Source organism: Vulgatibacter sp. (assembly GCF_041687135.1).
In the GTDB taxonomy this organism is placed as follows: Bacteria; Myxococcota; Myxococcia; order Myxococcales; family Vulgatibacteraceae; genus JAWLCN01.
In genome coordinates, this window is record NZ_JAWLCN010000010.1 from 54,509 (window position 1) to 109,972 (window position 55,464).

At 71.9% G+C, this 55,464-nt stretch carries 48 protein-coding genes (2 of these 48 only partly in view); 18 read left to right on the top strand and 30 right to left on the bottom strand.

All coding sequences use genetic code 11. The features are described 5' to 3' along the window. From ACESMR_RS19275 to ACESMR_RS19295, 5 genes are all read right to left on the bottom strand, one after another. A protein-coding gene (locus ACESMR_RS19275; protein WP_373048746.1) for a cation:proton antiporter crosses the window boundary here: on the bottom strand, nt 1-1,217 show its 5' portion. 340 nt of this gene lie to the left of the window's left edge; only the first 1,217 of its 1,557 coding nucleotides appear in the window; it begins with the start codon at nt 1,215-1,217; its stop codon lies beyond the left edge, outside the window. Further along, the gene (locus tag ACESMR_RS19280; protein ID WP_373048747.1) at nt 1,214-2,863 is read right to left on the bottom strand and encodes a cation:proton antiporter; all 1,650 of its coding nucleotides are present in this window, start codon (nt 2,861-2,863) and stop codon (nt 1,214-1,216) included. The genes ACESMR_RS19275 and ACESMR_RS19280 overlap by 4 nt, the downstream gene beginning before the upstream one ends. Before the next feature lie 106 nt (nt 2,864-2,969). Next, nucleotides 2,970-5,795 carry an ATP-binding protein gene (locus ACESMR_RS19285; protein WP_373048748.1) on the bottom strand — a complete coding sequence of 942 codons (2,826 nt, stop codon included), beginning with the start codon at nt 5,793-5,795 and terminating at the stop codon, nt 2,970-2,972. 79 nt (nt 5,796-5,874) lie between these two features. Next, nucleotides 5,875-6,804 carry an NAD-dependent epimerase/dehydratase family protein gene (locus tag ACESMR_RS19290; protein WP_373048749.1) on the bottom strand — a complete coding sequence of 310 codons (930 nt, stop codon included), beginning with the start codon at nt 6,802-6,804 and terminating at the stop codon, nt 5,875-5,877. Nucleotides 6,805-6,847: 43 nt separating this feature from the next. Then, nucleotides 6,848-7,693 carry an EamA family transporter gene (locus tag ACESMR_RS19295; protein ID WP_373048750.1) on the bottom strand — a complete coding sequence of 282 codons (846 nt, stop codon included), beginning with the start codon at nt 7,691-7,693 and terminating at the stop codon, nt 6,848-6,850. A gap of 178 nt (nt 7,694-7,871) precedes the next feature. Between ACESMR_RS19295 and msrB the strand changes: the two genes are divergently transcribed. Then, entirely contained in the window at nt 7,872-8,291 is a 420-nt protein-coding gene (gene msrB / locus ACESMR_RS19300) for a peptide-methionine (R)-S-oxide reductase MsrB (RefSeq protein WP_373048751.1), read from the top strand. On the opposite strand, the gene ACESMR_RS19305 is transcribed toward msrB, so the two are convergent. Next, nucleotides 8,281-9,312, bottom strand: coding sequence for a zinc-binding alcohol dehydrogenase family protein (locus ACESMR_RS19305; protein WP_373048752.1), 1,032 nt, complete (start codon nt 9,310-9,312; stop codon nt 8,281-8,283). The two genes, msrB and ACESMR_RS19305, sit on opposite strands and share 11 nt — an antisense overlap. A 31-nt stretch (nt 9,313-9,343) precedes the next feature. Continuing rightward, on the bottom strand, nt 9,344-9,736 hold the full coding sequence (locus tag ACESMR_RS19310; RefSeq protein ID WP_373048753.1) for a hypothetical protein: 393 nt from the start codon (nt 9,734-9,736) through the stop codon (nt 9,344-9,346). 145 nt (nt 9,737-9,881) lie between these two features. On the opposite strand from ACESMR_RS19310, the gene ACESMR_RS19315 reads away from it, so the two are divergent. The 3 genes from ACESMR_RS19315 to ACESMR_RS19325 all read left to right on the top strand — a co-directional run bounded on the left by ACESMR_RS19315 (nt 9,882) and on the right by ACESMR_RS19325 (nt 13,467). Further along, entirely contained in the window at nt 9,882-10,922 is a 1,041-nt protein-coding gene (locus ACESMR_RS19315; RefSeq protein ID WP_373048754.1) for a fatty acid desaturase, read from the top strand. Nucleotides 10,923-11,044: 122 nt separating this feature from the next. After that, nucleotides 11,045-12,607 carry a glycosyltransferase family 39 protein gene (locus ACESMR_RS19320; protein WP_373048755.1) on the top strand — a complete coding sequence of 521 codons (1,563 nt, stop codon included), beginning with the start codon at nt 11,045-11,047 and terminating at the stop codon, nt 12,605-12,607. After that, nucleotides 12,604-13,467, top strand: coding sequence for an acyl-CoA thioesterase (locus ACESMR_RS19325; RefSeq protein ID WP_373048756.1), 864 nt, complete (start codon nt 12,604-12,606; stop codon nt 13,465-13,467). The genes ACESMR_RS19320 and ACESMR_RS19325 overlap by 4 nt, the downstream gene beginning before the upstream one ends. On the opposite strand, the gene ACESMR_RS19330 is transcribed toward ACESMR_RS19325, so the two are convergent. Next, entirely contained in the window at nt 13,448-13,930 is a 483-nt protein-coding gene (locus ACESMR_RS19330) for a DoxX family protein (RefSeq protein WP_373048757.1), read from the bottom strand. The two genes, ACESMR_RS19325 and ACESMR_RS19330, sit on opposite strands and share 20 nt — an antisense overlap. A 125-nt stretch (nt 13,931-14,055) precedes the next feature. On the opposite strand from ACESMR_RS19330, the gene ACESMR_RS19335 reads away from it, so the two are divergent. After that, nucleotides 14,056-14,982: a LysR family transcriptional regulator gene (locus tag ACESMR_RS19335; RefSeq protein WP_373048758.1), complete on the top strand. Its 927-nt coding sequence runs from the start codon at nt 14,056-14,058 to the stop codon at nt 14,980-14,982. A gap of 133 nt (nt 14,983-15,115) precedes the next feature. Further along, complete coding sequence (locus tag ACESMR_RS19340) at nt 15,116-15,601, top strand: hemerythrin domain-containing protein (protein WP_373048759.1); 486 nt, start codon at nt 15,116-15,118, stop codon at nt 15,599-15,601. Here the strand turns inward: ACESMR_RS19340 and ACESMR_RS19345 are convergent. The 4 genes from ACESMR_RS19345 to ACESMR_RS19360 form a co-directional block, all read right to left on the bottom strand. After that, nucleotides 15,598-16,596, bottom strand: a complete 999-nt coding sequence (locus ACESMR_RS19345; RefSeq protein ID WP_373048760.1) for a lysylphosphatidylglycerol synthase domain-containing protein — start codon at nt 16,594-16,596, stop codon at nt 15,598-15,600. The genes ACESMR_RS19340 and ACESMR_RS19345 overlap by 4 nt on opposite strands. Beyond that, the gene (locus ACESMR_RS19350) at nt 16,593-17,612 is read right to left on the bottom strand and encodes a glycosyltransferase family 2 protein (protein ID WP_373048761.1); all 1,020 of its coding nucleotides are present in this window, start codon (nt 17,610-17,612) and stop codon (nt 16,593-16,595) included. The genes ACESMR_RS19345 and ACESMR_RS19350 overlap by 4 nt, the downstream gene beginning before the upstream one ends. Continuing rightward, entirely contained in the window at nt 17,585-19,168 is a 1,584-nt protein-coding gene (locus tag ACESMR_RS19355) for a hypothetical protein (protein ID WP_373048762.1), read from the bottom strand. The genes ACESMR_RS19350 and ACESMR_RS19355 overlap by 28 nt, the downstream gene beginning before the upstream one ends. Nucleotides 19,169-19,257: 89 nt before the next feature. Further along, nucleotides 19,258-20,166, bottom strand: a complete 909-nt coding sequence (locus ACESMR_RS19360) for a LysR substrate-binding domain-containing protein (RefSeq protein WP_373048763.1) — start codon at nt 20,164-20,166, stop codon at nt 19,258-19,260. Nucleotides 20,167-20,417: 251 nt separating this feature from the next. Here ACESMR_RS19360 and ACESMR_RS19365 point away from each other — a divergent pair, with 251 nt between their 5' ends. Continuing rightward, a complete protein-coding gene (locus ACESMR_RS19365; protein ID WP_373048764.1) occupies nt 20,418-21,923 on the top strand; it encodes a catalase in 1,506 nt (501 codons plus the stop codon). Nucleotides 21,924-21,990: 67 nt separating this feature from the next. On the opposite strand, the gene ACESMR_RS19370 is transcribed toward ACESMR_RS19365, so the two are convergent. The 3 genes from ACESMR_RS19370 to ACESMR_RS19380 form a co-directional block, all read right to left on the bottom strand. Continuing rightward, on the bottom strand, nt 21,991-24,399 hold the full coding sequence (locus ACESMR_RS19370; protein ID WP_373048765.1) for a M66 family metalloprotease: 2,409 nt from the start codon (nt 24,397-24,399) through the stop codon (nt 21,991-21,993). A gap of 175 nt (nt 24,400-24,574) precedes the next feature. Next, entirely contained in the window at nt 24,575-25,753 is a 1,179-nt protein-coding gene (locus ACESMR_RS19375) for a hypothetical protein (protein ID WP_373048766.1), read from the bottom strand. A gap of 96 nt (nt 25,754-25,849) precedes the next feature. Continuing rightward, nucleotides 25,850-26,482, bottom strand: a complete 633-nt coding sequence (locus ACESMR_RS19380; protein ID WP_373048767.1) for a glutathione S-transferase family protein — start codon at nt 26,480-26,482, stop codon at nt 25,850-25,852. A 152-nt stretch (nt 26,483-26,634) separates the two neighbouring features. On the opposite strand from ACESMR_RS19380, the gene ACESMR_RS19385 reads away from it, so the two are divergent. Both ACESMR_RS19385 and ACESMR_RS19390 read left to right on the top strand, forming a co-directional pair. Continuing rightward, entirely contained in the window at nt 26,635-26,925 is a 291-nt protein-coding gene (locus ACESMR_RS19385) for a hypothetical protein (protein ID WP_373048768.1), read from the top strand. A gap of 101 nt (nt 26,926-27,026) precedes the next feature. Further along, nucleotides 27,027-29,438, top strand: coding sequence for a hypothetical protein (locus tag ACESMR_RS19390; RefSeq protein WP_373048769.1), 2,412 nt, complete (start codon nt 27,027-27,029; stop codon nt 29,436-29,438). A 41-nt stretch (nt 29,439-29,479) separates the two neighbouring features. Here the strand turns inward: ACESMR_RS19390 and ACESMR_RS19395 are convergent, their stop codons facing one another. Beyond that, a complete protein-coding gene (locus tag ACESMR_RS19395) occupies nt 29,480-31,198 on the bottom strand; it encodes a PQQ-binding-like beta-propeller repeat protein (protein WP_373048770.1) in 1,719 nt (572 codons plus the stop codon). Nucleotides 31,199-31,348: 150 nt separating this feature from the next. After that, nucleotides 31,349-32,209, bottom strand: a complete 861-nt coding sequence (locus ACESMR_RS19400; protein WP_373048771.1) for a hypothetical protein — start codon at nt 32,207-32,209, stop codon at nt 31,349-31,351. A gap of 136 nt (nt 32,210-32,345) precedes the next feature. Between ACESMR_RS19400 and ACESMR_RS19405 the strand changes: the two genes are divergently transcribed. Continuing rightward, nucleotides 32,346-33,518 (top strand): MFS transporter, encoded by a 1,173-nt coding sequence (locus ACESMR_RS19405; RefSeq protein WP_373048772.1) that lies wholly within the window; start codon nt 32,346-32,348, stop codon nt 33,516-33,518. Between the two features lie 3 nt (nt 33,519-33,521). Here ACESMR_RS19405 and ACESMR_RS19410 read toward each other — a convergent pair whose 3' ends face one another. Then, on the bottom strand, nt 33,522-34,664 hold the full coding sequence (locus tag ACESMR_RS19410; RefSeq protein WP_373048773.1) for an FAD-dependent monooxygenase: 1,143 nt from the start codon (nt 34,662-34,664) through the stop codon (nt 33,522-33,524). 63 nt (nt 34,665-34,727) lie between these two features. Here ACESMR_RS19410 and ACESMR_RS19415 point away from each other — a divergent pair, with 63 nt between their 5' ends. Continuing rightward, on the top strand, nt 34,728-35,345 hold the full coding sequence (locus ACESMR_RS19415) for a TetR/AcrR family transcriptional regulator (RefSeq protein ID WP_373048774.1): 618 nt from the start codon (nt 34,728-34,730) through the stop codon (nt 35,343-35,345). 47 nt (nt 35,346-35,392) lie between these two features. On the opposite strand, the gene ACESMR_RS19420 is transcribed toward ACESMR_RS19415, so the two are convergent. From ACESMR_RS19420 to ACESMR_RS19435, 4 genes are all read right to left on the bottom strand, one after another. Next, entirely contained in the window at nt 35,393-35,842 is a 450-nt protein-coding gene (locus ACESMR_RS19420; protein ID WP_373048775.1) for a DUF2267 domain-containing protein, read from the bottom strand. Between the two features lie 116 nt (nt 35,843-35,958). Next, nucleotides 35,959-36,432: a DUF6691 family protein gene (locus ACESMR_RS19425; RefSeq protein WP_373048776.1), complete on the bottom strand. Its 474-nt coding sequence runs from the start codon at nt 36,430-36,432 to the stop codon at nt 35,959-35,961. Then, nucleotides 36,432-36,848 carry a YeeE/YedE family protein gene (locus tag ACESMR_RS19430; protein ID WP_373048777.1) on the bottom strand — a complete coding sequence of 139 codons (417 nt, stop codon included), beginning with the start codon at nt 36,846-36,848 and terminating at the stop codon, nt 36,432-36,434. Before ACESMR_RS19430 ends, ACESMR_RS19425 begins: the two co-directional genes overlap by 1 nt. A gap of 343 nt (nt 36,849-37,191) precedes the next feature. Then, entirely contained in the window at nt 37,192-37,785 is a 594-nt protein-coding gene (locus ACESMR_RS19435; RefSeq protein ID WP_373048778.1) for an alpha-ketoglutarate-dependent dioxygenase AlkB, read from the bottom strand. 99 nt (nt 37,786-37,884) lie between these two features. Here ACESMR_RS19435 and ACESMR_RS19440 point away from each other — a divergent pair, with 99 nt between their 5' ends. After that, nucleotides 37,885-38,064, top strand: coding sequence for a hypothetical protein (locus tag ACESMR_RS19440; protein WP_373048779.1), 180 nt, complete (start codon nt 37,885-37,887; stop codon nt 38,062-38,064). A 66-nt stretch (nt 38,065-38,130) separates the two neighbouring features. Here the strand turns inward: ACESMR_RS19440 and ACESMR_RS19445 are convergent, their stop codons facing one another. Together ACESMR_RS19445 and ACESMR_RS19450 are read right to left on the bottom strand one after the other, a co-directional pair. Next, nucleotides 38,131-38,928: a tRNA(His) guanylyltransferase Thg1 family protein gene (locus ACESMR_RS19445; RefSeq protein WP_373048780.1), complete on the bottom strand. Its 798-nt coding sequence runs from the start codon at nt 38,926-38,928 to the stop codon at nt 38,131-38,133. A gap of 126 nt (nt 38,929-39,054) precedes the next feature. Then, the gene (locus ACESMR_RS19450; RefSeq protein WP_373048781.1) at nt 39,055-39,564 is read right to left on the bottom strand and encodes a TlpA disulfide reductase family protein; all 510 of its coding nucleotides are present in this window, start codon (nt 39,562-39,564) and stop codon (nt 39,055-39,057) included. Nucleotides 39,565-39,663: 99 nt separating this feature from the next. Between ACESMR_RS19450 and hxpB the strand changes: the two genes are divergently transcribed. The 3 genes from hxpB (at nt 39,664) to ACESMR_RS19465 (ending at nt 43,083) form a co-directional block, all read left to right on the top strand. Next, nucleotides 39,664-40,311 (top strand): hexitol phosphatase HxpB, encoded by a 648-nt coding sequence (hxpB, locus tag ACESMR_RS19455; RefSeq protein WP_373048782.1) that lies wholly within the window; start codon nt 39,664-39,666, stop codon nt 40,309-40,311. Between the two features lie 163 nt (nt 40,312-40,474). Next, nucleotides 40,475-42,397: an LTA synthase family protein gene (locus ACESMR_RS19460; RefSeq protein WP_373048783.1), complete on the top strand. Its 1,923-nt coding sequence runs from the start codon at nt 40,475-40,477 to the stop codon at nt 42,395-42,397. 140 nt (nt 42,398-42,537) lie between these two features. After that, nucleotides 42,538-43,083 carry a hypothetical protein gene (locus ACESMR_RS19465; protein ID WP_373048784.1) on the top strand — a complete coding sequence of 182 codons (546 nt, stop codon included), beginning with the start codon at nt 42,538-42,540 and terminating at the stop codon, nt 43,081-43,083. 16 nt (nt 43,084-43,099) lie between these two features. Here ACESMR_RS19465 and ACESMR_RS19470 read toward each other — a convergent pair whose 3' ends face one another. Then, nucleotides 43,100-43,909, bottom strand: coding sequence for a M48 family metallopeptidase (locus ACESMR_RS19470; RefSeq protein ID WP_373048785.1), 810 nt, complete (start codon nt 43,907-43,909; stop codon nt 43,100-43,102). A gap of 124 nt (nt 43,910-44,033) precedes the next feature. On the opposite strand from ACESMR_RS19470, the gene ACESMR_RS19475 reads away from it, so the two are divergent. Then, on the top strand, nt 44,034-44,426 hold the full coding sequence (locus ACESMR_RS19475) for a hypothetical protein (RefSeq protein WP_373048786.1): 393 nt from the start codon (nt 44,034-44,036) through the stop codon (nt 44,424-44,426). Between the two features lie 113 nt (nt 44,427-44,539). Here ACESMR_RS19475 and ACESMR_RS19480 read toward each other — a convergent pair whose 3' ends face one another. Further along, a complete protein-coding gene (locus ACESMR_RS19480) occupies nt 44,540-45,244 on the bottom strand; it encodes a TetR/AcrR family transcriptional regulator (RefSeq protein WP_373048787.1) in 705 nt (234 codons plus the stop codon). Continuing rightward, entirely contained in the window at nt 45,225-45,893 is a 669-nt protein-coding gene (locus tag ACESMR_RS19485; protein WP_373048788.1) for a DUF4336 domain-containing protein, read from the bottom strand. Before ACESMR_RS19485 ends, ACESMR_RS19480 begins: the two co-directional genes overlap by 20 nt. A 389-nt stretch (nt 45,894-46,282) precedes the next feature. Here ACESMR_RS19485 and ACESMR_RS19490 point away from each other — a divergent pair, with 389 nt between their 5' ends. After that, the gene (locus tag ACESMR_RS19490; RefSeq protein ID WP_373048789.1) at nt 46,283-46,594 is read left to right on the top strand and encodes an STAS domain-containing protein; all 312 of its coding nucleotides are present in this window, start codon (nt 46,283-46,285) and stop codon (nt 46,592-46,594) included. A 2-nt stretch (nt 46,595-46,596) separates the two neighbouring features. Here the strand turns inward: ACESMR_RS19490 and ACESMR_RS19495 are convergent, their stop codons facing one another. From ACESMR_RS19495 to ACESMR_RS19505, 3 genes are all read right to left on the bottom strand, one after another. Continuing rightward, on the bottom strand, nt 46,597-47,142 hold the full coding sequence (locus tag ACESMR_RS19495) for a CBS domain-containing protein (protein ID WP_373048790.1): 546 nt from the start codon (nt 47,140-47,142) through the stop codon (nt 46,597-46,599). A gap of 65 nt (nt 47,143-47,207) precedes the next feature. Continuing rightward, nucleotides 47,208-49,907, bottom strand: a complete 2,700-nt coding sequence (locus tag ACESMR_RS19500; RefSeq protein WP_373048791.1) for an AAA family ATPase — start codon at nt 49,905-49,907, stop codon at nt 47,208-47,210. After that, nucleotides 49,904-51,199: an exonuclease SbcCD subunit D gene (locus tag ACESMR_RS19505; RefSeq protein WP_373048792.1), complete on the bottom strand. Its 1,296-nt coding sequence runs from the start codon at nt 51,197-51,199 to the stop codon at nt 49,904-49,906. The genes ACESMR_RS19500 and ACESMR_RS19505 overlap by 4 nt, the downstream gene beginning before the upstream one ends. A gap of 193 nt (nt 51,200-51,392) precedes the next feature. Between ACESMR_RS19505 and ACESMR_RS19510 the strand changes: the two genes are divergently transcribed. Beyond that, nucleotides 51,393-55,464: the 5' portion of a PfaD family polyunsaturated fatty acid/polyketide biosynthesis protein gene (locus ACESMR_RS19510; RefSeq protein ID WP_373048793.1), read on the top strand. It continues 3,812 nt past the right edge of the window; the window shows 4,072 of its 7,884 coding nt (coding positions 1-4,072); the start codon lies at nt 51,393-51,395; its stop codon lies off the right edge, out of view.

Genomic DNA, 55,464 nt, shown 5'->3' on the forward strand with positions numbered 1-55,464 from the left:
CGCAGATACTCGATGATTCTGCTGCCCGCCTCGCCGGCGCCGATGAGGAGCACGTGGCCGGCGCCGGTGGTGCGCGGCGACAGCCCCCGCTTGCGTAGCGGGAGCAGGCGCATGAGCCGCCAGACGATGCGGTCGGAGGAGAGCCAGGGGACGATCGACATCGTCACCACCACGACCAGCGCGACCACCGCCAGGAGCGAGGCCGGCGCGTCGCCGCGGTCGACTGCCACCAGGGCGACCACCAGCGCCATCTCGCCCGTATGGGCGAGGAGCGCCACGGCTTCGACCGCGCTGCGCACCGTCATCCCCGCCCGGCGGGCGATCGGATAGAGCAGGAGCGGCCGGAGCAGCAGCACCGTGGCGACGAGGACACCCTCGGCGAGGAGCTCCGCTGGCAGGGGCAGGCGGACCACGGCGCCGAGCAGCACGAAGAAGAGCATGGTGAAGAAGGTGGAGAAGGAGCCGACATAGGAGCGGATCATCCCGCCGACGGGAAAGCGCGAAAGCGACGCGCCAGCGAGCCAGGCGCCGAGGGCGAGGGGCAGCCCTGCGAGGAAACAGGCCCCGCCGAAGACGAAGAGAACGGCGAGCACGAGCAACAGCCGCTCCTCCTCCGTCCGGCTCTCGCGGACGAAGACGGCGGGGAGACCCCAGCGCGCCAGTCCCCACGCAGCGATCGCGAGCCCCGCCGCCAGCACGCCCGCCCGGAGCACCGCCGCCACCCCCTCGGCTGCGGAGACGACGACGGAGAGCGCGAGGACGACCGTGGCGTCCTGTGCGATGACGACGCCGGTGACGAAGCGCCCGATCGGTTCGAAGACGCGTTCCCGGCGCCGCAACACCTCGACCACCAGGAGCGTCGAGCTGCTGGTGAGCGCGAGGACGAGGTAGAGCGTGGTCTGCCCGTCGACCCCCAGGATCCCCTGCAGAAGGCCGGCGATCCCGGCGGTGACGGCGAGGAAGAGCGCGGCGACGGCGATCCCCTGCCATCGGAACGGGGCGATCTGCGTGCGGTCGATCTCGGCGCCGACCGCGAAGACGAGAAAGGTCGCGGCGAGGAGGAGGGCGCTGCGTACCAGCGCCGCCTCCACGGGAAGCGGCAGCCAATGGACGAGGACCCCCGCCACGATCGCGACAGGGTAGGCGGACGTCCGGCGCCACTGCGACACGCCGAGGGCCGCCGCCGCCGCGATGACCGCGATCGCGAGCGTCGTCACCGCCGCCCCGGCAGGAGGCGCTCGAGCTCCTCGATCAGGCGATCACCGGAGGCGATCCGCGACTCGATCACGCGGTCGGCCCCGACCTCCTCGAGTTGCGCCGCCATCCACCGGTCGAAGCCGTAGGCTGCGACGGGGATCCCGTGCGCCCGGCAGCGGTGGACGAAGAGCTTGTTGGTCGCCTCGATGCGCAGCGCCGAGATGGCGAGCCGGGCGTCGCGCAGGCCGGCCTCGGCGAGGGTAGCGGGATCGTCGACGTCGCCGACGAGGACGGTGCCCGGCAGGTCCGCCAACTTGCGCGGATCGCTGTCGAGGGCGAGCACCCGCGCGCCGCGTGCGTGCAGGGATCGGACGAGTCGCCGCCCGAGCTCGTTCATGCCCACCACCACCACGTGATCGCGCAGCCGGTCGACAACCGGCGCCTCGTCGCCCGTACCCCGCGCCCGGAAGATCCGGAGGAGGCCCGTCCGCGCGATCCGCTCGTAGAGCGGTCCGTTGTAGAGGATGAGGTAGGCGGAGAGCGCGATGGTCACGACGCCGACTGCGCCGACGAGGGAGAGGATCCGCGGGCCGACGAGACCGGTGCTGACGCCCATTGCGGCGAAGACGAAGGAGAACTCGCTGATCTGCGCCACGGTCACGCCGGTGAGGAACGAGGTGCGCTCGGAATAGCCGCTGCGTGCCACCAGCCAGATGAAGATCACCGGGTTGCCGACGAGTACGAAGAGCGAGAGGACCGCAGCCTCGACCCATTGCTCCTGCGCTGCCCCGAGTTCCATGCGGGCGCCGAGCGAGACGAAGAAGATCACGACGAAGAACGTCATCAGCGGATGGAGCCGGCGCCGCAGCTCGTGGGCGATCGGGTGTTGGGCGAGTGCGAGCCCGGCGACGAAGGCACCGATCTCCAGGGAGAGGCCGAGGGCGCCGGCGACGAGCACGTAGGCGAGGCACCACGCGAGGCTTCCCATCACGAGGGTACGGGGATCGGAAGCGGCGAAGCGGAGCAGCCGTGGGAAGAGGTACCGGGCGACGGTGATCGCGCCGCCGAGGAGCAGCGCCATGCCCCCCGTAGCCCGGGCGATCCCCAGCGCCACCTCCCCCGGCGCCAGCGCCGCGGGCTGCTGCAGTCCGCTCAGGATCGTGAGCGCGACGATGACGATCAGGTCCTGCACCAGGAAGATGCCGACGGCGATCTGTCCGTAGAGCGTCCCGATCTCGCCCTTCTGGTCGAGGAGCTTCACCACCACGACGGTGCTGCTGAAGGTGAGCGCGGCGCCGATGAAGAACGCCTCGATCCACTCGAAGCCGAGGAGGATCGAGAGCGCGAAGCCGCCGGCGGCGGTAAAGAGGACCTGGCCGACCCCGGCGACGACGGCGACGCGCCCTACCTGGCGAATCCGCTCGAGGCCGAGTTCGAGGCCGACGAGGAAGAGGAGGAGGACGATCCCCGTCTGCGCGACGGTCTCGAGCGCCGCCGCTTCCGGCTCGACGCGCGCCCAGCCGAAGAGCGGGCCGACGAGGAGGCCCGCCACCAGATAGGAGACGATGGAGGGCACCCGGGCGACGCGGAGGACGAACGTGGTGGCGGCGGCAGCGACGACGAAGATGCCGATCGTCTCGAGCAGGTCGGAGCCAACCTCTTCCATCGTCGGCGCACCGTCCGGGGCACAGGCTTGCACGTGCGGGAAAAGCCTACGGTCCGTCGGTGCAGGCGGGGTGGCAACGGAGGAGGCTCCCCCCGGATGCAGCGTGTTACCCGTGCGTCAGGCCATCGGCCACTCGCCGCCCGGGCGAAGCGGCTCCCGCGTCCGGATGCGCCGGCCCCTGGAGCCGCGGCAGCGCCACCCAGAACGTCGATCCGTGCCCCGGCTCGCTCTCCAGCCAGATGCGCCCGCCGTGGCGCTCGACGATGTCCCGCGAAATGTAGAGCCCGAGCCCGAGTCCGCCGTACGAGAAGGGCGAGACGTTGCGGGCGCGGAAGAAGCGGTCGAAGAGCCGCGCCTGCTGATCGCGCGGAATGCCGATGCCCTGATCGGTGACGGAGAGGACCACCTCCTCGTCGCTCTCCTCGAGGTGGACCTGCACCAGGCCGCCCTGCGGGCTGTATTTGATCGCGTTGTCGAGAAGGTTGGTGATCACCTGCTCCAGCCGCGACCGATCGCCCTGGATCCAGACGCCGTGCGGCGGTGCCTCGACGCAGATGTCGTGCCTGCCGCTGGTGGCGGAGGCGATCCCGACGGCGTTCTCCAGCAGCTCGGAGAGGGACATCGGTTCGAGGTGGAGCGCGAGACGGTTGGCCTCGACCCGCGAGGTGTCGAGCAGGTCGTTGATGAGGGTCGTCAACCTGCCGAGGGAGGCCCGGGTACGCTGGAGGTCCGCGATCTCCACCGGCTGCCCTGCGGCGACCTTGCGCTCGAGCATCTGCAGCCGGGTGGCGAGGGGGGTGAGCGGCGTCTTCAGCTCGTGCGAGGCGATGGAGAGGAAGTCGTCGCGGAGACGAACCGATTCCTTCATCTCCGCATAGAGCCGCGCCCGCTCCTCCTCCGCCGCCTTGCGCGCGGTGATGTCGAAGCTCATCCCGACCCACTCCCGCACGCTGCCGTCCGGATTGAAAACCGGCACGCCGCGGGACTCCACGTGGCGGTAGACGCCGTCGCGCCGGCGGAGGCGGTGCTCGAAGGTATAGGGCGCGGCGCGGGCGACCGCGTCGCGCCAGGCGCGCTGGAGCCTCGCGCGATCCTCGGGGTGGATGGCCACCATCCAACCCCAGCCCAGCGCCTGCTCCAGCGATTGGCCGGTGAAGGAGAGCCAGGAGGTGGTGGCGGTGATGGCGGCGCCGTCGGGCCCGTTTACCCAGACCACCTCGGCGCTGGCCTGTGCGAGGGAGCGGAAGCGCTCCTCGCTGGCGGCGAGGGCCTCCTCCTCGCGTTTGCGGGCGGTGATGTCCACCACCACGATGCCCACGCCCAGCGGCGGGCCGCCGGCGACCTGCACCGGGTAGAAGGAACAGAGGAAGTGGCCCCGCCCCGCCGGTGCGGCGACCGAGAGCTCCTGGTCGGTGACCGGGTGGCCGGTCTGCAGCGCCTGCCGGAGGAGCGGCGCGAAGCGCTCGTGCAGGCCGGGCATCGCCGCTGCGAGTGTCTCGCCCCGGGGCGCGCTGCCCTCGAGCGCGCCGAGGCAGGCGAGGGTCTCGTTTGCCTGTACCAGCCGCAGCTCCGGATCGACGAAGCCGAGCCCGACCGGCGCGGTGCGCAGCAGCGTGTCGAGCAGCGCCACCGACTCCTCCAGGCGGCGGAGGTGTTCGGCGCGCTCGGCGCGGAGGCGCTCGGTCTCCAGCACCGACGCGACGCGATCGGCGACTGCGGCGCCGAGATCGATCACCTCGGGGTCGAGGGGGCGGGTGGACGCCAGCACGAGGAGACCGAGGTGGCCGCTGCCCCCGCGGAGGGCGAGGCTGCGCCGGGTCGGGGTGGGAGTCGCTTCGGTCGGCTCGAGCGCCGGGCGCACCCGGGCATCGACAGCGGCGCGAGCGAGCGTCTCGTAGCGTCCGTCGACCAGGCGGAAGACCGCCGCTCCCGGCGCCAGGTGCTCGGTGAGGCAGCCAGCCAGGCGGGCGAGCCGATCGGAGAGGGACCGCTTCTCGGCGAGGGCCGTGGCGGCCTCGAGCAGCACCGTGCTGCTTCGGGCTGCCCGCCGGCGCTCCTCGCCGATCGCGGCGAGGACGAGAGCGGTGAAGCTGGCGAGGACCATGAAGCCCTGCACGGCGAGGAGCTGGTTCTGCAGGGTCGCGATCGGCGCGAACGGGCCGCCACCGAGGAGGGTCTGGAAGAGCGCCACGCCGCCGAATGCCGCTGCGGCGGTGGCAGCGCCGCTGGGCCCCCTGCGCAGGCCCGCCCAGCTGAGCAGCGGGAAGGTGGTGAAGGCGAGGAGGATCACGCGCAGCGTCGGATCGGGCAGATCGAAGACCAGGGCGAAGAGCGCGGTGAGCGCTGCCACGGTGCCGATGGTGGCGAGCGCCTCCCGCCAGGTGGGACGGGCCCAGGGCGGACCGCTCCAGGTGAGGATGAGCGGCGCCATCAGGAACGTCCCGAGGCCGTCGATGAGGAGCCAGGTGGCCAGGAGCTGCAGGTAGCTGACGTCCGCGAGCCAGGGACTCGAAAGGGCTGCCCAGAGCCCGCCCAGCAAGGGGCCGACGAAGGCGCCGCCGGCTGCGAGGACGAGGACGTCGCGCAGCCGTGCCAGGGTCGTCGAGGGTCCGGCGAAACGGACGAGGATCGAGGCGGCGACGCTGACCTCGATCACCTCGGCGCTCGCCCAGAAGAGGATGGCGACGAATGGCGTCTCCTTGATCAGCTCGACGGCGAACGAGGAGGCGAAGACGAGCGGCAGGAGATGGAGCCACCGCCGCCTCGCGCTCCGCACGAGGACGGCGATGGAGATCCCGTTCGGCAGCCAGAAGGCCGGTGCGCCGACCGGGGGGAAGACGACCAGCCAGCTGAGCAAGCCCGTGGCGACGAGCACACCGAAGAAGGCGGCGTCCCAGGCCCACGTGGTCGCGATGCGCCTCGGCGCAGACATCCGCCCCCTCGGGTCGACACGCCCTTAAGTGGCAACGCCGCAGGGAATTGGCCAGCAGCGGGGCGGCGGCACGCCGGAGCTACCGTCCGAATCGCTCCCGGATCCAGGCGGCGGTGGCGGCGATGGCCTCGCCGCGTGGCGTGGGCTCCACGCCGAAGGCGCTGCGGAAGCGGCTGTCGTCGAGGACGAAGGGCCCCTCCCATTGGTAGGTCATCTCCTTCGCTTCCCGGATCATCGGGCTGAAGAGCCCGGCCACGAGCCACATCCACCCGGGCAGCGTGCCCACCTTCGCATCGACGCCGAGGGCGCGACCCACCGCCTCCACCAGCGCCCGGGTCGTCCCCTGGAAGGCCACCGGCAGGTGCCAGATCGGCTCGTCCACCCGCACGGAGGTGCCGAGGGTGAAGAGACCTGCCGCCACGTCGGGCGCGTAGCTGTAGCTGTGGGGCGCGTCGGGATCGCCGCCGACGTCCACCCGCTTCCCGGCGACGAGGCGCTTCAGGTTGGTGGGGTGCAGCACCGCGCTGCCGGTGACGCCGGGGCCGAAGAAGTCCGAGGCGCGGCCGATGGCAAGCTCGAGCCCCCGCTCCCGGGAGGCGAGCAGGTCGAGTTCGAGCCGGGCCCGGAGCTCGCCCTTCTTCGAGCGGGGAGCGAGCGGCGTCGCCTCGGTCATCGGCGCGTCGGGACGCCCGAGCATGTAGAGGTTGTCGAGGACCACGAGCCGGGCGGCGCTGGCCAGCGCCGCCTGGCGCAGGCTCTGTCCGATGCGCGGGAGGAGCTCGAACCACTGCGGGTAGGGCACGTTGATGCAATGGTAGGCGGCGGTGGCGCCCCGAACGGCGTCCCGGGTGAAGGCTTCGTCGCTCGCGTCGCCTGCGAGGTGCTCGATTCCCGGCGGCAGCTTCGGGCGGTGGCGCGAGACGACGCGGACCTGGTGGCCGCTGGCGGCGAGGCGACTGGCGAGGAGCGGGCCGATCTGCCCGTAGCCGAAGACGACGTGGAGGCTCATGGGCTGAGCATGCCTCCCCCTCCCCTGCAGCGCAGCAGGAGGATCAGGCCTCGACGGGTGGGATCGGTTGGCGTGCGGTCAACGTGGAGCCCACCGACGCAGCGCTGACGCAGGCCACCGCGAGCCATTGGAGCGCCCCGAGCGTCTCGTGGAGGAAGAAGAGGCCCACGAGCGTCGCCACCGCGGGCTCGAGGCTCATCAGGATGCCGAAGGTGCGGCTCGGCAGCGCCCGCAGGCCGACCATCTCGAGGGTGTAGGGGAGCGCGCTGGAGAGCGCCGCCACGGCGAGGGCGATGCCGAGGATCCGCGGGGTGAGGCCCACGTTGCCGATCGCCGGGAGGGCGAAGGGGAGCACGGTGAGCGCGGCGACGCTCATCCCCAGGGCGACGCCCTGGCCGTCGTGGGGCAGGACGCCGGAGAGCCTGCCGCCGAGGAAGATGTAGGCGCCCCAGCAGGCGCCGGCGAAGAGCGCGAGCCCCATGCCGACGCCGTCGAGGGCTGCTGCGCCGCCGCTCCACGGGGCGAGGAGCACGATGCCGACAGCTGCGAACAGGGCCCAGAGGAAGTCCGCTGCGCGCCGCGAGCCGAGGACCGCGACGCCGAGGGGGCCGACGAATTCGAGGGTGACGGCGAGGCCGAGCGGGATCCGATCGAGGGCGAAGTAGAAGGCGAGGTTCATCCCGCCCACGGTGATGCCGTAGGGGAAGACCGCGCGCCACTGCTGCCGGGAGAGGCGAAGAAGCGGCGGCCGGAAGATCGCGAGGAGCAGGAGCGCGGCGAAGGCGGCGCGCAACCCGGTGGTGCCCGCCGGGCCGAGCGCCGGGAAGAGCTCCTTGGCCAGGGCGGCGCCCGCCTGGATGCTGGTGATGGCGACGAGCAGCGCCGGCACCGGCGGGATCGGATTCGATTTCGGCAATGCAGAGGACAGGGCGAAGAGCTCCCGGGCGGCGAAGTGCCCCCTGCATAACGGGAGAGCGGCTCTGCTGCCAACTGCCAGTTCGATTGCGGCGTCGCGCTCCCGCTCCTTAGGGTATGGGGCTGGCCCAGCCCAGAACCAGGAGATCGCGATGGAGAAGCTGAAGCTCAGCGACGAAGCGTGGCGTGCGCGCCTCACTCCCGAGCAATACGACGTGCTGCGCCGCCACGGCACGGAGCGGCCGGGGAGCGGCTGCTTCCTCGGGACGAAGGAGCCCGGCACCTACGTCTGCGCCGCCTGTCACAACCCGCTCTTCCAGGCGGGCACCAAGTTCGAGTCGGGGACGGGCTGGCCTTCCTTCACCCAGCCGATCGGCGAGGATGCAGTCGTGCACGTGCAGGACGACTCCTACGGCATGCGCCGGACCGAGGTGCGCTGCGCGCGCTGCGACGGGCACCTCGGCCACGTCTTCCCCGACGGGCCGCCGCCCGCCGGCCTGCGCTACTGCATGAACTCGGTGGCGATGGAGCACGTGCCCGAGGGGCAGCCGATCGAGCTCGTCACCGGTTGAGCGCCAGGACCAGCTTGCCGCGCACGTGCCCGTCCTCGAGGCGGGCGTGGGCGCTGCGTGCGGTATGGGCCGCGAGCGGGCCCACCACCTCGACGAGCGGCGGCGGCAGCGCGCCGGATTCGTAGAGGGAGGCGAGCCTGGCGAGACGCTCGCCGTAGGCCGGCAGGCGTGCCGGAGACCCCAGGTGGGCGGCGGCGCCGAGCTGCACGAAGTGGAACGAGGCCGAGCGGGTGACGAGCGGGCTCGTCGTCTCGTCCCAGAGGTCGAGCGGAAATTCTGCGGGCTCCTCGACGATGGAGACGACGCTGCCGTCGGCGGCGACCGCATCGAAGCAGAGCCGCTTCATCGCCCCGCCGACGAAGTCGAAGGCGGCGGCGACGCCGTAGCCGCCGGTGCGCTCGTGCACCTCGGCGGCGAGGTCCTTCGTCCGGTCGTAGCGCAGCACCTCGTGCGGATCGACACCGAGGTCGCGCAGGTGGGCGGCGCTCGCATCGCTGCCAGCGGTGACGAGGAGGGGCGCTGCGCCGAGGTGCCGCAGCAGCGGAACGGCGGTGCTCCCGACGCCCCCCGCCCCACCGGCGACGAGCACGGCGTCGCCCGCCCGCACCTGCGCCCGCTCGACGACGGCGACCCAGGCGGTCATGCCGGCGATCGGGATCGCGGCGGCCTGCGCGAAGGAGAGCGCGGCGGGCTTGCTGGCGACGAGGGCGGCGGGGACGCAGACCGCCTCCGCGTAGGCGCCGTTGCTCGAGCCGGCGCCGGCCCAGGCGAAGACCTCGTCGCCGGGGCGAAAGGCCTGGACGCCCTCCCCCACCGCGTCCACCACGCCGGCGAGCTCGCGTCCGAGGACCACGGGGAGCTGCGGGCTGATCAGGCCCTGCCGCCATTTGTAGTCGACCGGGTTGAAGCCCGCCGCCCGCATCCGGATGCGCACGGCGCCGGGCCCCGGCTCCGGGAGCGGACGCTCGGCGTCCTCCAGCACCTCCGCGCCACCGAACGCCCGAATCTCCACCACGCGCATGCGGCGCCTCCCTCTTCGTGCCCCTGCCGCGTCAGCTCACCTGCAGGCCGCGGATGGTAGCCGCGATCGCCGCGCGCCGCTCGTCGGAGAGCGGCAGCCGTTCGAGGCGCTCGAAGCGGGCCCGGACCTCCCGCCAGATTCGCCAGCGCTCCGCAGGCTCCAGCAGCCCGGCGAACGGCGTCGACTGCCGGAGGGCGCGCGCCTCCTCGCCCCCGTCCACCAGGAAGGCGAGCAGCTCGGGCAGCGGCCGTTCGAGGAGGCGGCGCCACGCCTGCGCGTAGGGGAGGCTGCGCCCGCCCGCAGCGATCGTGGCGTCGAGCCGCGCGCGCACGCCCTCGAGCAGGCTCGGATCCCGCTCGATCCGGGCGGCGACGGCCCGGTGGTAGGCGATGCTTCTCTCTTCTGCGAGATCGTGGAGCGACATGGCTCGAGTCCCCGGGGCTCCCTCGGACTATATGCCTCTCCCGGCAGCGGAATTGCCCTGGCGGCGAAGAAAAGGGATACCTCGAAGGTTCGGGTACCATTGGCCACATCCGGCCAGCCCTACTCCTCTCTGCAAGGCAGGCCCATTGTCCTTCATCGACCGTGTCCTCGAGGCGCCCACCTACGGCTGGGAGCGTGACGGCAAGCTCAGCGCTCCCCCGGTTCGCGAGCTTCTCCGCCACACGCTCGCCCGCCTGAACGTCTTCCGCGATCGGCGCAATTGGGTCGCCTTCAGCAGCTGGTTCTGGAGCCTCGCGTTCGCGCCCTTCCTCCTCGTCTTCCTGACGAAATACTTCAGCTTGCCGCTGCTCGCGGTGGGGCTCGTCTACGCGATGGTGGTGGTGGGGAGCCACGGCACGATCTGGTTCCATCGCTACTCGACGCACCGGGCCTACCAGTTCCGGCATCCGCTGGTGCGCTTCGCCGTCGAGAACCTGGTGCCGAAGGTGATCATCAACGAGCTCTACACGATCTCGCACCACGTGCATCACGCGCGGAGCGAGCAGCCCGGCGACCCGTACAACGCCCAGGGCGGCTTCTTCTACTGCTTCCTCGCCGACGTGAACCACCAGCCGATCGCCCGCGACCTGAGCCGGCAGGACTACGGCAAGCTCCAGCGGCTGATGAGCCACACCGGCGTCCGCACCAACAGCTACGAGCGCTACCTGCGCTGGGGGAGCCTCGCCCGGCCGCTGCGCACCACGCTGGGCTTCGCGGCGAGCTGGGCCTTCTGGTACGGCACCTTCTTCCTCATCGGCGGCCATGCGCTGGCCACCGCGCTCTTCGGCTGCACCTTCCTCTGGGCGGTCGGGATCCGGACCTTCAACTACGACGGCCACGGCAAGGGCAAGGACAAGCGCAAGGTAGGTTACGACCTCCACACCGGCGATCGCTCGATCAACCAGGTGTGGCCGGGCCTGGTCGCAGGCGAGTGGCACAACAACCACCACCTCTTCCCGCGCAGCGCCCGCACCGGCTTCCTGCCCTCGCAGCCCGACGGCGCATGGTTCTTCATCCGCGGGCTGGAGAAGCTCGGACTCGTGCACCGGGTGATCGACGACAGGGAGCGCTTCCTCGCGCTCCACCGCGCGCACCACGCGCGCCTCGTCGAGGCGCCGGCGGCCTGACCGCGACCACAGCGACGAAAAGACCGAAGCGCCCCTCGAGCCCACGTGGCCCGAGGGGCGTTTTCGTTGGGTCTCGCGTCGCTCGTTGACCCTGCCGCGCAGCCACGGCTACGGTGCCGCCGGTGAAAAGAAGCCATACGATCGGCCTCGCCCTGCTCGCGCTCTTCCTCGGCCTGCGGCTCGCGCACCTGGAGGCGGATCCCCCCACCCACTATCCCACCGGTCGCTTCGCGCAGGAGCTCTACGTCGAGGGCCCTGCCAAGGCCCACGAGGCCCGACGCTTCGGCCTCTTCGGCACCTTCGAGACCAGGACCGCGGACAACTACCGCATCTGGAGCACGCAGAGCCCCGCCTACGTCCTCCCGCTCTCGGGCTTCTTCCGGCTCTTCGGCGCAGGGTACGTGCAGCTGCGGATCTTCTGTGCCCTCGCCGCCAGCCTGGGCTTCGCGGTCTTCCTGCTCCTCGCCAGGCAGCACGGGAACCCGCTGGTCGCGCCGATCGCCGGTCTGCTCTTCGCCTGCAGCTTCTTCGACGTCCAGCTCACCCGCAGCGGCCTGCTCGAGCCCTATCTCGACGGGCTGCTCGCGCTCTCGTTCCTCACGGGGCTGCTCGCGCTGCGCAACCTGCGCTGGCTCGCCGCGAGCCACGCCGCCTTCGCCGCCGCGCTCCTCACCAAGCAGACGGCGCTCTTCGCCCTGCCGCCGCTGCTCGCCCTCGGCGTCGCCGCCCACCTTCGGGCGCGGCGGCGCGGCGCTTCGCCCGGCCAGCATCTGGCCGTGCTGGGAGCGGGCCTGGGCCTGGCGGCGGCGTTGCTGCTCTACGTCCGCAGCCCCGCCTATTGGGAGACGGTGCGGTGGAACTTCGGCCACATGATCGTCGGGGTCGAGCAGCACCGGCAGCTCTCGCTCGGCGCGGTGAAGCTCCTCGCCCTCCTCGATCGCATCGCCACGCCGGAGCGCTGGGTCGAGGGCGCCCTCTACATCGCCCCGCTCCTGCCGCTCGCCCTCGTGCCGATGGGCCGCGCGATCCAGGCCCTGGTGCGGCGCCGGCCCGTCGAGATGCTCGATCTCGTCGCTGGCGGCTGGCTCCTGTGTGCCCTGGTGGCGCTGCAGCTCACCGAGCACGTGCGCCCGCGCTTCTCCCTCGTCCTCCTGCCACCTGCAGCGCTGCTCGCGGCGAGCGCCCTCGCCTGGCTCGCGACGCTGCGCGCCCACCCGCTTCTCCGCGCTGCACCGCTCGCGCTCGCCGCCGTGGTGGCGCTGGCGACCGACCTGCGCTGGCAGGCGCGGTGGTGGAGCACGCCGACCTACCAGCTCCGCGACGCCGGCGCGCAGCTCGGCGAGCTGCTGGGGCGGGACGACGTGGTGGTCGGGGCCTGGGCGCCGGTCCTCGGCTTCGACACGGCGGCCGACACCTTCTACGTGAAGGGTCCCTTCAACACCTCCCGGGCGGCATTCACGGCGCTGGGCGTCACCCACCTCCTCCTCCGGCAGCGCGACCACACCGGCGCGCGGGTGAAGCGGCTCGCGCCGGCTGCGTGGAGCGGGCGGAAGCGCGAGCTGGAGCTGCCCGTCCTCGACGAACGAATCACCCTCTTCCGCTTGCCCCGGCAGCAGCTTTCGGGCGATCCCCCGCAGTCCCGGGGTGCGGCACGCTCATCCCCGGGGGATTCGGAGTCGAAGTGATTAGCGAGTTGGAAGAGCTGGTCGGGTTCCTCGACCTGGAGCGCATCGACGAGGACATCTTCCGCGGGCAGCCGCACGATCCGGGCTGGGGCCAGCTCTTCGGCGGCCACGTCTTCGCGCAGGCGCTCCGGGCGGCGCAGGGAACCGTAGCGCCGGAGCGGCTCGTCCACTCGGTGCACGGCTACTTCCTGCTCCTCGGCGACATCTCGCTGCCGCTCGTCTACCAGGTCTTCCGCACCAGGGACGGCGGCACCTTCTCGACCCGCAGCGTGGTGGCGCGGCAGCGGGGCCGGACGATCTTCCAGCTCTCCGCCTCCTTCCAGGTGGAGGAAGGCGGGTTCGTGCACCAGGACGAGATGCCGCAGGCGCCGCCGCCCGACTCGTTGCCGACGGAGGAGGAGGCGCTGACGCCCTTCGCCTCGAGCCTGCCGAAGGGCCTGCGCGAGCGGCTCCTCGCCCCGCGGGCCTTCGAGCTCCGACCGGTGCAGCCCACCAGCGATCCCCTCGCCCCTGCGATCCGCCCGCCCGTCCGCGACGTGTGGATCCGAGGCCGCGGCAAGCTGCGCGACGATCCCTCGATCCACGCGGCGCTGGTGGCCTACGTCTCCGACTACTTCTTCCTCGGCACTGCGATGCAGCCCCACGGCGTCACCTGGCTCGACCGCAGGATGCAGGTGGCGAGCCTCGACCACAGCATCTGGTTCCACGACCGGGCCCGCGCCGACGAGTGGCTGCTCCACAGCATGGAGAGCCCGCGGGCGGCGCACGGCCGCGGGCTCGTCCGAGGCCAGATCTTCAGCGCCGACGGGCGGCTGGTGGCATCGACGGCGCAGGAAGGGCTCATCCGGCGGCGTTCCTGACCGCGACCGTACCGGTGGCGAGACCGGTGGCGAGGCGCGCATCCGCGGAGGCGCGACCGCCGCCCCAGATGGCGAGCGGGATCGCCAGCGCCAGGGCGAGGAGGTGGAATTCGAACCCCTCGCCCTTCTGGTTGCCGAACCAGTTCATGAAGAAGCCGTAGGGCAGGTGGGTGGTCAGGGCCGCCCCCGCCATCACCGCGGCGATGCCCGCTGCCGCGAGCCGCGAGAAGAGCCCCGCTGCGAGCAGGACGGCCCCGACCGATTCGAAGAGGATCACGAGGGCTGCCACCGGGGTCGGCAGGCCCACCGTCCCGGTGAAGAAATCCATGGTGCCGGTGAAGCCGTAACCACCGAACCAGCCGAGCAGCTTCTGGGCCCCGTGGGGCAGGATCACCAGCGCCAGCACGAGGCGCTGCACGAGCAGCGCGGTGTTGCGCGCGTCGGTACGTAGCAAGCTTTCCATGACGTCGTCCTCCGGAGCCGTGCATCGGCTCGCAGGGGAAGCATGGTGGGATTCGTGCCGCTTGATTAGACGCCCGGCCTCGAAAAGACTGTTGCGCGAACGCAACGATATCGACGGGAGCAGACATGGGCCGCGGTTCCCTCGGCTTCGACGACATCGGCTCGATGGTCCTCTTCGCCCACGTGGTGCGGAGCCGCTCCTTCACCGAGGCGGCCCGCCGCGAAGGCGTGACCAAGTCGTCGGTGAGCCGGCGCATCGCGCAGCTCGAGGAGACGCTCGGCGTGAAGTTGCTGCGCCGCACCACCCGCAAGCTCGATCTCACCGAGGAGGGGATGCACTTCTACGAGCATTGCGCCCTCGTCCTCGACCAGGTCGACGCCGCAGCCGAATCGGTGGTCGGCGCCAGCGAGGAGCTCAAGGGGCCGATTCGCATCAGCGCCCCGGTGACCCTCTCCCAGCTGCATCTCGGCAGGGCCATCGCCGGATTCCTGATCGAGCATCCCGCGATCGAGGTGCACCTCACCGCGGACGATCGCCTCGTCGACGTGGTGGAGGGGGGCTTCGACGTCGTCGTCCGGATCGGACGCCTCGCCGCCTCGAGCCTCGTGGCCCGGCGTCTGGCAGCGGACCGCCTCGTCGTCTGCGGCGCCCCCTCCTATTTCGAGCGCAACGGCGTGCCGGAGACGCCGGGCGATCTGCTCCACCACAACTGCCTGCACTACGCCAACGTGCCGCTCTCGGGGGAGTGGCGTTTCCGCGGGGAATCGGGCCCGGAGGTCGTGCCGGTTCGCGGGACCCTCACGTCCAGCGACGGCACGGTGCTGCGGGAGGCGGCCATCGCGGGGCTGGGCCTCGTGGTGGTGCCGCGCTTCATGGTGGCCGCCGAGCTGGAGGCGGGGAGCCTGGTGCAGGTCCTTTCCCGGTGGCGCCGCGGCGCGATCGGCGTCTTCGCCGTGACCGCACCCGGGCGCCAGCTGCCGCAGCGCACCCGCGCGCTGCTCGAGGCCCTGGCGCGCCACTTTGCCGCTGCCCCGGCCTTCACCCCTGCCTGACCGATCAGGCGGGCATGCGCCCTCTCCGCCCCGCGGTCCGGGAGCGTGCCGTCCGCGGGCAGCCCAGGCCCTCCCCCACTGGCGGCGACCGGATCGGGTGGCGAACCTTCTGGAACAGCACCCGGAGGTACGAATGGACGCGATCAAGCTTCTGAAGCAGCAGCACCGCGAGGTCGAGGGCCTCTTCGAGAAGATCGAGGACGCGGAGGGCGACGAGAAGAGCCAGCTCTTCGCGCAGCTCGCCGACTCCTTCCTCGTCCACTGCCACATCGAGGAGGAGCTCTTCTACCCGGCGGTCTTCGAGGACCGGACCGAGGACGATCTCCGCGAGGCGGTGGAGGAGCATCTGCAGGCCAAGCGGATCATCGCCGACATGCTCGACATGGACGCGTCGGACGAGCAGTGGACCGCGAAATGTGCCGTACTCAAGGAGGACATCCAGCACCACGTGAAGGAGGAGGAGGAGGAGCTCTTCCCGCAGGTGGAGAAGGACTTCAGCAAGACCCGCCTCGACACGCTCGGCCGCGACATGAACAAGCGCGCCGACGAGCTGAAGAAGGAAGGGGAGCCGCGCCAGCTCGTCTACGACGAGACCGAGAGCGCCGTGCTGCCTTCTTAAGGCGAAGCGCCGCCGGCAGCGCCCTGCTGCCGGCGCACTGCGCCAGCCCGGAGCAGCAGCGAGGCGAGCGCGGCGGCGGTGAGCAGCGCCTGGGCGAAGACGATCAGCGCGAGCATGGCCAGGGAGATCGCGAGCGCCGCCTCGAAGGAGACGGCGCCGCCCAGGGCCCAGGCCATCACCGCCTGGTGGGTGCCGAGGCCCGCCGGCGCCGTCGGCAGCGCGACGCCGAGGGCCACCCACCCAGCTGCTGCTGCAGCGGCGCCGGGCTCGACCGCCGCGCCGAACGCCCGAGCCAGGGCGAAGATTGCGACCGCATCGCCGAACCAGGCCACCACGCTGAGGAGCGCCACGCGTGCGAGGGCTGCGGGCCGCTGCGCGAGCACGGTTCGAGCGAGCCGCAGCACGAGCGCGGCGAGCTTCTGCAGGCGTAGGCGCCCTTCGAGCTGGAGCGCGCCCAGGCGCTCCGCCCCGCGCGCCACCGCTGCGCCCACCGCCACGCCGCAGGCGAGGCCGGCTGCAGGCAGGTAGCTGCCCGCTGCTGCGGCGCCGAGGGCGACGAGGAGGAGGATCCCGAGGAGGTCACCGGCACGCTCGATCAGGGTGAGGCCGACCAGCCGCGGCAGGCCCGCGCCTGCGTCGAGGCGACGCTGCAGCGCGAGACGCACGCCCTCCCCAAGGCGGAAGGGCAGGAGCGTCACCGCCAGCAGGCCGACCGGCCCGGCGACGAGCGCGGCGCCGGGCGCCGAGCCCGCGCCGGCGCAGAGCGAGCTCCAGCGCAGCACGCGGAGCGCATGGCCGGTGAGGAGCGTCGCCGCGGCGACCGCGAGCCAGGTCCGCTCTCCGCCACGGAAGGCCGCCGCCAACGCGTGGGGGTCGGCCCTGGTCCACGCCCACCAGGCCAGCACCGCTGCGAGCAGGAGCCCTGCAGCGTCGAGGGCGGTGCGCAGCGGCGAGCGCCTCCCGCTCGCAGGCCTCTTGCCTTCCGGAACGCTCACTTCGCGTCCGGCCGTGCTTCGGAGGCGGTGGCCGTGCCGCGGAATTCGTTGGGCGGCGCCTGCTGGACCAGCGCGTCGAGGCGGCTCGTCCGGTGCTCCGCGATCACGTAGAGCGGCCGATCCTTGATCTGCTCGTAGATGCGGCCGACGTAGGCGCCGATGATCCCCAGGGCGAGGAGCTGCGCCGAGCCGAGCAGCGCGACGAGGACGAAGAGCGAGGCCCAACCCTGGATCGTGGCGCCGCTGAAGAGCTTCTCGTAGACCGCCCACGCCGCATAGAGGAAGGCGATGCCCGCCGCGGCGATGCCCGCCGTCGTCGCGAGGCGGAGGGGCGCGGTCGAGAACGAGGTGAGGGCGTCCGCTGCGAACTTCACCATCCTGGCGAGGGGATATTTGGTCTCGCCTGCTGCACGCGCCTGGCGCACGTAGGGGACGGCGATCTGCCGGAAGCCGACCCAGGAGACGAGGCCGCGGATGAAACGGTGCTTCTCCGGCAGCTGGCGGAGCACGTCGGCGACGCGGCGGCTGACGATGCGGAAGTCGCCGGTGTCGGCGGGGATGTCCACCGCGGTGAGCTTGCGGATCGTGCGGTAGAAGAGCGCCGCGGTGACCTTCTTGAAGATCGACTCGCCGAGGCGCTTCTCCCGGAGCCCGTAGGCGACGTCGTAGCCCTCGCGCCAGCGCGCCACGAATTGCTCGATCAGCTCCGGCGGGTCCTGGAGGTCGGCGTCGATGAAGACGATGGCGTCGCCGCGGGCCTTGTCCAGACCTGCGCTCACGGCGAGCTGGTGGCCGAAGTTCCGCGACAGGGAGATGGCGACGACGTGCGGGTCGCGGGCCTGGAGCTCCTCGAGGATCGACCAGGAGCGATCGCGGCTTCCGTCGTTCACGTAGACGATCTCCCAGTCCAGCCCGAGCCGGGAGAGCGTCGCGGTGAGACGCTCGTGCAGGAGCGGGAGGACCTCCTCCTCGTTGAAGACCGGGACGATTACGGAGCAGAGATCCGTCGGGGCCATGACCGCTCGATTCGGTAGAGCCTCCAGCTGCCACTCGCCTTCACGAGGCGGGCACGGAGGCGGTTCTTCTTGAGGAGGCTGGGTTCCTTCGCGCTGCGCACCAGCAGGTAGTCGAAGCCGCCGTCGCGGTTCCAGTCGAAGCGCCCGGGGGACCACTCGAGCCCCGGGGTGATGTCGGGCTGCTTGCCGTGGCGGAAGCGGAGGAGCTGCGGGAAGAACTGGGCGAAGGAGAAGCCGATCTCCCCGCCCTTCCGCGCCTGGTAATAAGCGGGAAAGTGGAGGAAGGGCCGCCCGCCGAAGTGGCGGCTGCCCTGATCGTAGGTGAGGCCGAGCAATCGCTTGTCCGGCTCGGCGGCCGCGAGGACCTCGTTCAGACCCCGGGCCTCCGCGTCGAAGCCGAGGAAGCGCTGGGTCGTCACCGTGCTCCACGCGCCGATCCCGAGGACGATGGCGCCGAGCGCGATCCCCCTGCCGAGGCGGGAGCGCGGCAGCGCCAGCATCGGGACCAGCACGAGGGCCACGATCACGCCGAAGCGGGGCGCGAGGAAGAAGGTGTTCATCGCATGCGAGGGGATGAACGCGTAGAGGAGCAGCGCCACCGCCGGTGCGACGAGCAGCCCGGGCCGCCTGCGCACCAGGGCGAAGACGATCGAGACCAGCCCCCAGGCGAGGAGCAGCAGCCCCAGCAGCTGCGCTTTGCGATCGCCCTCGAGCCCGAACATCAGCGACGGCAGGTCGAGGAAGCGCTGCAGCCCCAGCTCCCAGCCGGTGCTGGAGTGGCGGGCGGCGCCGTGGGAGGCGCGGACCGCGAAGATCCACGGCGGGACGAAGAGCGCGCCGGTGGCAGCTGGGAGGAGGCGCACGACCGTGGCCGAGATCCGGCGGAGGAGCAGCGCGCGGCCAAAGAGGAGCACGCCGCACGCGGCGAGGATCAGCACGTGGGCGAAGAAGAGGAAGACCGAGAAGAGCGCGAGGCCGATGGTGGTGCGTCGCGTGGGCCGCTGCAGATGCGTCTCGCCGAGGGCGAGGAAGAAGAGCGCCACCGGCAGGGCGACGGTGTAATTGAAGAAGCCCCACTGGAACGAGAAGCCGTACGCCGCCGGAAAGGCGAGGAGCGCCACCTCGTGGGGGCGGCGCAGCGCCTTGAGCCAGGCGAGCATGCCGAGCGGCAGGGCCAGCACGTAGCCGGAGAGCACGATGCGGATCGCCGTCTCGATCTCGGTGAAGAAGGCGAAGAGGCGGACGAGCGAGTAGCCGAAGAGATAGGGCGTGAACCAGTTGAGCTTGTAGAGGTCGCGGCCGAGCCCCGCGTCCCACCGCTGCCACAGCTTGATCTGCGCGGCGTGCTGGGGAAGGTCGGTGGCCGGCAGGAAGTCGACGAGCCAGAGCGGCAGAAGCGTGGCGACGGAGCAGGCCGCGAAGCAGAGCCAGAAGATCCGGTTGGGCGCGTGCTCCGGCACGGCCTCCTCGCCGGGTGGGATCTCCGCCTGCTCGCCGGCCGCCGTCGCTGGCGCTGCCGGGCTGGTTTCGGTTGCCTCGGGAAACGACTCGCTCATCGGGCGCGAAGGTAGCACGGCGCCGGAGGAGATGGCTCCCTCGGCGCACCCGGTCGTGGTGGCCCGGGTCGTGAGCCCCGGCCCCGGGATCAGGCGCCGGTGGAGGCGAGCTCCAGCTCGGTGGCCGCCTCGACGATGAGCGAGAGCTGCTCTGCCAGCTGCAGGATCACCGCGTCCGCTTCCGGCGGGTGGTAGAGCGCGATCTCGATGGTCTCGATGGAGGGCAGGCCGGTCTCCGGGCCGAGGACGCGGTGTCGATCGAGGACCGCGCGGGCGGGGAGCAGGCTGACCCCGAGGCCGTCCGCCACCGCGGCCTGCAGCGACGCCAGGCTCTGCGAGACGTAGCTGATCCGGCTGCGCCTCCCGAGCGCCTCCATCGAGGCGATCACCTCCTCGCGGTAGAGCGCGCTCCGCGGGAAGACGACGAGCGGGACGGGATCCCTGCCGAAGGTCGGATGCTTCCTGCTGTCGACCCAGCAGAGCCGCTCGGCCCAGGTGTGCCGGGCTGGCGAAGGTCCCTTGTGCTGCTTGATCAAGGCGAGATCGAGCTCGCCTTCGTCGTAGAGGCGGCGCAGCTCGCGGCTCAAGGCGCTGGTGACCTCGAGCCGCAGCCGCTGGTGGGCGTTCGCGAAGGTGGCGAGGGTCTGGGTGAGGCGGTCCGCCGAGAAGTCGTCGGGGACGCCGATCCGCGCCACGTGCTCGCTCGGCGGCGCAGCGAGCGCCTGCCTGGCCTCGTCGTTGAGTTCGAGGATCCGGCGCGCGTAACCGAGCAGGCGCTCGCCATCCTCGGTGGGCACGACGTTCCGGGTCGTGCGATCGAGCAGGTGCCTGCCGGTCATCTCCTCGAGACGCCGGATCTGCTGGCTGACGGTCGACTGGGTGCGGTGCAGGCGGACGCCGGCCGCGGTGAAGCTGCCGCAATCGACTACCGCCAGGAAGGCCCGCAGCAGCTCGAGATCGAAGGTCATCGCATCATGCAGATGGGTACTGATCCGCATGCAATCACTTCATTTCTCCCTCGCGGACGGCCCCTGTAGGGTGAGAGCGTGCGGGTGGTTCACGGGCGCCTACGAACCGGGTCGGGGCGGCTGCGGCCACCCGCACATTACGTTCCGGCGCCCGCTCCACAAGGCACCGGGAGATAAATAGCCCCTCCCTATCGAACCGTTAGAAACGATGTCTTGGCGACATCGACCTCTCCCCCGACAGGATTGCTGCCACACGCAGCTTTCGACGAAGGAGAGACGGCTTGAAGAACCACCTGACCACCGAAGCGGGCGCACCGGTCACCGACGATCGGCACGCCCAGACCGCCGGCGCCGGCGGCCCCACCCTGCTCCAGGACCACCACCTCCTCGAGAAGCTCGCGCGCTTCAACCGCGAGCGGATCCCCGAGCGCGTCGTCCACGCCGTGGGCAGCGGCGCCTACGGCCACTTCGAGGTGACGAGCGCGGCGCTGGCGACATACACCCGCGCGAAGCTCTTCTCCGCGGTGGGCAAGAGGACGAAGGTCTTCGTCCGCTTCTCCACCGTCGCGGGCTCGAAGGGCGCTGCGGACACGGTGCGGGATCCCAGGGGCTTCGCGGTGAAGTTTTACACCGAGGAGGGGAATTGGGATCTGGTCGGCAACAACACGCCGGTCTTCTTCATCCGCGACGGGATCAAATTCCCCGACTTCATCCACTCCCAGAAATACGACCCCTTCACCAACCGGCAGGAGCCCGACAACGCCTGGGATTTCTTCTCGCACACGCCGGAGGCGACCCACCAATTCGTCTGGCTCCACGGCGACCGCGGGATCCCCGCCTCGCTCCGCCACATGGACGGCTTCGGCTCGCACACCTTCGGCCTCGTGAACGAGCAGGGCGAGCGCTTCTGGGTGAAGTTCCACTTCAAGACCGACCAGGGGATCCGCTGCCTCACCAGCGCGCAGGCGGCGATGGTGGGCGGCAGGGATCCCGCCTTCCACCAGAAGGATCTCTACGACGCCCTCGAGCGCGGCGACTTTCCGTCCTGGACGCTCAAGGTGCAGATCATGCCGGCGGCGGATGCCGCCACCTACCGCTACGATCCCTTCGATCTCACCAAGGTCTGGCCCTACGCCGACTACCCGTTGATCGAGGTGGGCAGGCTCGTCCTCGACCGGGCGCCGGACAACTACTTCGCCGAAGTGGAGCAGGCGGCCTTCAACCCGGGCAACTTCGTTCCGGGCATCGGCCCCTCGCCGGATCGGATGCTGCAGGCGCGGCTCTTCGCCTACGGCGACGCGCACCGCTACCGCCTCGGTGTCAACCACACCCGCCTGCCGGTGAACGAGCCGAAGGGCGTGGAGGGCGGCGCCCGCAACTACGGCCGCGACGGCGCGATGCGCTTCGACGGCAACGGCGGCAGGGCGCGCAACTACGAGCCGAACGGCTACGGCGGACCTGCGCCCACCGGCGAGCGCTACGAGCACGCGCTTCCCGTCGCCGGCGTGACCGGCCCGCAGGACCATCCGGTGCACCGGGAGAACGACGATTTCGTGCAGGCCGGCGCGCTCTACCGGGTGATGACCGAGCCCGAGAAGGAGCGGCTGATCGCCAACCTCGCCGGCAGCCTCGGCCAGGTCTCGCGGCCCGACGTGATCGACCGCTCGCTCACCTGGTTCGCGAAGGCCGACGAGGATCTCGGCAGGCGTCTCGCCGCGGCGGTTGCAGCGGTGCAGCGCGCCCGTGCCCAGCCGGCGGGCGCGGCGGCGAGCGTGCAGGAGCGTTGATGGACGAAGGGCCGGGGGGCGATCCGCTCCCCGGCCCTTTCGTCGTCGTCGGCGTCCCGGGAGGCCGTCAGCGCTCGAAGACGAAATGCTCCGCGGTGCGGCCGTCGGAGAGGCTCACCTCGAAGAGGCCGCCTGGCGGCAGGCCCGTGGTGTCGACGGTGGCGGCGCCGTCCTTCAGCCGCAGGGCGAGCGTGGTGCGCTCCCCCTCGTGCAGCCAGGCGACCGCGGCGAAGCGGTGGGTCCCTGCGTCCCATCCGAGGTGGAGCTTGCCGTCCTCCTCCTGGAGGGAAGGCGCCGCAGCGGGGACGGGCGGGAGCAGGGCGGCGCGATCGAGGACCGGGTGGCCCTGCCACCGGATCGAGAGGTCGAGGATCTCCTCGCCGGGCTCCTGCACCGTCACCGCGAAGCGGAGGGTGCCGTCGTCGTCGTGATCGAGCTGCATCAGCTCGAAGGGCACCTCGACCTTGCCGCTGGCGGTGCGCAGCTCGAGGGTCCAATCACCCGCCTGCACCTCGGGCTGGACGAGGACGCGGTGGATCGGATCGAGGCTGACGCCCGCCTCGCCGACGCTGCCGGAGACGAGGAGCGAGAGCGCCGGCGCCGGCGTGGCGTAGGGCGCGCTGGCAGCGGGCGGGTTGCGCCGCAGGAAGGACTGCGCCAGCTCGTAGTTCCAGTCGGAGACCCACTTCGGGCCGCAGTAGGACATCACGTCGCGGTAGTTGCTCGGCGAGACGAGGGAGCTCGTGGTGGCGTTCCAGCCCCAGCTGCCGAGGGTGGCGTTGGAGTAGGGGTAGTTCGCGTCGCCGCTCGTGCCGCAGGGCGCGTGCTGGATGCCGAAGTTGTGGCCGAGCTCGTGGGCGACGAGCTCGGGGGTGGCGCTCGAATCGTCCTTCACCACCGAGACCGGCTGGCCGATGTAGCCGAGGCCGACGGTGCCGTAGGTCGGCATGCCCGGCACCATGCCCATGTAGTAGCGGCTGCTGCCGTCGGCGCGGCGCAGCGAGTAGACCTGCTGGAGCACCTCGCTGAGCTGGAAGCCGTTGCTGCCCGGCGTGTAGGTGTAGGGCGCGCGGACGAGGATGTCGACGCCGGGCACGGGCCAGAGCTCGGTCACCTTCTGGGAGAAGGAGGTGGCCCTGCCGGTCATGCCGTCGTAGCGGATCGGCACCACGGTGACGGGCAGCTCGGCGCGGCTCTCGACGGTGGGCTGGAGCACGAGGGTGTTGTTGGACTCGTTGGTCTCGGCGAGCTGGTTGGCGGGATCGACCTGGACGTCGATGCGCAGGCCGGGCTGCACCCAGGAGGCGGGCACCACCGCGCGGTATTGCTGCGCGAGGTTGGAGGGGTCCTCGCTGGTGGGCGGCGTGGAGGGGCCGCTGAGCGAGAGCGTTCCGAGGGAGCTGCTGCCGGCGAAGGCCTCGGCGCGGACGGTGACGCCGCCGATGCCGCTGGTGCTGCCGAGGACGTAGAGGCGCAGGAGCGCGTCCTTGGAGGCGACGAGGACGAGGTCCTCGAGGATCACCGACTGGCCCCACTCGCCGCGGGTGATGCGCAGATCGCCGACGATCGGGCCGGGGGTCGGCTCGGGCTCCGGCTCGGGTTCGGGCTCCGGCGCCGGGCTGGCGGTGATGGTGCGGGTGCGGGCGGCCTCGAGGCCCCTGCCGTTGCGGACGGTGAGCCGCGCGTCGAAGGTGCCCGCCGTCACGTAGGTGTGGCTGGCAGTGCTCGCCGACGTGCAGGGATCGATCGTCTCGTCGACCGTGCCGTTCCCGTCGAAGTCGACGGTGCAGCGGAGGTTGTCGCCGTTGGGATCGGAGATCGACCAGGAGAAGCGGGTCGAGAGCGGCGCGGTGCCGGTGGTGGTGCTGGCGGAGAAGGAGTCGATCACCGGCGCGCGGGCCGCGTTGCCGCGCACGGTGGAATCCTTGCGCTGCTCGTTGCCCTTGCGGTCCCTGGCGGCGAGGGTGAGGTCGACCTCACCGGCGGATCCGAGGCGGAGCGAGTGGGAGCTGTCGCTGCGGCAGTCGGGGATGGCGAGCATCTCGCCGTCGATGACCAGGGTGCAGGCGATCGCGTCGTCGTCGGGTGCGTCGATCGACCAGGTGCAGGTGGCGTCGAAGGGGACGATGCCGGTGCCGGGGGTGCAGCTGAAGGAGGCCAGCTTCCAGGTCGGCGCGGGTTCGGGCTCCGGCTCGGGTTCGGGTTCCGGCTCGGGTTCGGGTTCCGGCTCGGGTTCGGGTTCCGGCTCGGGTTCGGGTTCCGGCTCGGGCTCGGGCTCGGGTTCGGGTTCGGGTTCGGGTTCGGGTTCGGGCTGCCCGCCGGTACCGCCGCTGCCGCCAGCACCGCCGCTGCCGCCGACTCCGGCGCTCCCGCCCTCCTCGGGCGCTGCATCGGAGCCACTTCCACACGCAGCCAGCACGAGAGCGAGAAGCACCGTTGCAGGCGTGCGCAACAACATCGACCGATCGGACTTCATGAGCTCAGGGAATCAAAAAACTCAGAATTCCGCAAAGCCCGACACCGGCTCCAGCAGGCGCCGCTGTCATCCCCCGATCCCGCGGGTGCTGCACGAGGGGCCGAGCGTGCGCCCGCCGTTCGCCCGTGCAGAAAGACCGGGGACGCACCGGCTGCCGGTGCGTCCCCGGCCCTCGCTACTCGGCGGCGGGCTCGATCCGCACGATGCGACCGGTGGCATCGGCGAAGTAGAGCCGGTCGTCCGGGCCGGGCTCGAGGCCCATCAGGGCGCCGGGCGCCACGCCGGTGGTGAGGCGGTTGACGAGGTTGCCCTCGAGATCGAAGGCGAGGATCTCGCCGGTGGCGTTGTCGCCGACGTAGAGGTAGCCGCCGTGGAGGGCGAGGCCGCTCGGCGCCTGGAGCAGGCCGGCGGAGGCGGGGACGAGCTCGCCCCACTCCTGGCCGCCCCACTCCTCCACGATCGTGCCCCGCTCCTTGCCGATCATGCTCTTCACCTTCGAAGCGCCGCGGGGGTCGATCCAGAGGATGCGCTGGTTGCCGGTGTCGGCGACGTAGAGGCGCCGCGACTCCAGGTCCATGACGAGGTGGCTGGGCACGTCGGGCACGCGAACCACCCGCGGCTCCGCGAGGAAGTGGATGATCCCGTCGGAGTGGTCGTCGTAGCCCGCGTCGTGATCCTGCTGGAAGTCGTAGCGGACGATCTGGCCGTGGTGCCCGTCGAAGACCCAGTAGACGTTCTCGGACTGGTGGGCGATGCCCATGCAGTTCGGGCTCTCGTGGAGCATGTCGAGGTGCGAGCCGAGGCCCTCGGGATTGTTGATCGCGAAGACGTCGAGGTGCGCGCTCCAGAGCGCCGGCCCCATGAAGTAGTTGGGCGCGTACTGGTCGTTGTAGGTGTTCTCGGACTCCTGGCAGGTGCCGAAGCTCCAGTCGTCGCGGTAGTTCTGCGCGCCGAAGGCGATGCTGCTCACCTCTTCCATGAAGTGCTCGGCAAAGCCGTCGACCCGGTGCTCGCTGTTCTCCGCGGCGCCGGTGGCGTCGAAGATGATGGTGGTGCCATCGTCCTGCCGGTTGGCCACCCAGAGCTCGCCCTCGCGGCCGGGATGGAAGCCGAGGTCACGCGGAACGGCGAGGCCGTCCTCCGCGTCGGCGATCACCGTGAAGCGTACCGACTCGGGCGTGCCGTCACCGATGAGCGGCGCGTGCACCGGCGCCGTGCCGCCGGTTCCACCGGCGCCACCGACCCCGCCGGCGCCACCGGCGTTCTGGTCGTCGTTGCCGCCGTCACCACACGCCACCATGGCGGTTGCAGCAAGCAGCAGGGCGCCCATCCAACATCCACGGGTGCAGCTCATCCGTACCTCCGATATCGATGAATCCGGGGAGAATAGCCCGCTGCCACATGGCCTTGTCGAGGGTTCGGGCATTCGAACCTGCGCATCCCCGATTTTTCACGCCTCGATCAGCCCCTCCGCCACCATCGCGCGGCGCGCAGCCGGGCGCTCGAGGATGGCGGCGGAGATCCGGGCCATCCGCGGCAGCGACGCGAGGTCGAGCTGCGACGCGCTCGCCCAGCGGAAGAAGACGTGCACGAAGGGATCGGCGTAGCTGTAGCTGCTGCCGAGGGCCCAGGGCCCGTCCGCGGAGAGCATGGCGTCGAGTTCCTGCAGCTTCGCCTGGAAATCCGCCCGCCCCTTCTCCCGGATCTGCGGCGCGTGGGCCTCGTCGGCGGAGAAGACCGCGGGCTTGAGGACCCGTCCGAAGGCCGGGTGCGCCTCAGCCGAGAGAGAGGCGACGATCTGCAGGGCCCGGGCGGCCTGCCGCGGCTCGGCGGGGAGGAGGCCGGCTTCGGGCGCGAGGCCCGCGAGGTGGGTGAGGATCGCGGGGTTCTGGGTGAGGATCCAGCCGTCGGCAAACCGGAGCGCCGGCACCTTCCCCTGGGGGTTGATCGCCAGGTAGGCGGGCTGCTTGTGGGCGCCGTCCTTGAGGGAGACGAGCTGCGCTTCGTAGGGAAGTCCGAGCTCCTCGAGGAGGATGTGGGCAGCGAGGGAGCAGGCGCCAGGCGAGAAGAAGAGCGTGAGCATCGGCGTTCGGCCTTTCGTCGATCGGGGTACGGCCCGTGCGATAGCCGCGGCGCCTGACGTACGCCACCAGGATCGCGGCGCGTGAGGCGGGTGCAGGCGTCGAGGTGATCTCCGCCCTATTCTTCGTTCATCGACGAAAGGAGCGTGGACGAATGGGCGAGGACTACCGCAAGCACAACAAGGACCATTACACCGCCCGCGGGACCACCCCGGGCCCAGAGGGTCCGCTCGGAAAGTTCAAGGAGGAGCTGGCACAGGAGCGCGCGGTGCTCCGCCGCGACGAGGAGCACAAGCTGCCAGGCGAGTCCCCCCGCAGCGGCGAGAAGCGCGGAGGCGCTGCAGCCCGCAAGCACGAGGGGCGCTCGTCCGCGCTCGATCGGCTCCCCAAGCCCACGGGTGCCGCTGGCGTTCCGGCGTCGCGCAAGCCTGCCGACGAGAGCTGATCGCTCCGCGAGCCGGGCCGGAGGAGCAGAATCCGGCCCAATTGTCAAGAGAGACGAGCCGCACTCCCGGCTGTCTACGCTGCAAGCGTAGCGTGGCAGCCATGAGACGACTGATCACGCTGCTGGCAGTGTTGTCCCTGTGGGCGTGCGGAGAGGATCCCGCCCCGCAGGTGAAGGATCCACCGATCGGCGCCGGTGGCGCTGGCGGCACGGCTGGCGCTGGTGGCGACGGCGGAGCCGGCGGCGCCGGGGGAGCTGGCGGCAGCGGTGGCGGCGAGCCCGCCTGTGCCGACGACGAGCTCTTCGTGGCAGGCGCTTGCAGGGATGCCTGCAACCCGCGCACGGGCCAGCGGGACGACGGAAGCGCCTGCTCCTTGGGCGAAGCCTGTGCCTTCCTCGGGCTCGACGATGGGCAGGAGCCCTACGGCGCCTGCCTGCCCGAAGGGCCCGAGGGCACCCGAGGCGAGACCTGCGACGCGGCCAATCCCTGCGGCGCCGGCTTCACCTGCATGAACCAGGCGGGTGGCGGGCGCTGCGTGCCCACCTGCGATCCCGACGGCGAGGCGAGCTGCGGCGACGGCCTGCGCTGCATGGCGGTCGGCCGCGCCGGCGAGCTCGGCATCTGTCTGCCGCGCACCTGCACCAACGACGAGGATTGCGCCGAGGACCAGACCTGCGCGAGCTGGGTCCGTCCTGCGGACGGCGGCGTCGACATGGCCTGCGTCTTCGCTGTGGGCGACGGCGCCTCCGGCAGTCCGTGCGTCGCGGACGGCGAATGCGCCAGCGGCGAATGCATCGACGAGCTCGGCATCTGCCAGGGCGCATGCGAGGACAGCGACGACTGTGTCGGCGGCGCCTGCATCCTCTACGGCATGGCGGCGGGATCGCAGAGCGTCTGGGTCCCCACCTGCCTGCGCGATTGTACCGACGACGAGGAATGCGGGGACGGCCAGGCCTGCGTCTGGGCCGACACCCGCGACCTCGAGGCGAATACGGTCTGCAAGCCGGCCGAAGGCTCCGCCGGCGCAGGGGAAGCCTGCGACGACTACGGCGATTGCCGCTCCGGCCGCTGCGAGGTCTTCCAGGACGGCACCACCGGCTATTGCGAGGGCGGCTGCACCGACGACACCGATTGCGGCGAGGGGACCGAGTGCGTCGACGTCGCGTGGCAGAGCGCGGGCGACGACGGCGTCTGGGGCACCACCGACGATTGGCAGGGCTTCCCCCGCTGCCGCGGGATCGAGTGCACCTCGAGCACCGACTGCCCCGGCGATTGGGCCTGCAGCGCCGGGCACGAGATGGTCGACGGCGCGCTGTCGATGGTCTTCCGCTGCCACCCGCCCGCAGGCAACGGGGGGATGGGCGATCGCTGCACCACCATGTGCGCGAGCGGCGCCTGCACCCGCCCGCCGATCGCCCGGGCCGAGGATTGCGACAACGGGATCGACGACGACGGGGACGGCGACGTAGATTGCGAGGATCTCGACTGCGCCCCGTGGTGTGCCCGCGAGGAATGCACCAACGGGCTGGACGACGACGGCGACGGCTTCGTCGATTGCGCCGACCTCGACTGCGAGCAGACCTGCCAGCTCGAGATCTGCACGAACGGCATCGACGACGACGGCAACGGGAAGATCGACTGCGATGATCCGGACTGCTTCTGGGAGTGCCGCGAGACCTTCGCCTGCGCGGACTACGCCGACGAGGACGGCGACGGCCTCATCGATTGCGACGACCCGGACTGCTGCATCATCGACTGGGAGGACGTCTGCAAGGGCAAGCGCGCCTGCAGCGAGCGGCTCTGCTTCGACGGGATCGACAACGACGGGGACGGCGCCACCGACTGCGCCGACGTCGATTGTGCCGGCATGCCCGGCTGCGTCGAGAGCGATTGCAGGAACGGCATCGACGACGACGGCGACGGCCTGGTCGACTGCGAAGACCGCTTCGACTGCGGCAGGAGCTGCTTCGAGCGGGTCTGCGACGACGGCGTCGACGACGACTTCGACGGCTATCCCGACTGCGAGGACGAGGACTGCGCCCGCACGCCGAGCTGCGCCGAGGACCTCTGCGACGGAGGCGACTGCTGCACCAACGGCCTCGACGACGACGGGGACGGCAGGATCGACTGCCAGGACGGCAATTGCGCCGACACGGCCGCCTGCAACGAGAGCGTCTGCGCCACCGGCAATTGCTGCGCGGATGGCATCGACGGGGATGGCGACGGCGACGTCGACTGCGCCGACAGCGATTGCAAGCGCAACGCTGCGTGCAACGAGGGTGTCGGCTACGACGCCGGCTCGTGCAGCGACCTGGTGGACAACGACGGCGACGGGCTGCGCGACTGCGCCGATCCGGATTGCGGCTTCGCCTTCGAGTGCCTGATCTGCTTCGAGCCCTGCGTGGACGACGCCGATTGCCCGGGCGGGCGCTGCGTCGCCGGCGGCGCGTCGTTCGAGGTGCCGCCCTTCGGTGGCAACTTCGTCTACCTCGGCGTCTGCATGCCGAATTGATCGACGGGGCCCGGATCGCGGGTGATCCGGGCCCCTCCGCTTCATTCCGCCGGCGGAACGTGCCAGCCGGTGAGCGTCGAGCGCTGCAGCTGCGGGTCGTAGCGGAGGGTGAGCCAGTGCTCGCCCAGCCAGCCGACCCCGCTGCCGGCCCGGGCGCCGTCGAGGCCTAGCAGCGGATCGCCTTCGGGATCGAGGACGCACTGCACGTTGCCGGTGCTGCCCCGCCAGTGGACGAGGTGGCCATCGGCGCGGGGGGCCAGGCGCGGCGAGCCGACCGGCACCGAAGTCTCGTAGAGGATCGCGCCATCGGCGCTGCGGAAGCCGACGAGCCACCCGCTGCAGTCGTCGTCGCAGCGCACCTCCCAGGCGTTCGCCACCGGCCCCGCGAAGGCGAGGATCGGCACCAAGCTCTCCACCGGCACCCGGTAGGCCCGCCCCCCGTCGTCGAGAGAGCGCACCATCCCGCTCTGCATGAAGATCGCGCCGTGCTCGACGTGGATCGCGTGGTCGTAGCGCTCGCCCGCGACCACCTCCTCGCGCCGTCGCCAGCGCTCGATGCCCCTGCGATCGAGATGGACCGTCTCGGCGGCGCCGACCGTGCGGTCGTGCTGCGCGACGACCAGGCCGCCGGTGCCATCCGGGATGCCGCCCCAGGCAGGCCCCTGCGGCGTCCAGCTCCAGATGGTGGCGCCGGTCGCCGGATCGATCGCAGCGACTTCACCGTCACCGAGGAAGTAGAGGCGCTCGTCGTCGGTGCGCATCGAGCCGGAGGAGCCGCGCCCCGACCAGCTCCAGCGCTGGACGCCGTAGTCCGGATCGATCGCGCGGATCGTTGTTCCGCCGAGGAGCAGGAGCAGGCCGCGGAGCGCAGCGTCCTCCCGCCCGCCGCCGATCCCCTGCCCCGGCCAGATCGCGGCGCCGGTGTGCAGGTCGTAGCCCCGCCAGGCGCCGGAGGTCCACACCGCCACCGCGTCCTCGAAGAGATGGACCGGCCGCCCCTGCGGCACGGGGACCGAATGGGTCTCGGTGAGCAGCGTGCCGTCGGAGCGGATGGTGAAGGGCGAAGCGTGGGCCTCGGTCCAGCGCGCGAGCAGAAGGGCGCGGTCGCCGTCCTGCGCCCCCAGCTCGAACGCGCCCTGCCGGGTGAAGCTCCAGGCAGGCTCGGCGGCGACGCCCCCGAGCTCGCAGCGTCCGTCGAGGCAGCTCCCCTCGCCGCAGCCGCTCTCGCAGGCCGTTCGATCCGGCAGCGGCTCCGCGACACATGCGCCCGCAGCGCAGAGGCCGGCGGAGGCGCAGGGGGTCTCGAGCGAGCAGGTCATCCCCTCGCGGTGGGGTTGGCAGCGACCGTCCGCGAGGTAACCGCAGCTCGGATGGCAGGGCTCGATGGCCTCGCCCTTGACCTCGATCACCTTGACGTCGTGCTCGAGCTGCAGGCCGATGTATTCCGCGAAGGGTCCGGGCTCGGCGGCGGTGAGGGAGATCCGGACCGCCCGCACCTCGCCGGGCGCGAGGAGGAAGCGCTCACCCGGCTCGATCCGCATCGGTGGCCTGCCCCGGAGGTCCACCACCACCGCGTCGCTGCGGGTGTTGCGCACCGAGAAGTCCCAGGCGGCCTCCTCGCCGATCCGGACCTTTCCCATTTCGATCGGTGAAGCCAGGCCCTCGAGATCCGAGCGCTGGCCCGGATAGGGCGGCGTGAAGATCCGATCGCAGGCGCCGAGAAGGAGGAGGAGGAGCGCGCCACCGAGCCGTGCTGCCATGGGCGGCAGCTTGCGCACCGCAGGGCCGGCCGCCCACGCCACGAAGCGGTATGGCGCGATCGTGCACGGCGGCGGCGCCCAGAACGACGACGGCCCGAAAGACGCCGCGATGCGAGCGCCTTCCGGGCCGGTCGTTCCGAGCAGGCTTGCTCAGGGGGCGCAGTCGATGTCGGTGACGCCCATCACCTCGCAGAAATTGCCCCAGCCCATCTGCACCGAGCCCGGGCCGTCGAGGAGGTTGCAGGTGGTGAATTCGGTGCAGGGGCGGGCATCACCGTACGAGACCAGCGCCGAGTAGCCGTTCACGTAGCAGGCCCACTCGGCGCAGGTGGCGGCGTCGCCGCAGGCGTTCCAGCCGCCGCAATCGCCGTGGTGGCCGTAGGCTTCACCCTCGGTTGTGATCCGGATCCCCTCGGGAGCGGGCGGCGGATCGATCGCGCCGTCGCAGTCGAGGTCGCCGGGATCCGAGTTGGCGAGATCGGGGCAGGTGTCCTCCCAGTCGACGACGGTGTCGCCGTCGCGATCGAGAGCGCTGGCCTCCACCCGGATCTTGATCGGCAGGGTCCGGCCCGCGCTGTGGGCGGTGCCGCTCGGCGACCCCGCGGTGAGCTCGAGGGCGATGGCGCCCACGTCGCCGCCCGGCGTGGAGACGACGATGCGGTAGTGGCCGGCATCACCGCTCTCGGTGCGCCAGTCGGCCCGGTAGAACTCATCGCTGGCGTCGACCAGCAGATCCGGGGTCGACCAGCTCGCCACGGTGGCGGTCACGGCACCGCTGGCGTCGACCGCATCGACGCGGACCTCGATGGGCGCGTCGGCGACGAAGGTCCCGCCCGGTGCCTGTACGGCGGCGAGCGGCGGAAGGAATTGGATGCCCCCGGTCGAAACGGCAGCGACTGCGCGGCGGCCACGGAGGGCCGACTGCTGCGACTCGAAGGAATCGGCCTCGTCCGGAGTCCCGCCACAGGCTGCGGCGAGGACCAGGATGGCGATGGAAACGGGAAGTCTCATGACCCCTCCTGCATCGCCCTCGAAGGGCGGCAGCCCCCATACTCCCCCATTCGAAAATTTCCATCTACGTGGGTGTCGCTCGCCAAACATCCCACCAGGCGCTGCCGCCAGGCGTCCCCAGCCTCATCTTGGCGGGGTGACGACACCGCCCCCGGCCAGCAGAGGCGGCCGCCTCACCCTCCTGCTGGCGAGCACGCTCACCATCCTCGCCGCAGCCATCGTGGCGCCGACGCTCCCGGCTCTCCGGGACGACTTCGCCGACGTGTCACGGGTCGACCTGCTCAGCCGCCTCGTGCTCACCACGCCGGCGCTCTTCATCGTGCTCGGCGCGCCGCTGGCCGGCTGGCTCGCCGACCGCTACGGCCGCAAACCGCTCCTCCTCGGCGCCACCCTCTGCTATGCGGCGGCGGGGAGCGCACCCGCCTGGCTCCCCGGCCTGCAGGCGATCCTCGCCTCCCGCGCCCTCCTCGGCCTCGCGGTCGCGGGGACGATGACCGCGGCCACCACCCTCCTCGCCGACGCGGCGAAGGGGCCCGCCCGGCGCCGGCTCCTCGGCGAGCAATCGGCCTTCATCGGCCTCGGCGGCAGCCTCTTCCTCGCAGCGGGCGGCCTCCTCTCGGAGCTCGCTTGGCGCACCGCCTTCCTGCTCTACCTGGTGGCGCTGCTCCTGCTCTGGCCGATGCAGCGGACCCTCCGGGAGACGATGCGGCCCCGGGGCCCTGCGGCGCGGCGGGCCTCGCTGCCGCTGCAGCGCCTCGTCGGGCCGTGGGGGATGGCCTTCGCCGCGCAGGTGATCTTCTACCTCTCGCCGGTGCACCTCCCCTTCCTCCTCCGGAAGTTGGGCGTGCCCGGATCGACCTGGACCGGCATTTCGCTGGCGCTCCTCACGCTCTGCTACGCCATCGGCGGCGGGCTGCTCGCCGCGCCGGCGGCGCTGCGCTTCCCGCGGCGCCGGGTCTTCGCGCTGGCGTTTGCGGCGGTGGGGGCCAGCTACGTCTGGATCGGCCTGCAGGAGACCTGGCTCCGCGTGCTCCCCGGGCTCGCGGTGGCGGGCCTCGGCCTCGGCCTGCTCATCCCCAATCTCTTCGCGCAGGCAGCGGATGCGGCGGAGGCGCAGGTGCGCGGCAGGGCGATGGGCACGGTGACCACCTTCCTCTTCCTCGGCCAGTTCCTCGCGCCGATCGTCTCGGCGCCGCTGGCGTCGGCGCTCGGCCTCGGGGCGGTCTTCTCGATCGCCGGAGCCTTCGGGCTCCTCGTCGGCGTGGGGCTCGCGGCGCTGCCCGCGCTGCCGGTGCTGCGGCGGGCGTGAGCCTCACGGCTCGAAGGCGAGGGTGGCGCGGAGGCGGCGCTCCATCTGCGCCGCAGGCGTGGCGCGAAGGAGCGCGGTGCGGGCGATGCGCGCGATCGGATGGCGCCACTGGGCGACCTGCCCCAACCGCCGCGATTCGGCGACGAAGCGGTTGGCGCGGGCCACCCGCCGCGCCTCGTAGGCGGCGAGTCCTTCCGCCAGATCCCGCGCGCCGGCGAGGCAGCCGGCGAGGACCACCGCGTCCTCGATCGCCTGGCAGCCGCCCTGGCCGAGGTTCGGCGTCATCGGGTGGGCCGCGTCGCCGAGGAGGGTGACGCAGCCGCGGCTCCACTTCGCGATCGGCGTGCGGTCGAAGATGTCGGTGCGGAGGATCACCTCTGCCGGTGTCGCCTCGATCAACCTGCCGCAGGGCTCGTGCCAGCTGCCGAAGCGGCGGAGGAGCTCCTCCTTCTCCCCAGTTGGCGAGCGGTGCACCCCCGCCGGCGCGTCGGCGACGCCGAACCAGTAGACCAGCCCCTCGCCGATCGGTACCACGCCGAAGCGCTCGCCGGCACCCCAGGCCTCGGTGCTGCGGCCGGGCTCGGTGTCCATGCGGGCGACGCCGCGCCAGGCGGTGTAGCCCGCGTAGCGGGGCGCCTCCTCGCCAGCGACGTGGCGGCGGATCGCGGAGTGGAGCCCGTCGGCGCCGACGAGCAGATCGCCCCGGGCCTCGCTGCCGTCCGCGAAGCGGAGCGCCACCCCGCCCGCCTCCTCCCGGATACCGTGCGCTTCGCTGCCCAGGCGCAGGTGTGGCTCCAGCCCCGCGGCGAGGAGCTGCTGGAGCACGCCGCGGTGGATGGCCAGCATCGGGGCGCCGAGACGCGCCGCCACCGCATCCAACGGCAGGCGGGAGAGGATGGCGCCGGTCGGCGAGACGATCTCCGCCCGATCGATCCGGGCGCTCCGCGCCGCGATCGCGGGGTCGAGGCCGAGGGTGCGCAGCGCGAGCACCGCATTCGACTGGATGGTGATCCCGGCGCCGAGCGGCAGGAGCGCCGGGGCCCGCTCGAAGATCTCCACCTCGAAGCCCCGCTGCAGCAGGGCGTGTCCCAGGGTCAATCCGCCGATCCCCGCGCCGGCGATCAGCACCTTCTTCTTCGCTGCCATCTGCCCTACCTCCGGGCCCCGATGCTAGGGTGGCGGCCCACTCCCCCGCTACTCGCGTTCGCCATGACCGACGAAGCCCCCAACCGCGCCAGAAAAAGACCCCGGCAGCGGAGGTCCCGCGAGCTGGTCGACGTGCTCCTCGAGGCCACGGCTCGCGTTCTGGCGACCGGCCGCAGCCTGGACGAGGCGACCACCAACGAGATCGCGGCGATCGCCGGGGTGAGCATCGGCTCGCTCTACCAATACTTCCCCAACAAGCAGGCACTCGCCGCGGCGCTGATCGAGCAGCGGGCGGCGCGGAGCCTCGAGGAGGTGGGCGGCGCGATCGGGGCGCTCGCGGGAAGGCCCTTCGGCGAGCGCCTCGCCGCCGGCGTCCGGTCGCTGGTGGCGATGCACCGCCGGGAGCGCGCGCTCTACGTGGCGATGTTCGCGCTGGTGCGGGAGGTGGGGCAGCACGAGCTGGTGCGCACCCTCGCCGCGCAGGGGCGCGAGATGCTCCGGCAGCTGTTCGAAGCGCACCGGGACGAGTTGCGGCCGGACGTCGACCTGGAGCTGGCGGCGTTCGTCGTCGGCCACGCCCTCGAGGCGCTGGTCCACGCAGCGGTGGAGGAGGCGCCGGCGCTCCTCGACGAGCGACTCGAGCAGGAGCTGGTGCGGCTCCTGCTCGGTTACCTGCGCTGAAGCGGCACGCGCGTGCGCTGCTTCGTGCTGGAGCGCCCCACCAGGCGCTACCCGTGGGTCCAGAGCTCCTTCAGATCCTTCGGGAGCTGCCCCTCCACGCCGTGGAGCTCGCCGGTCGGGATCCGCGCCCGCGTCGCCCGGAGCACCGCCCGCGCGATCGGCTCGGCGTCGTCGTCGCCCAGGCCGAAGTGGTGCGCCACCTTGCGGATGAACGCCGGCTTGTCGAAGAGCTGCGCCGCCTGATCCTGGTGCAGCGTGCAGGTGCGCAGGAGCGGCCGGATGCCGTCCGGAAGCGACGCGAAGAAGTTGCTCGCCTCGCCGCCGGTGAGGCGCATCGCGAGCGTGCAGAGCACGCCGGAGACCGCAGCCTCCGCCGTCACGCCTTCGGGGAGCGCGCCGCTCGCCTCCACGTCCCGCAGCAATTCCTCGGCGCTCTCGTGGAGCCGGACCATGCCCGGCCCAGCAGAATGGGCGCCCTCGATATATCCCTCCGCCATCGCCACCTCCGTGCAACGAGCGCCGCTGAAACGGCGCCGTTGGAGATAGCGATAGGCACGGTTGCCGGTGGCCACCAGGCTGCGGGCGCGCCACCGGCAGGAGGGATTGCGATCCGTCAGGCGTCCGCGATCGGCTCGGCCTGCGGTGCGCGCTGCACGGCCTTCTCGCGGCCCGGTGCCTTGACGAAGAGCAGCCGGTGGATCGCCATGCCGCCGATCATCGCCAGCATGAAGACGCCGAGGCGCGTGGTGCCCGTGGCGGCGGAGACGATCGCCGGTCCGGGACAGAAGCCGCCGAGGCCCCAGCCGACCCCGAAGATCGCGGCGCCGGCGAGGAGCTTTCCGTCCAACGTCCTCTTCACCGGCAGCTCGAAGGCCGGCTCGAGGAGGGGCTTCTCCTTGCGGCGGATCAGCCGGTTGAGCGGCAGGTAGACGAGGATCGCGCCGCCCATGACGAAGGCGAGGCTCGGATCCCAGTCGCCGGTGAAGTCGAGGAAGCCCTGGACCTTCTCCGGCAGGGTCATGCCGGCGAGGACCAGGCCGACGCCGAAGAGGATCCCGGCGACGAGTGCGTTGAGGGTTTTGCGCATCAGAGCACCCCCATCACGAAGACCGTCACCGCGCCGGTGGCGATGAAGGTGAGCGTCGCCGCGAGCGAGCGCGGCGAAAAACGGCTGATCCCGCACACGCCGTGGCCGCTGGTGCAGCCGGAGCCGAGGCGGGTGCCGAAGCCGACGAGGATGCCCGCCGCGCCGGCGACGAGCAGGGAGCCGTCCGCCGAGGGGAGCATCTCGGGGCGGAGCGCGGCGAAGACCGCGCCGACCGCGAGCATCCCGCCGACGAAGGCGGCGCGCCAGGGGCGGCTCTCCCCGCTGGGGAGCACGAGGCCCGCAATGATGCCGCTGATGCCGGCGATGCGGCCGTTGCCGAGGAGGAGCAGGGCCGAGGCGAGCCCGATGAGCGCGCCGCCCAGAAGCGGAAGCAGGAAGGGAGTGAGTGCGTCCATAGGCCTTTCGATTCCGGACCGGGATGTCGGGGGCCGGTCTTTCTGCCCCGTCAGATCCCCGGGGGCGCGCAAAGGATTCGCGCATCCCGCCGGCCAGGCGCAAAGAACTGCGTCAGGCGACCGCTAAGTCCAATGAAATGCGGCATTTTGCCGCGGTCGGGCACTTTGCCCGCGGCAGCTTTGTCGCTACCATGCCAGGCGTTCGAGCAGCCCCCGCCTCCAGGAGCTCCCGTGAAGAACGCCATCTGGCTGACCCTCTTCGCCCTCGTCGTCGTGCTCACCGTCACCACCGCAGGCCGCTACCAGGACGAGGCCGCGGTTCCGGCGATCGAGGGGAACTGACTCATTCTTCGGCTGCAGCAGCCCGATCCCATTTCGCCGGGTCCTTCACCGTGCGGAAGGTGATCGAGTGGCGCAGCGCCTTCACCGCTGGGATGGTGTGCTGCCACGCCGTCCGCGCCTCGCCGCCGAGCACGTAGGCGGAGCGGGGCTCGAGCGTGGCGGCGTAGACCTCCGGCCCCTCCTCGACCGTGCGCCGCAACTTGAAGCGGCAGGCGGCGCCCAGCGAGATCCCCACCACCACCGGCCCGAACATCGGCGCGTCCCGGTGCCAGCCGATCCCCGCGCCCGGCGGGTAGCGCGAAACGAGGCATTGGCCGAGCGCCGCGGCCTCGAGACCGCCGATTGCGGCCGCCTTCTCGCGCAGCGCATGCAGCCACGAAGGCAGCGGCTCCCCGCGCTCGATGCGCCAGCTCTCGTAGGCGTAGGTCCAGCCGAAGTGGAGCACGGTGCGCCGCGCGACCACGCCGTGCATGCGGACCTCGCGGAAGGTGCGCGCCTCCAGCTCGGCGAGGATCGCCCGCTCCTCCGCCTCGTCGACGAACGCCTCCTGCACGAGGAATCCCGCAGGTGGAACGTCGATCGAACGCGCGCGCATGGCTGCCTTTCTCTTCCCCGAGCGCCGTTTGCGCGGCGCCCCTTCCGTTCCAATCGTCCATCTCAGGGGACGCAAGGAGCGCTGCAGGAGGGACTTCGGATGGCTGGTCGCAAGGAGACGGAGAACAAGCGGACGATGACCGTGCAGGAGGCAGGCCGCAAGGGCGGCGAGACCGTCGCCCGGGAACGGGGCCATGCGTTCTACGAGGAGATCGGCCACAAGGGTGGCCAGCGTGTCCGCGAGCTGATCGAGGAAGGGAAGCAGCGCCAGAGGAAGTAGCTCGCAGGGTTGATCCGCCCGCGTGGACGCGGCCCTGGCCCCAGGGCCGCGTGCGGAGCCCGGGCTTCACGAACCTCGGCCCGTGGAGCCCGGGCCCCCCGCTTCCGCTTCCGCGAGGCGCGCCTCGACGAGCGCGGCGTAGCTCTCGCCTCCGGGCAGATCGAGCACGACGCGCAGCCGTTTGCGACGGGCCAGCGCAGGCGCGCCGGTTCGTCCGTGACGCGCCTGCCGCTCGATGGTCTCCCACCACAGTCCGATGCCGTGCCGCTGCCAGGCGGGCAGCGCGTCGAAGGCCGTGCCGCGTGCGGCGAGGAGCTCGTCCTTCGCCTCGATGGGGAGGCCGTCGAGGTGCGCGGTGGACTCCGCTGCCGATCGGCCCTCGCGGCGGAGGAGCCAATGGCAGTGGCCGTTGCGGGCGTTGCGCCGGGCGTCTTCCTGCCGCCAGCGGAAGTAGTCCACCACCGCCTCCGCGTCCGGCAGGCGGCTCACCCTGCAATCGAAGGCTGCAGGCCGGCCCAGGGCGACGGAGAACTGGCCGCTCGCCTCGCCGGCGAGCACCGAGAGCCATTTGCGCTCCTTGCGCCCGAAGGCCGCCTCGCCGCGGTGGAAGAGCAGGGAGATCTCGTCGCTGTGGGTGTGGGCGTAGGCCACGCGGAACCCCGCCACGAGGAGGTGCCGGGCGGTGGCGATCATCAGGTCGCGGAAACGTGGATCGAAGGGGGCGTCGAAGGGATGCAGCTCGCGGGTGAGGCGGGTGAAGGAGCGGCCGTCCACCCGGGCCACGAGCCACGCGTCGGCAGGGAGGAAGCGATCGCTCGTCGTTTCGAAGCGGCGCAGCCGCTGGTCGAGCTCGTCGAAGCGCATGAGGAGATGGTGGGCTACGGCGCCGCTGCGAGGAAGGACCGAATCACGGTGGCGATGCGCTCGGGCGCTTCCCAATGCGGCGCGTGGGCGAGGCCGCTGCCGGACGGCAGCTTGCGCATGGCTTCTTCAGAGGAGCCGGAGGCGCAGGCCGAGGCCCGTGGTGTAGCCCACCACCGCGTGCTCGATCCGGCCCTCCTCGTCGACGATGTAGAGCGTCGGGTAGGCGTCCACCTTCCAGGCGGGGCCGGTGCGCTCGTCGCCGAGGAGCACCGGGAAGGAGAGGTCGTGCTCGCTGGCGAAGCGCTCCACCGAGGCGACGTCCGGATAGGAGAGGGCCACGCCGATCACCGGCACGCCGTCCTTCGCCAGGGCATTGAGCGTGGGCATCTCCACCTTGCAGACCCCGCACCACGGGGCCCAGAACGCGACCACCGCCTTCTGGCCGCGGAGCGAGGCGAGATCGAAGGGCTTGCCGTCGAGGGTGTGGAGGGCGAGGGCCGGAGCGGGGCCGCCGCTGCCGACGAGGTTGCGGCCCTGCCACGCGCCGATCGCCACCAGGATCGCGGCGAGGATTGCCATCTCGCGGAGCAGGCTCCGCCAATTCCGCCTCTTCAGCCAGTCGACCAATCGCTTCACGTCCACTCCTCGGGCCACGTGCACCGTGACGCAGCGCCGCCCTTTCGTCTACGGTGCGAGCCGCCGCCTGGGGGCGGCGATTCATGGTGGTGGTACCCGATGATCCGCGCGGCGATCTTCGACATGGACGGCCTGCTCATCGATTCCGAGCCCCTGTGGCGGGCGGCGGAGGTGGAGGTCTTCCGTTCGGTCGGCGTGCCGCTCACCGAGGAGATGTGCCACCAGACCACCGGGTTGCGCATCGACGACGTGGTGGCCCACTGGCACCGGCGCCACCCATGGGAGGAGCCGGGTACGGCGGTGGTGCAGGAGCGGATCGTCCGGCGGATGATCGAGCTCATCGGCGAGCGGGGCAGCGCCAAGCGCGGGGTCGACAGGGCCCTCGACTGGGCCCGGGGCCACGGCCTCGCCATCGCCCTCGCCTCCTCGTCGCCGATGCGGATCATCGAGGCGGTCCTCGGTCGCCTGGGGATCGCCGACCGCTTCGTCGTGGTCCGCTCCGCCGAGGAGGAGCCCTGGGGCAAACCCCACCCTGCCATCTTCCTCAGCACCGCGGCAGCGCTCGGGGTGCGGCCCGAGGAATGCCTGGTCTTCGAGGATTCGCTCACCGGCGTGATCGCCGCCAAGGCGGCGCGGATGCGCTGCGCCTGTGTGCCGGAGGCCTGGCCCCGCCAGGACGGGCGCTTCGTCCTCGCCGAGGCCTGCCTGCCCTCGCTGGAGGCGGTTTCCGACGAGCTCCTGCGCTGAAGGAGTGCTGGGGGCCCCTTCCGGGCCCTTTTGGCCCCTTGCAGGCGAGCGTGCCCCACCCCGCCACGGCCTTGCCCCAATCGTTCCCTTAGGGCAACCTCCCCGCCGTCTGGCCGTCATCCGCCCGACAAATGGGCGCCTGGATGGCCGAAGGGGATTCCGGATGAAGGTGAAGCAGCGACTCGGCGCCATCTACGGTTGGGCCCGCAACGGCATCCGTGCCCATCCGTTCTTCTCGAGCTGCGTCGCCTACCTGGTCCTCAAGCAGATGCTGGTGATCTGGGCGTTCATCGAGTCGCCGCAGGCGCCGCCCAACACCTTCCTCGCCCTGAGCGGCGCCGCCCTCCTCTCCCTCTCCTGGGCCTTCGTGCTCCGGGGCCGGCTGCGCCTCCTCGCCCTCGCCGCCGTCGACGTGGCCTACGGCGTGCTGCTGCTCACCGATCTGATCTATTTCCGGCAGTTCGCCGACCTGCCCTCGGTGGCGTCGCTGCGCCACGCCGGCCTGATGGGTGGCCTCCACGGCGTGATCGAGGACCTGATCCGCCCCACCGACGTCCTCCTCTTCCTGGGCCCGGTGCTCCTCGTGGCCCTCGCCGCGGCGCGCAGGCCCTGGCTGCAGCGGCAGCGCCACTTCGACCTGCGGCGCGCCGCGCTCCTCACCGGGATCGGCTTCGCGCTCCTCGCTTCCGTCGGCCTCACCACCCGCCGGCTCAAGAAGCCCTTCGGCGGCCACACCATGGTTGCGAGCCGCGTGGGCCCCATCGGCTACCACGCCTACGACGCCGGCACCTACCTCGGGCGCGGCCTGAAGAAGCGCTTCGGCTCCACCGAGGAGGCCTACGCCGAGGCCCGGGCCTTCTTCGACGCCAAGCAGGCGCAGCCGAATGCCGGGGGCAAGCTCGCCGGCGCCTTCGCCGGCAAGAACGTGATCATCGTGCAGATCGAGTCCTGGCAGGCCTTCCCGACCGAGATGGAGGTCGGGGGCGAGCCGGTGACGCCGCACTTCAACGCGCTGGCGAAGGAGAGCATCCACCTCACCCGGATGCACTCGCAGGTGGGCCAGGGCACCACGTCCGACGCGGAGTTCACCGCGCAGTGCTCGCTCTACGCGCTGCGCACCGGCTCGGTCTACTACGAGCACGCGACCAACGATCTGCGCTGCTTCCCCGAGATCCTGCGCGAGGCGGGCTACACCACCGCGGCGATGCACGCCAACCGGCCCGATTTCTGGAACCGCGCGGCGATGTACCCGACCGTCGGCATCTCCACCTACTTCGACGAGCGGAGCTACAGCGGCGGCGAGGAGATCGGCCTTGGCCTCTCCGACGAGGATTTCTTCGACCAGACCGTCGACAAGCTGAAGGCGTTGCAGGCGCCCTACTACGCGCTGGTGATCTCGCTCACCAGCCACACGCCCTTCAACTTCCCCAACCTGCCCCGCGAGCTCGACCACGGCGACTTCGCCAGGACCCGGGTGGCCCATTACCTGGACACCGTGCGCTACACCGATCGTGCGTTGGGCAAGCTGGTGGAGCGCCTGCGCAGCGAGGGGATGCTCGACGAGTCGATCCTCGTGGTCTACGGCGATCACATGGGCGTGGCCCGCGACAGCTCCAACGTCGGCGACTTCCTCGCGCTCTCCGACGACGATGCGCCTGCGTGGTTCCGCACCGAGCGCCGGATCCCCGCATTGATCCGGCTGCCCGGCGGCGCCGGGGCCGGCGCTCTCTCCGCGACCGCGGGCCAGATCGACGTGGCGCCGACGGTGGCAGCGCTCCTCGGCATCGAGTCGGAGAACGTCTTCCTCGGGCGGAACCTGCTCGCGGGTGGCGAGGGCTTCGTCACCTTTCCGAATGGATCCGCCGCGAGCGACCACAGGCTCTACCTCACCGCCGACGGTGGCCACGGAAAGCCCGGATGCTACGAGCTGCCCTCCGGCGAGCAGCTCCCGGGCACGGAGTGCGAGGGCATCTCGACCCGCGCAGCTCGCGAGCTGGGGCTCTCCTGGAGCATGGTCGAGTCGGACCTCGTCGCCCGCGTCGCCGGCGCCAGGGGGCACGAGTCGCGGCCGGTGACCGCGCTGTAGGTCGGTTGCGCAGCGAGCGCCGGCTTCGGCTTCGTGCGCTCGTTGCTGCCCCCATTCCGGTGGTCATCTTCCTCTCGGGGCGGCGTCGTGCTGCCGCCAGCCGCTGGTTCCATTGCGGACCGTGGCGGGAGGGAAGGGACATGCGGAAGAACGTGCTCCTTGCAGGCGTGTTGGCGGCGGCGCTGGTTCCCGGCGCTGCGCTGGCGCGGGGGCCCGATGCCTCGGAACAGGCACAGACGCGGACGGAGTCGCAGCAGCGGCAGGTCCGGGTCCAGGGGATCGTGGAGGACGTCGACTACGACGCGGGCACCGTGGCGCTCCGCTCCGGCAGCGGCGAGGCGCTCGAGTTGCGGGGTAGCCCCGAGCAGATCCAGCAGCTGGGGACGGGCGACCGGGTCGATCTGCAGTTCCGCGACTTCGACGGCACGCTCTGGCTCACCTCGAGCGGCGGGCCTGCAGCAGGCGCCGGGCTGGAGACGGCACGGGCCGGCGAAGTCGAGGGCACGGTGGCGTCGGTCGATCCGGCGGCGGGCACGATCACCGTGCGCGACCAGACGCTCCGGGCGCATCCGGAGGTGATCGAGGAGGTGCAGCCGGGGCAGTTCGTGAGCCTCTCCTACGCGGAGCTGCAGCAGGTGCCCTGGGTCCAGGACGTGGAGCAGGAAGCGCAGCTCGAGGCCGACTGATTGGCCTGGCCCCGGATCACGGGGCGAGCCGGTCCTTCGCCTCGTCGAAGCAGCCCACCGCCTCGCTGCCGCCGGTGGCGTAACCGCGATCGTCGATCAGACGCGCGAGGCGATCGGCGCGTGCGCCCGGCGCCGGGTGCGTGGCGAAGAAGGCCTCCACGAAGTTCGGGTTGCTGCCCTGGATCTCCTCGAGCTCGCGGAAGAAGCGCACCATCCCGTGCGGATCGTAACCGGCACCGGTGAGGAGGCGAAGGCCGATGGTGTCGGCCTCCTCCTCCGCGTCCCGTGAGTAGGCGGCGAGGTAGCCCTGCGCGGCGATCCCGGTGGCGAGCTGCGCCACCATGCCCGGGTTGTTGCCGAGCGCGAGTGCACCCAGGGTCTGGAGGCCGAGCTCCGCTGCGAGCTGATCGCTGACGTGGCCCGCCTTCACGTGGCCGATCTCGTGGCCGAGGACCGAGGCCAGCTCCGACTCGTCCTCCGCCGCGAGCACGAGGCCGGAGTAGACGTAGATGTGGCCGCCGGGAATCGCGAAGGCGTTCACCACGTCCGGGCCCTCGAGCACCGTGAAGGTGTAGTCGAATTGGGGTTCGTCGCCGAGCTCGGCGAGCAGGGTGCGGCCGATGCGGTCGATGCACTGCTGGGCCTGGGGCTCGGGGGCGACCTGCTCCTGCTGGCGGATCTGGGTGGCGAGCTGGTTCCCGAGGGCTGCCTCCTGCTCCTGCGAGAGGAGGAGATTTCCCACGGCCTGCGCCGGCGCGCGGGTCACGTCGGCAATCCAGCCGCAACCGGTGCCGAGGAGGGCGAGGAAGAGGAGGAAGGCGCGCATGGCCGCATCGGTGGACACCTGCCCGCTCGAGGGCAAGCCGCCTACCACCCGGGTGGTGGCCGCTCGCGCCCGCTCCCGGCGGTGCTTAGGGTCGGGTCGCCCGGGGTGTCGCTAGGAGGCCCAGATGATCCGCCGGCTGGTCGCAATCGTATGGGGGGCCGCGCTGCTTCTCGCCGGATGCGCGGGAGGCAAGGAGTCGCGTCCCACCGACGCCACGCAGCTGCGCAGGCAGATGATCGCCAGGGCGCAGGACAGCGTTCCGGGCACGTTGGTCGACGTCGAGGCCGACCGGCTGCGGGTGGCGCCCTTTCGCGGCGGGGCGCCGGTGACGTACGTGGTGCCGGGGGAGCTGCCGGTCTTTCTCGGCGGCGAGCCGGTGGACCGCAGCGCCCTGCGGCCCGGTACCGAGGTCAACCTCTTCTTCGTCGGCCCGAAGCGGGCCGGCGGAGAGCCGCGGGCGGTGGGGGTGCAGCTCCTCTCGCAGGGGTGCGCGAAGGCGCTCAAGCAGCAGTTCTGATCGCGGCCGCTGCGCGTGTCGAGGTGCCCGGCGCCGGGCGCCGCCGGGACGCAGGAGCCGGATGCGGATCCGGGCGGCGAGCCGGCATTGGCGCCGAGCGGGAAGCCGGGCGGCTACTGATCCGCGGGGCTGGTCGCGGCCCGGTGGAGCAAGGCGATGGCCTCGTCGCGGAGCTGCTCGAGGCTCGCGCGGGTGTTGCCGCCGACGCTCTCGAGGGAGGCGGCGAGGGAGAGGATCCCGTGGGCGGTGATCCAGGCCAGGTTGGCGAGCCGGCGCGGATGCAGGGAGGGATGGAGCCTCCCTGCTTCGCGATCGGCTGCGAGGCGCTGCTCGAGTCGATCGTTGATCCGCTGGGAGAGCGGGTAGATCCGCTCGGCGAGGAGCGCCGGCTGCAGGCCGATCCACTGGGGATAGACGTAGGCGAGGCGGAAGGTGGCGAGGTCCGCCGCGTAGCGATCCACCTTGGCGCGGACGAGGGCGGCCAAGGCCGCGACGCCGGAGGGGGCCTGGTCGATGGCGGCCTCGAGAGCGAGCACCTCCTGCTCGAGGATGCTGGCGGCGAGGTTGCCGATCACCTCCTCCTTCGAGCGGAAGTAGTAGTAGACCGCGGGCTTGCTCACGTCGGCTTCGGCTGCGACGGCGGCGATGGTGAGGGCAGCGACCCCGTCTGCTTCGAGGACGCGGCGGGCGGCGTCGAGGATGGCGGCGCGGCGGTCGGCCTGCCTGCGTTCCTTGCGGGCGATGCGGGGGGCGGGAGCGGTCGCCTGCGGTACGTCGCCGCCGGGCGCTGCGTCCGGGTCAGAGCCACGCGGTGGCATCGCGGAGCGCCTCCTTCCCTCCCCGCTCGAGCACCTCGCCGTGGGCCATCACCACCCGGTCGAAGTCCCAGGCGAGGACCCGATCGAGGGAGCGGCGCGCCGCCGCGCGGTCCTTCACCGCCGAGCGCAGGAGGCCGGTCTGCTTCACTCCGCCCAACGCGCCGTTGAGGCGGAGGTAGAGCCGGGTGAGCAGCCCGCGGGCCTGGCGGAAGTGGAAGACGAGATCGGTGCAGACGAGCGTGCGGCTGGGCCGGTGGAGGAAGACCGTCTCGCGCAGGGCGGGGATTCCCTCGATGCGTTGCTGATCGATGACGCCGGCCCACGCCGGGTCGGGGGCCTCGCCGAGGAGCTCGAAGGTGAGCGCCGGGTGCTTGCGCTCGATCCCAGGTGGGCCGTGGAGGCGGGCGCCGGCGAAGCGCCTGGCGGCGTCGGGGAGGAAGAGGTGGTGCAGCAGGTTCGGGGCGACGAGGTGCCGCACCTCGCCGAGGGCGCGGAGTTGCTGCTCGGTGCCCTCGTCCAGTTGTACGGGGGCATGGAGGAGGAGCCCCCTGCCCGGCAGCTCGACGACGGTCATCCGCGCGCCGAGCTGCAGGCCGAACAACGAGAAGGGTGCGTCGTGGATCCAGAGGCCCCTTGCCAGTTCGTTCATCTCGCCCTCGCTTTCTGACCTTCGTTCAGTTTTTCAGAATGAGGTCAAAAGAAGCAAGGGAGTCGACCCTGCAGGGGCGGCGGCGGGTCCCACGTGGGACTGCCGTTCCGTCCCACGCGCCCTGGCCGGGGGCCGGTGCCCCGCGCCGCTCGTCCCACGTGGGACTGCCGTTCCGTCCCACGCGCCCTGGCCGGGGGCCGGTACCCCGCGCCGCTCGTCCCACGTGGGACTGCCGACGCCGTCGGTGATCGTGGCAGCGCTTTGACCTGCCCGTCACCGCGGCGTCACCTCTTTCGCGCATGGGTTGCGTAGCGCGACACGAGCCGCGCAGGTGGTGCGGCGGTGCGGGCCCGCCGCCGCCGGCACGAGCCATTCGGGGGAGAGCGACGATGAACGGGAATCTGAAGATCAATGGCCGGCCGATCGCCGGCGGCGCACTGCGACTCGTCCTCGAGGGCACGCTCGATCACGGCGGCGCGCACCATCTCGCCCAGCACCTGGGCGCACTGCAGGACCGGGCGCTCGTGATCGACTTCTCGCAGCTCCGCGAGGTCTCCGACCTGGCGCTCGGCCTCGTCGCCAGGCCACTCCGCGCGCATCCGCAGCTGCGCGTCACCGGCTTGCGTGATCACGGCAGGCGCATCCTCCGCGCCTTCGGCGTCTCGCTGCTGGATACCGGCGCCGTCCGCGACGCCGCCTGAGCTCATGAAGGCCGGGGCGCTCTGCCGGCACGGGCCATCTTCGCCACGGCGCTCCGTCCAGCGGTCTTCCTGGCGGGCACGACCGCAGCACCCTTCCCCGCTTTCGCCGGCTCGGCACGAGCGGGCGCCGGAGCCGAGGGGGGCTTCTTCGTCACCGGACGACGGGATCTGCGGAGCACCTCGGCGAGCAGCAACAGCGCGTCGGTGGTGGTGAAGAGGCCGACCACCTTCCCCTTCTCCACCACCACCGCCGAGCCGAGCCTGCGGCGCGCCATCTCCGCCGCGACCTTCGCCACGTCGTCGCCAGGAGCGACGGCGTAGACCTCGGGGCTCATCGCATCCTCGACCGGCACCGCGTCCTGCTGCACGTCCTGCAGCGTCTCGATCAGGTGCAGGTCCCGCTGGGACACCAGCCCCACCAGCGCGCCGCCGTGGAGCACCGGCAGGTGGCGGATCTCGTGCTGCCGCATGAGCCGGTGGGCCACCGCCAGCGTCTGGTCCTTGCCCACGGTCCAGGGATTCGGGGTCATCCATGCGCGGACTTTCATCGCGTCCTCCAGGAAGAAGTCCCCCTCTCCCTGCAGCTTCCGCACCGTCCGCGCCTCCCGACGCCTCAAGCCACCTGCATCGCCGCCTCCGCCGCAGCTCCGAGGTCGATGCGCCGGCGCCCCGGGGCGACCGCCTCCACCAGCAGGACGGTCTGCGGGTGGCAGGTGAAGAGCAGCACCTGGTGCTCCCGGGCGAAGTCGGCGACCACGGCGGCGGTGGCAGCGGCACGCGCCGGATCGAAGTTGACGAAGACGTCGTCGAGGAGCAGCGGCAAGCGCAGCCCCCGCCCGGCGAAGGCACGCACCAGACCGAGTCGGATGCAGACGTAGAGCTGCTCGCGGGTGCCGCGGCTCAATGCGCCGGCGTGCACGGCCCTACCCCCTGCGTCGACGACCTCCACCTCCCGGACCCCTGCCGGCTGGCGCACGAGCACGTAGCGGCCCCCGGTGATCTGCTCGAACGCCTCGCTTGCCCAGCGCAGCACCTCGGGCTGCCGCTCCTGCTGGAAGCGCTCGAGGGTGTCGAGGAGCAGGCGCTCGAGCAGCGCCGCCTCGCGGTAGCGGCCCACCGCCGCAGCGAGCTCCGTCTCTGCCACCATCACCAGCGCCGCAGCCGCCGGCACGTCGGCAGAGGCCTCGAGCTCCGCCCGCTCCTTCCGCTGGAGAGCGAGCGCCTCCACCTGGGCCGCGCAGGTGGCCTCGAGCTCGTCGACGATGGCGGCGCCCTTCGCCTTCGCCTCCTCCCACGCCGCCCGGTCTCCCTGCGCGAGCACGACCCGCAGCGTCGCCGCCCGCGGCCCGGCGCCGACCTGCTCGGCGATCTGCACCTCGGCCTCCCTGGCAGCACGGGCGAGCTCCCACCGGCCCGCCAACGACGCGAGGCCGGCGGCGCCCTCCCCGTCGATCCCCGCAGCCTGGAGTAGCTCGGCTACCGACCCCTCCCAACGAGCCGCCGCCGCCCGCACGCCGGCGAGCTCGGCCTCCTCCCGCCTGCAGGCCTCCAGCGTCTCCGCACAGCGCTCGATCGCTCCGAGGCGGTCCAGCGCCGCAGCAGGCGAGAGGCTGCTGCCCAGATCGGAAGCTTCCTTGCGCCAGGCGATCTCCAGGGAGGCGAGTCGATCGGCAGCGGTGTCCTGCGCTGCCACCGCAGCAGCGAGCGCCGCCGCAGCACCGGCGAGCCGCACGTCGAGGGCCGCGACCTGCCGCCGCCGCTCGTCGCCACGTTCGACCGCACGCTCCAGATCCTCCAGGTCGATCGCGCACGATTCGAGCCGCGCCGCATCGATCGGCGCTTCGAGACCGAGCACGAGGCAGGCGCGCTCGATCGCCGCTTCGCAGGCCGCGCGGGCTGCTTCGTTCTCCCGGCTTCCCGCACCAGCAGCGCCTCCGCGAAGCGAGAGGGCGAGGAGACCGGCTGCCAAAGCAGCAACGGCGCCGACCGCCGCTGCAGCAGGTGCCCCCGCCACCCAGGCGAGCGCCGCCACCGCCAGGAAGAGCAGCGCCGCAACCAGGGCGACGCCTCCCAGGCGGCCACTGCCACGATCGCCGCGCTGCAGCAGCCGATCCCGCTCGGCGCAGGCAGCCCGCAGACGAGCCAATGCCTCGCGCCGCTCCCGCACCACCGCCCGGCTCTCCGCCGGGCCCGCCCCGTCGCCCTCGATCGCCGTCCGCTCCGCAGCGAGCCGGGCCTCCTCTGCCGCCGCGCCCTCCCGCACGCGGGTAGCTTCTGCCAGCGCCCGCTCCGCCCGCTCGAGCGCCTCACGTGCCCGGACGATGCGCGCCCGGCGCGACGGGGAGCGGTCGGTAGCCGCGAGCCGCCCCTCGTCCCAGCCCGGCCCCAGCTCCGCCAGGGAGCGCGCGAAGGAAGCGCGCCGCTCCGCCACCGCAGCGGCGAGCGCCTCGCTCCTCCGCATCCGATCGCGCTGCAGTGCCCCGTCCGCCAGCAGCCCCTCCAGCTGCGGCGCCAGGTCCTCCAACACCTCCACGCCCCCAGGCCCCAACACCTCCGCAGCACGCCGCCGCCGGAGCTCGAGGGGCCAGAGCCCGAGCAGCGTCTCGTATCCCGTGAGCGCCCGCCGCTCCGCCTCCAGGGCGCGCCGCGAGGAAGCCAGCGCCTCCTCCAGCTCCCGCTCGCGCGCTTCCAGCGCGCCGTGTCCCAACGACCGCGCCACCGCGGCGTCGTGGGCTCGCCGCGCCTCGACGAGCTCCCGCGCCAGCTCGCGGATCCGCCCGCCCCGGCTCTTGTGCTCCGCCTGCTGTCTGCGCTGCAGCTCCTCCGCCACGCCGGCGACGGAACGCCCCGCGCCCTCGAGCCCGGCGTCGAAGAGCCGCAGCCCCACCTCCTCCGCCGAGAGCCCCTCGAGCCCGGCGAGTTCGTCGAGCCCGAAGGCGAAGACCGTGCGAAAGAGCTCCCCGTTGGCCCCGCGCAGCAGCTGCTCGAAGTGGCCCGCCTCGAGGCGCTCCCCCTCCGCCCCTTCCACCAGCACCGTCCGGCGCTTCTTGCTCCATCGCCCCACCGCGGCCGGACCAGCAGCGGTCTCGAGAAAGAGCCTGCCCCCGTGTTCGCCACCACGGAGCGGCGGATATTTCGGCTCCCGGGATCGGTTGTCCGGAAAGCCGAAGAGCACGCCGCGCACGAACGCGTGGATCGTGCTCTTGCCGATCTCGTTGGGCCCGGTGACCACGTTGAGCCCGGCATCGAGGTCGTCCACCCGGAAGTCCCGCCACCGGCCGAAGCCGTCGATCTGCCAGCCCCGCAGGATCATTCCTCACCTCCCAGCCGATCGAGAGCGAAGCGCTCCGCCGCCCGGAGCAAGGCGAGGCGCTCCTCCCCGTCGGTGGGCTGCAGCACCCGTGCGATCTCGCCGCGGAGGAGCGGCGCGTCGATCCCCTCGACCAGCGCGGCCAGTTCCTCCTCCCGCAGCTGCAGGGCATCGATCCGCCGGAGCAGCTCCCCGGCGAAATCGTCGCGGGCGAGGAGCGCCGCCCGGTCCACGGGCGGCGAGGTGCCGACCGCCACCCGATCCCAGTGGACCCAGGGCTCGCTGCCCGCGGACGCGTCGCGGAGCGAGGCGAGAAGCTCCTCGCCACCGCCCCGTGCCAGATCGTGGTGCAGCGCCGCCCTGCCGCCGATCTCGAGCCGGGCCACGATTCCCTCCACCGCAGGCTCGAGGAGCACCGGCCGGATCCGCTCGAGAACCAGCCGCTCCAGGGAGGCGAGATCTCCTACCCCCGCTGCGTCCACCCGCAGGTTCTCGAAGCGCACCGGCGCCAGCGGCGCGAACTCCACCCCGGCCACCGCCCCCGCCTCCACGTGGACCAGCACCGCCCCCTTGGCACCGCACTCGGTGGCCTTCGGGCTCCGCCCCTGGAGGTTGCCGGGGTAGACCACCCACGACGGCCCGCGCGCGAGAATCTGCCGGTCGTGGACGTGACCGAGGGCCCAATAGTCCAGGCCGCTCGCCGCCAGATCCGCGAGGCTGCAGGGTGCATAGGGATCGTGGCCCTGCTGCCCCTCGACGTGGGCGTGGAGCAGCCCGATCTGCAGGACCGCCTCCGGCCCCCGCCGAAAGGCAGCGGCGAGGTTCTCCCGCTCCTCCCGCCTGCCGTAGCTCACGCCGTGGACCACCGCGAGGCAGCGGCCCTCCCGCACCACCGGCACCGACGAAGGCGCCCCGGCGCCGAAGACGTGGACGCCGGCCGGAAAGCCGCGCAGCGCGCTCCACCCCTCCTCGAGGGGGTCATGGTTGCCGTGCACGACGAAGCAGCCGATCCCCGCGGCGGCGAGCCGCTCCATCCCGCGGTGGAAACGGAGCTGCGCCCGCAGGCCCCGTTTGGGCCCGTCGTAGAGGTCGCCGGCGAGGAGGACGAAAGCCACCCGCCGCTGCACCGCCAGATCGACGAGCCGATCGAAGGCCGACAATGACGCATCGCGCAGCGCCGCTGCCACCGCAGGCTGCAGGGCCCCGAGGCCGGCGAAGGGCGTGTCGAGGTGGAGATCCGCCGCGTGGAGGAAGGAGAAGTCCATGGCCCGCAGCCTGCCACGGGGGTCTGACATTGGAGGCCCCACCGTGACAGGGCCATGACGAAGTCGAGCGATTCCGCTTGCCTGCGTGGACAAACTTTCAATTTTCGTTGAAAGTTCGCCCCCTCGTCCGAGGCCGGAGATCGGTTGAGGGGCGGGAGGGCCGGTGTTAGAAGCCGCGGCTTCGCACCAGCACGAACCGCCACGAGCGGGAGGAGGTCGGTCGATGGTGGGGAAGCAGCGGCTCGCGCGTCACGCACTCGGCGCCTGGACCCCGGGCGTCACGCAGCCGCGCACCGGCACGGGCGCCCTCCGGACCGCCCTCGAGCGCCTCGGGGCGCCGCTCTGCGTCGTCGACGTCGGCGGCCGCCCTGCGGTGGCGGAAGGCGGCGCGGCGCGCCCCGGCGCCGTCGCCGGCGGCGACGCCCTCCCCCTCCTCGGCTACGTGCCCGCCCTGCTCCCCGAGCAGCTCGGCGATGCCGCCTTCCGCGAGGCCCACGGCCTGCGCTACGCCTACGTCGCCGGCGAGATGGCCAACGGCATCGCCTCGGTGGAGATGGTCGAGGCGGTGGCCCGGGCCGGGATGCTCGGCTTCTTCGGTGCAGCGGGGCTCCCGCCGCAGCGGGTCGAAGCAGCGCTCGTGCAGCTGCGCGAGCGACTCGGCGACCGTCCCTGGGGCGCGAACCTGATCCACAGCCCCTCGGATCCCGCCCTCGAGGCGGCGCACACCGAGCTCTTCCTCCGGCACGGCGTCCGCCTCGCCAGCGCCTCGGCCTACCTCGATCTCACCGCGCACGTGGTGCGCTACCGCGTCCACGGGATCCATCGCGCCGCCGACGGCACCGTGGTCACGCCCAACCGGCTGGTGGCCAAGGTCTCCCGCACCGAGGTGGCCCGGAAATTCCTCGCGCCGCCGCCGGCGCACCTCCTGCGCGAGCTCGTGGCCAGGGGGCAGATCACCGAGGAGCAGGCGCGCCTCGCCGAGAGCATCCCGATGGCGGAGGACGTCACCGCCGAGGCGGACTCCGGCGGCCACACCGACAACCGGCCGCTGGTGGTGATCCTCCCGGCGATCCAGGCGGTGCGCGACGAGCTCCAGGAGAAGCATCGCTACGCCGTGCGGCCCCGCGTCGGCGCCGCCGGCGGCATCGCCACCCCGGCAGCGGCAGCGGCGGCCTTCTCCCTCGGCGCCGCCTACGTCATCACCGGCTCGGTGAACCAGGGCTGCCGCGAGGCGGGCACCTCCGATCTCGTCCGGCAGCTCCTCGCCGAAGCCGGCACCACCGACGTGGCGATGGCGCCTGCAGCCGACATGTTCGAGCTCGGCGTGGAGGTGCAGGTCCTCTCCCGCGGCACGATCTTTCCGGTGCGGGCGCAGAAGCTCTACGAGCTCTACCGCGCCCACGAGAGCGTCGAGTCGCTGCCGACCGCGGTCCGAGCGGAGCTGGAGAAGAAGTACTTCCGCTGCACGCTCGAGGAGGCGTGGGAGGGCTGCAAGGCCTTCTTCGCCGAGCGCGACCCGGCACAGATCGACAAGGCGGCGCAGGATCCGAAGCACAAGCTCGGCTTGATCTTCCGCTCGTATCTGGGCCGCTCCTCCGGCTGGGCGAACGAGGGCGTCGCGGATCGCCGCCTCGACTTCCAGGTGTGGTGCGGCCCTGCGATGGGCGCGTTCAACGAATGGGCCCGCGGCAGCTTCCTCGAGAAGTGGGAAGCGCGGCAGGTGGTGCCGGTGGCGCGGAACCTCCTCGCCGGCGCGGCCTTCCTCGCCCGTGTGGCCGCGTTGCGGGCGCAGGGCCTCGCCCTGCCGGCGGAGCTGGAGCGCTTCGCCCCCCGCGAGGCGGAAGCCCTCGACGCGATGTGCGCGCCAGCGCCCGCGCCCGTGCAGCAGCAGCAGCCCGCAACGCCGGCGCGGGAGAGCGGAGAACGGAAGGAAGATGCCATCGCCATCGTCGGCATGGCGGCGCTCTTCCCGAAGGCGCAGGACCTCGCCAGCTTCTGGCGCAACATCCGCACCGGCGTCGACACCGTGGGTGAGATCCCCGCCACCCACTGGTCGCTCGCCGACTACCACGATCCGGATCCGAAGGCCCCCGATCGCACCTACGCCAACGGCGGCGCCTTCCTCGATCCCACGCCCTTCGATCCCACCGAGTTCGGCATCCCGCCGAGCATCCTCGAGGCCACCGACACCTCGCAGCTCCTCGGCCTCGTGGTGGCACGCCAGGCACTCGAGGACGCGGGCCTCGGCGAAGGCGCAGCGTGGGATCGCAGCAGGGCCAGCGTGCTCCTCGGCGTCACCGGCACCCAGGAGCTGGTGATCTCGCTGGGCGCGCGGCTCGGCCATCCGCATTGGAAACGCGCCCTCGACGAGGCGGGCGTGCCGGCGGATCAGGCAGCCGACGTGATCGAGCGGATCGGGCGCGCCTACGTGGGCTGGCAGGAGAACTCCTTCCCCGGCCTCCTCGGCAACGTCGTCGCCGGCCGCATCGCCAACCGCTTCGATTTCGGCGGCACCAACAGCGTGATCGACGCTGCGTGCGCCTCGTCGCTCGGCGCGGTGCACATGGCCTGCATGGAGCTCCAGACCGGCAAGGCCGACGTGGTCCTCACCGGCGGCGTCGACACGCTCAACGACATCTTCATGCATATGTGCTTCAGCAAGACCCCGGCGCTCTCGCCCACCGGTCATGCGCGCCCCTTCTCCGCCCAGGCGGACGGGACGGTGCTCGGCGAAGGGCTGGGCATGCTGGTGCTGAAGCGCCTCTCCGACGCGGAGCGCGACGGCGACCGGATCCACGCGGTGATCCGCGGCATCGGCACCGCGAGCGACGGCCGCGCGAAGAGCATCTACGCCCCGCTGCCGAGCGGCCAGGCCCGGGCGCTCCGCGATGCCTACCGCACCGCCGGCGTCTCGCCGCGGAGCATCGGCCTCCTCGAGGCCCACGGCACCGGCACCAAAGCTGGCGACGCCTGCGAGTTCGAGGCGCTGGAGACGGTCTACGCCGAGGCGAGCGACGAGCGCGGCTGGTGTGCCCTCGGCTCGGTGAAGTCGCAGATCGGCCACACCAAGGCGGCTGCCGGCGCAGCGGGCTTGATCAAGGCGGCCCTCGCCCTGGCGAACAAGGTGCTCCCGCCGACGATCAAGGCGGACGAGCCCAACCCCGCGATGCGGATCGCCGAGAGCCCCTTCCACCTCGCCACCGAGGTGCGGCCCTGGATCCGCGGGGAGACGCCCCGGCGCGCAGCGGTGAGCGCCTTCGGATTCGGCGGCAGCAATTTCCACGCGGTGCTCGAGGAATACCGCGCGGAGCGGACCGCTCCGATCTGGGACGGCGCTGCGGAGATCGTGGCTTTCTCCGGCGCGCACGCAGCAGCGCTCGCCGCCGGCCTCGACGAGCTCGCGGCGATCGAAACACCGGCGCTGCGCACCTTCGCCGCGCGGAGCCGGGCGCGCTTCTCGTCTGCAGCTGCCCACCGGCTGGTGCTGGTGCTCGAAGCAGGCGCCGATCGCCCCCGCCGGATCGAGGCGGCACGCGCGCTCCTCGCGAAGGGCCCCGGCCATCTCGCCGAGGGCGTCCACTACGGCACCGGCGCCGTGGGACGCCTCGCCTTCCTCTTCCCCGGCCAGGGCTCGCAGCGCGTGGGCATGCTCCGCGATCTCACCTGCGCCTTCCCCGAGATGCTCGAGGCGGTGGAGGCAGCGGGCGCGGTGGCGCAGGCGATCTATCCGGCGCCCAGCTCCGATCCCGACGTGCGCAAGGCGCAGCAGGCGGCGCTCACCGCCACCGACGTGGCGCAGCCTGCCCTCGGCGCGGTGGAGGGCGGCCTCCTCGGTCTCCTCGGCCGCTTCGGCGTCCGTCCCGATCTCGTCGCCGGCCACAGCTACGGCGAGCTGGTGGCGCTGCACGCTGCAGGAGTGCTCGACGCCGAGGGGCTGCGCCGGGTCTCGGCGCTGCGCGGCAGGCTGATGGCGGGCGACGGCGGCGACCGCGGCACCATGCTCGCGGTCCACGCGCCGCTCGCGGCCCTCGACGCGCTGATCGCCGAAGAGAAACTCGACGTCGTCCTCGCCAACCGGAACGCGCCGGCGCAGGGCGTGCTCTCGGGCAGCCGCGCGGCGATCGATCGCGCCGAGGCTGCGTGCAAGGCGCGGGGCCTCCGCGCGAGCCGCCTGCCGGTGGGCGCCGCCTTCCACAGCGCCCTCGTCGCCGATGCGGCGGCGGCGTTCCGCGCGGGCCTGGCCGAGGTTTCCTTCGGCGCCGCGGCGCTGCCGGTCTTCGCCAACACCACCGGCG

What these genes read in the sequence shown, in the direction of transcription:
- msrB (WP_373048751.1), top strand. Translation starts at nt 7,872, where the DNA reads ATGGAGAAGCTGAAGCTCAGCGACGAAGCGTGGCGTGCGCGCCTCACT.
- ACESMR_RS19360 (WP_373048763.1), bottom strand. Translation starts at nt 20,166, where the DNA reads ATGCGGATCAGTACCCATCTGCATGATGCGATGACCTTCGATCTCGAG.
- ACESMR_RS19435 (WP_373048778.1), bottom strand. Translation starts at nt 37,785, where the DNA reads ATGCGCGCGCGTTCGATCGACGTTCCACCTGCGGGATTCCTCGTGCAG.
- ACESMR_RS19380 (WP_373048767.1), bottom strand. Translation starts at nt 26,482, where the DNA reads ATGCTCACGCTCTTCTTCTCGCCTGGCGCCTGCTCCCTCGCTGCCCAC.
- ACESMR_RS19415 (WP_373048774.1), top strand. Translation starts at nt 34,728, where the DNA reads ATGACCGACGAAGCCCCCAACCGCGCCAGAAAAAGACCCCGGCAGCGG.
- ACESMR_RS19350 (WP_373048761.1), bottom strand. Translation starts at nt 17,612, where the DNA reads ATGGCCCCGACGGATCTCTGCTCCGTAATCGTCCCGGTCTTCAACGAG.
- ACESMR_RS19485 (WP_373048788.1), bottom strand. Translation starts at nt 45,893, where the DNA reads ATGAACGAACTGGCAAGGGGCCTCTGGATCCACGACGCACCCTTCTCG.
- ACESMR_RS19390 (WP_373048769.1), top strand. Translation starts at nt 27,027, where the DNA reads ATGAGACGACTGATCACGCTGCTGGCAGTGTTGTCCCTGTGGGCGTGC.
- ACESMR_RS19410 (WP_373048773.1), bottom strand. Translation starts at nt 34,664, where the DNA reads ATGGCAGCGAAGAAGAAGGTGCTGATCGCCGGCGCGGGGATCGGCGGA.
- ACESMR_RS19285 (WP_373048748.1), bottom strand. Translation starts at nt 5,795, where the DNA reads ATGTCTGCGCCGAGGCGCATCGCGACCACGTGGGCCTGGGACGCCGCC.
- ACESMR_RS19440 (WP_373048779.1), top strand. Translation starts at nt 37,885, where the DNA reads ATGGCTGGTCGCAAGGAGACGGAGAACAAGCGGACGATGACCGTGCAG.
- ACESMR_RS19305 (WP_373048752.1), bottom strand. Translation starts at nt 9,312, where the DNA reads ATGCGCGTGGTGGAGATTCGGGCGTTCGGTGGCGCGGAGGTGCTGGAG.
- ACESMR_RS19310 (WP_373048753.1), bottom strand. Translation starts at nt 9,736, where the DNA reads ATGTCGCTCCACGATCTCGCAGAAGAGAGAAGCATCGCCTACCACCGG.
- ACESMR_RS19505 (WP_373048792.1), bottom strand. Translation starts at nt 51,199, where the DNA reads ATGTCAGACCCCCGTGGCAGGCTGCGGGCCATGGACTTCTCCTTCCTC.
- ACESMR_RS19375 (WP_373048766.1), bottom strand. Translation starts at nt 25,753, where the DNA reads ATGAGCTGCACCCGTGGATGTTGGATGGGCGCCCTGCTGCTTGCTGCA.
- ACESMR_RS19280 (WP_373048747.1), bottom strand. Translation starts at nt 2,863, where the DNA reads ATGGAAGAGGTTGGCTCCGACCTGCTCGAGACGATCGGCATCTTCGTC.
- hxpB (WP_373048782.1), top strand. Translation starts at nt 39,664, where the DNA reads ATGATCCGCGCGGCGATCTTCGACATGGACGGCCTGCTCATCGATTCC.
- ACESMR_RS19425 (WP_373048776.1), bottom strand. Translation starts at nt 36,432, where the DNA reads ATGCGCAAAACCCTCAACGCACTCGTCGCCGGGATCCTCTTCGGCGTC.
- ACESMR_RS19330 (WP_373048757.1), bottom strand. Translation starts at nt 13,930, where the DNA reads ATGGAAAGCTTGCTACGTACCGACGCGCGCAACACCGCGCTGCTCGTG.
- ACESMR_RS19370 (WP_373048765.1), bottom strand. Translation starts at nt 24,399, where the DNA reads ATGAAGTCCGATCGGTCGATGTTGTTGCGCACGCCTGCAACGGTGCTT.
- ACESMR_RS19480 (WP_373048787.1), bottom strand. Translation starts at nt 45,244, where the DNA reads ATGCCACCGCGTGGCTCTGACCCGGACGCAGCGCCCGGCGGCGACGTA.
- ACESMR_RS19470 (WP_373048785.1), bottom strand. Translation starts at nt 43,909, where the DNA reads ATGCGCGCCTTCCTCCTCTTCCTCGCCCTCCTCGGCACCGGTTGCGGC.
- ACESMR_RS19420 (WP_373048775.1), bottom strand. Translation starts at nt 35,842, where the DNA reads ATGGCGGAGGGATATATCGAGGGCGCCCATTCTGCTGGGCCGGGCATG.
- ACESMR_RS19335 (WP_373048758.1), top strand. Translation starts at nt 14,056, where the DNA reads ATGGGCCGCGGTTCCCTCGGCTTCGACGACATCGGCTCGATGGTCCTC.
- ACESMR_RS19465 (WP_373048784.1), top strand. Translation starts at nt 42,538, where the DNA reads ATGCGGAAGAACGTGCTCCTTGCAGGCGTGTTGGCGGCGGCGCTGGTT.
- ACESMR_RS19490 (WP_373048789.1), top strand. Translation starts at nt 46,283, where the DNA reads ATGAACGGGAATCTGAAGATCAATGGCCGGCCGATCGCCGGCGGCGCA.
- ACESMR_RS19460 (WP_373048783.1), top strand. Translation starts at nt 40,475, where the DNA reads ATGAAGGTGAAGCAGCGACTCGGCGCCATCTACGGTTGGGCCCGCAAC.
- ACESMR_RS19395 (WP_373048770.1), bottom strand. Translation starts at nt 31,198, where the DNA reads ATGGCAGCACGGCTCGGTGGCGCGCTCCTCCTCCTCCTTCTCGGCGCC.
- ACESMR_RS19355 (WP_373048762.1), bottom strand. Translation starts at nt 19,168, where the DNA reads ATGAGCGAGTCGTTTCCCGAGGCAACCGAAACCAGCCCGGCAGCGCCA.
- ACESMR_RS19495 (WP_373048790.1), bottom strand. Translation starts at nt 47,142, where the DNA reads ATGAAAGTCCGCGCATGGATGACCCCGAATCCCTGGACCGTGGGCAAG.
- ACESMR_RS19340 (WP_373048759.1), top strand. Translation starts at nt 15,116, where the DNA reads ATGGACGCGATCAAGCTTCTGAAGCAGCAGCACCGCGAGGTCGAGGGC.
- ACESMR_RS19400 (WP_373048771.1), bottom strand. Translation starts at nt 32,209, where the DNA reads ATGAGACTTCCCGTTTCCATCGCCATCCTGGTCCTCGCCGCAGCCTGT.
- ACESMR_RS19430 (WP_373048777.1), bottom strand. Translation starts at nt 36,848, where the DNA reads ATGGACGCACTCACTCCCTTCCTGCTTCCGCTTCTGGGCGGCGCGCTC.
- ACESMR_RS19500 (WP_373048791.1), bottom strand. Translation starts at nt 49,907, where the DNA reads ATGATCCTGCGGGGCTGGCAGATCGACGGCTTCGGCCGGTGGCGGGAC.
- ACESMR_RS19385 (WP_373048768.1), top strand. Translation starts at nt 26,635, where the DNA reads ATGGGCGAGGACTACCGCAAGCACAACAAGGACCATTACACCGCCCGC.
- ACESMR_RS19475 (WP_373048786.1), top strand. Translation starts at nt 44,034, where the DNA reads ATGATCCGCCGGCTGGTCGCAATCGTATGGGGGGCCGCGCTGCTTCTC.
- ACESMR_RS19445 (WP_373048780.1), bottom strand. Translation starts at nt 38,928, where the DNA reads ATGCGCTTCGACGAGCTCGACCAGCGGCTGCGCCGCTTCGAAACGACG.
- ACESMR_RS19290 (WP_373048749.1), bottom strand. Translation starts at nt 6,804, where the DNA reads ATGAGCCTCCACGTCGTCTTCGGCTACGGGCAGATCGGCCCGCTCCTC.